Source organism: Rhodovulum sp. P5, assembly GCF_002079305.1.
Lineage (GTDB): Bacteria > Pseudomonadota > Alphaproteobacteria > Rhodobacterales > Rhodobacteraceae > Rhodovulum.
In genome coordinates, this window is sequence record NZ_CP015039.1 from 449,298 (window position 1) to 505,107 (window position 55,810).

Below are 55,810 nucleotides of genomic sequence, written 5' to 3' on the forward strand. Positions count from 1 at the left end.
AGATCCTCGATCGTCACCAGACCGTCGACACCGCCGTATTCGTCGATCACCAATGCCATGTGCATCCGCTGCGTCTGCATCTTCTGCAACAGCACGCCGATGGGCATCGAGGGCGGCACGAACAACAGCGGGCGGACCATCGCCTTCAGATCGAAGGTCGTGTCGTGTCCGTTGAAGCCGTGTCGCAGCGCGAAATCCTTGAGGTGAATCATGCCGACCGGCGTGTCCAGCGTTCCGTCGAACACGGGCAGACGCGTCAGCCCGGACTCCCGGAAGACGCGCACCAGATCGGCCATATCGATATCAAGGGGAACGGCCTCGATCTCGGCCTTGGGGACCGCGACATCCTCTACCCGCATCCGGCTGAGATTTCCGATGCCAAGTCCCGGCAATGCACGCGAATTTCCGTTCACCAAACCGCCTGCGTCGCGATCATCGGTAGAATCGGCCCCTGCAGGCATGATCGCCGCCGCAAGCCGGCCAAAGAGGCCCCTGCTTTCAAGCGATTCTTGTTCCAGCGCGCCCTGCGCGGCGCTAGACGATCCTTCGGTCTCGTCGCCCATCAATCCTTACCAAAATACGCGGGCTTGCTGCCCGATCTCAGCCATATGGGTCAGACACACCAAGTTTGGCAAGTATTTCGATCTCCAGCCCTTCCATCAGGGCGGCGTCTTTCGGCCGAATGTGGTCGTAACCCATCAAGTGCAGTAAGCCATGTACCACAAGATGGGTTACATGGTCATTAAACGATTTACCCTGTTCGCCAGCTTCCCTTTGACAGGTCTCGAAGGCGATGGCGATGTCACCCAGTTCGATCGCCAAATCATCAAAGTCAGGAACCGGGGGATGCGGCAGCGCGCCATCCTCCTCTGCCGCAAGATCGTCGGCGGGCCATGACAGCACATTGGTCGGCGCAGCCTTGCCACGGAAATCGGCGTTCAGCGCCGCGATCCGGTCGTCATCGCAGCCAAGAACGGCGACCTCGAACCCCGCGGGATCATGCCCCAGATGGGTGAGCGTTTTGTCGCATGCGGATTGCACCAGGCTTTCCAGGTCGGCCTGCGCCCAGCCAGGGGCCTCGATCACGGTTTCCACGCTCATTGCTTTTCAGATGTCCAAAGCCAAACAGAAATATGGAAGGTCTTCCCGGCATTAGCAGAATTGGGAGGCAATGACATTGGCGTTCGGGATCTGTGGACTGAACCCGGCCATGTCCACCCGCCGTGGCCGCACGATTCGTCCGATGCGCCACATGTTAACCAGTCGCCACAAGAAAACCTGAATCCTGTCAAGAATATGTTAACCTTAAACCGCGGCCGAGTCGTTGGACGATGGCCGCGCGTTCCCATTGTTGGGGCTGTAAGGGGGAATACCTATGAAGAAAATGCTGATTTCGGCGTCTGCGCTCGCGTTCTTCGGAACCGGAGCGATGGCCGCCCAACTGGATCTTACCGGATTCAGCGCCTACTGCGCGGGCAGTTGCAACTGGGTCATCGCCGGTGACGGGTTGAGCGTGACGCAGACGGTGAACGGTGCGCCGACGGCCTATGTGTCGGGCGACAGTTTCATCAACTCGTCTTTCGAAGGGTCGTTCCGAACCTCGAATGGCGATGACGACTTTATGGGCTTTGTGTTCGGGTTCGGTGCCGACGACTCGTCGCCGTTCTACCTTTTCGACTGGAAAGGGAACGACCAGAGCGGATCGGCGGACGGCTTCTACCTGTCGCGCGTCACCGGCGGTCTGAGTGCGATTCCGTTCGGAAATCACCATCTGGACGCGGCGGGATATGACGTCATCGCCACCGATGTCGATCCGTCGGGCGACACCAAGCGCTGGTACACGAACGACACCTACAACTTCAAGCTGACCTACCAGACCAACCGCATCCTGATCGAGGTTGCCGAGGAAGGTGATCCGCTGGCAACGATCTTCGATATCACGCCCGCCGACGTTGACGGTGTGACCGCGTTCGAGGAAGGCCGCTTCGGTTTCTACAACTTCAGCCAGCCCAACGTGACCTATATCGGATTCACAGAAGAGCAGGCTCCGCCCGATGTTCCGCTGCCGGCAACGCTGCCGCTGGTTCTTGCCGGGCTTGGCGCGATGGGTGTGATGGGCCGGCGCAAGCGCGCCTGACATCCGTCATGATCGACGTTATGGGCAGCCCTCGGGCTGCCCTTTTCAACTGGCGCTGTCGGCTGCGTCGTAGGCTTCGATGATCCGGGCAACAAGCGGGTGGCGCACGACGTCTTTCGACGTGAAGTAGTTGAAGGAAATCCCCTCGACATCGGACAAAAGCCGTTCGGCGTCGGCAAGACCGCTCGACACCCCGCGCGGCAGGTCGACCTGGCTGCGATCTCCCGTCACCACCATGCGCGATCCTTCGCCAAGGCGCGTCAGGAACATCTTCATCTGCATCGTGGTGGCGTTCTGCGCCTCGTCCAGAACGACGAAGGCATTGGCCAGCGTCCGTCCCCGCATGAAGGCCAGCGGCGCAATTTCGATCCGCTTCTCCTCGATCAGCTTGGTCACCTGCTTGCCGGGGAGGAAATCGTTCAGCGCGTCATAAAGCGGCTGCATGTAAGGATCGACCTTTTCCTTCATGTCGCCGGGCAGGAACCCGAGGCGTTCGCCCGCCTCGACCGCGGGACGCGACAGGATGATCCGGTCGACATGGCCGCCGATGAACATGTTCACCGCCACCGCCACGGCAAGATAGGTCTTGCCGGTGCCCGCCGGGCCGATCCCGAAGGCCAGTTCATTCTCGAAAAGCGAACGAACATAGAGTTTCTGCGCCTCGGTGCGCGGCTCGATCAGCTTCTTGCGCGTGTGGATTTCCACCCGTCCGCCCTGAAACATCTCAAGCTGGTCGCCGGGGTGGGAGCCCGTGCCATCGGCGGAATCACCCAGCCGGATCGCCCCGTCGACATCGCCTGCCTCCAGCCCCTTGCCCGACTCCAGCCGGGCGTAAAGCTGCTGCAGCACCATCGCGGCCTGACCACGCGGCCCGCCCTCCCCCACGATGGCAAGCTGGTTGCCGCGCCGCAGGATATGCACGCCAAGCTTGTGCTCGATCTGGGCAAGGTTACGGTCGAATTCGCCGCAAAGGTCGATGAGAAGGCGATTGTCGGGAAACTCCAGAAGCGTCTCGTGGACGTCTTCCGAATTCGGCGGGGGGGTCAGAGCGCTGATGCCCAAAAACGACTCCGTCAGTTAAAGCCCGTATAGATATGGTGCCAACCGATGGGCCGGCACGCAAGCGATAGGTGCGATGTTTCACGCAATTGATTCAAAATCGCCTAACGGGGCGCGCGAAAACGGCAGAAGTGCACCCCAACCCCCAGCAGAGGGCACAAATTTTCGCAGCAAACGACACCACGGTGGTTGGATGCTTAGCCCGTCTGGCAGGCGTTTGATACCCTGTCCCATGCCCTTACGGGCGAATGCGGCAGCAGATGCAGCGATGTATCAGGCCCTCGGCATCAGCAGTATCGATGCCAAAGTGCAGCGCCTAGCCAGGCTGATCTGTCGCAACGGCCAGTCGGCCGGCCAACGAATTCGGCGCCGCGGCGGTGATTTCGACCGGTGCGATCCGGCCCAGCCAGTCTTCGCCCGCCTCAACATGAACAGCCTGCAAATGGTCGGATTTGCCGACAAGCTGCCCCGGCAGGCGTCCGGCCTTTTCGAACAGAACGCCCACTTGGCGCCCGACCATCGCCTGTTGCGCGGCCTCCTGCTGGGCCTGCAAGAGGGCCTGAAGGCGGCTCAGGCGCTCCGCTCTGACCTCTTCGGGCACCTGATCGCGCTCGGCCGCCGGGGTGCCGGGCCGCGGCGAATACTTGAAGGAATAGCACTGGCCATAGCGAACCTCGCGCACCAGCGCCAGCGTGGCCTCGAAATCCGCGTCGGTCTCTCCGGGAAAGCCGACGATGAAATCGCCCGAGATCAGGATATCGGGCCGGGCGGCGCGGATGCGTTCGATCAGCCGAAGATAGTCGTCGGCGGTGTGCTGGCGGTTCATGGCCTTCAGGATTCGGTCCGATCCCGACTGCACCGGCAGATGCAGATAGGGCATCAGTTCCGGCACCTCGGCATGGGCGGCAATCAGATCGTCGGCCATGTCGTTGGGATGCGACGTGGTGTAGCGTATCCTCTCCAACCCGTCGATCTTCGCCAGGTCCCCGATCAGCCCCGCAAGGCTGACGGCGCCGCCATCGGGGCCCGCCCCGTGATAGGCATTCACATTCTGGCCCAGCAGGGTGATTTCCACCACGCCGCGGTCCACAAGCCCACGCGCCTCCTCCAGCACGCGCGCCACGGGGCGGCTGGCCTCTGCCCCGCGGGTGTAAGGGACGACGCAGAAGGCGCAGAACTTGTCGCAGCCTTCCTGCACGGTCAGGAACGCCGTCGGGCCGCGCTGTGCCTTTGGCCGCCCCCCCAACCGGTCGAACTTGTCCTCTTCGGGGAAATCGGTGTCGAGCGCCTTTTCCCCCGCCCGCGCCCGTGCCTCAAGCTCCGGCAGGCGATGATAGCTTTGCGGCCCGACCACCAGATCGACCAGAGGCTGCCGCGCGAGGATCTCGGCCCCTTCCGCCTGTGCAACGCAGCCCGCGACGCCAATCTTCAAATCGGGATTTGCCGCCTTGAACGGTTTCAGCCTGCCAAGTTCGGAATAGACCTTCTCCGCGGCCTTCTCCCGGATGTGGCAGGTGTTCAGCAGGATCAGGTCTGCGTCCTCAGGCGTGTCGGTCGCCACGTATCCCGCCGCGGTCAGCGCCTCTGCCATCCGCTCGCTGTCATAGACGTTCATCTGACAGCCATAGGTCTTGATGTGGAGTTTTCGGGACATGGTCATACCGGCACAGCGCTGAGGTGGATTGGCAGGTCACCTACAGCAAGCGACGGCATGTCGCAACGTGCGAGAGAACCGATCTTTCGGCGGCGGGCCGGCGCTGGGTCCCCGCCCGAAAAGCCGAAACGCGGACACCGCATATGCAGTACCCGCGTTCCTTGCATTCTTGTGCGTGGTCGTCTCAGGACGCCCGGCGAAGCCGGATCACCACGTCCACCTTCGAGATTTCGGCACCATCCGGCGGCGACGGCAGCTTGGTGATTTCAAGCTCACCCGAGGGCGCGTCGGACAGACGGTGTTCGTCTTCCCAGAAGAAGTGCGGGTGGTCGTCGACCCGGGTATCGAAATAGCTCTTCGTGCCGTCGACCATGACCTCTTGCATCAGGCCCGCCTGACAGAAGGCCCTCAGCGTGTTGTAAACCGTCGCAAGCGACACCTTCTCGCCAGTCGCACAGGATGCGGCGAACAGCGTTTCTGCCGTCACATGCCGGTTTTGGCCATCGCCGATCAGAAGCGCGGCGAGGCTGACCCGCTGGCGCGTGGGGCGCAGACCGGCTTTGGAAAGCCAATCGCTGCTGCGCTCGATCGCGTCAGGGTGGTCGGGATGGGGATTAAGCTGTATCATGCGGCCAATATGATGATTGCAACTCTGTAATTCAAATGATTTTGACTTGAAGCGGCGCTTTGGCGCGGCTGCGGCACGCTATTGCCACTCTCCGAAGCACGATGCTACAGGGGCGTAACCAACAACTCGAATGAACGAGGGGGCATTTCCCGCATGACCGGCTATCCGACGAGCTTCGACAAGGACGCACTGCTTCAATGTGCGCGGGGAGAGCTGTTCGGCCCCGGCAACGCGCAACTGCCCGAACCGCCGATGCTGATGATGGACCGAATCACGGAGATCAGCGGCGACGGCGGCGCACATGGCAAGGGCCATGTCGTTGCGGAATTCGACATCCACCCCGATCTCTGGTTCTTCCAGTGCCATTTTCCCGGCAACCCGATCATGCCGGGCTGCCTGGGGCTTGACGGTCTGTGGCAGTTGACCGGGTTTAACCTTGGCTGGCGCCGCTGGCCCGGCCGGGGCTATGCCCTTGGTGTGGGCGAAGTGAAGCTGACCGGCATGGTTCGGCCCGACCGCAAGCTCGTCACTTACTACGTCGATTTCACCAAGGCGATCCAGACCCGCAGGCTGACCATGGGTGTGGCCGATGGCCGGGTGGAGGCCGATGGCGAAACCATCTATCAAGTCAAGGACATGAAGGTCGCCCTGTCCGAAAGCTGACCTACCAGAAAAGGAGAGCGCCATGCGCCGCGTTGTCATCACGGGGATCGGCATCGTTTCGCCGATCGGCAACAACGCCGCCGAGGTCGAAGCGTCCTTGCGCGCCGGCCGTTCCGGCATCCGGTTCGAGGAAACCTATGCGGAAAACGGTTTCCGCAGCCAGGTCGCGGGGATCCCGCAGATCGATCTTGAGGCCTTGATCGACAAGCGCCAGTTGCGCTTCATGGGCCCGGGGGCCGCCTACAACTTCATATCGATGGAGCAGGCGATCGCCGACTCGGGGCTGGAGGCATCCGACGTCTCGAACGAGCGGACCGGGCTGATCATGGGCTCCGGCGGGCCGTCGACGTCGAACTTCTTCGTCGCCCACACTACCGTCAAGGAAAAGGGCAGCCCCAAACGCATGGGGCCGTTCATGGTGACGCGCTGCATGTCGTCGACCAACTCTGCCTGCCTTGCCACGCCGTTCCGGATCAAGGGTGTGAACTACTCCATCACCTCGGCCTGTTCGACCAGCGCCCATTGCATCGGCAACGGCACCGAACTGATCCAGATGGGCAAGCAGGACATCGTCTTCGCCGGCGGCGGGGAAGAGGTGGACTGGACGCTCTCTTGCCTGTTCGACGCGATGAATGCGATGTCGTCGAAATACAACGACACGCCCGAAACCGCCTCGCGCCCCTTCGACGCGACGCGTGACGGCTTTGTCATTGCCGGCGGCGGCGGGGTCGTGGTGCTGGAAGAACTGGAACACGCCAAGGCCCGCGGCGCCAAGATCTATGCCGAAGTGACCGGGTACGGCGCGACGTCCGACGGCCATGACATGGTCGCCCCGTCTGGCGAGGGCGGCGAGCGGTCGATGAAACTGGCGATCTCTACCCTGCCCGAGGGCCGCAAGGTCGACTACATCAACGCCCACGGCACTTCGACCGTCGCGGGCGACGCGGTCGAGGTGAAGGCGGTGCGCAATGTGTTTGGCGACGGGACGACCCCGCCGATTGCCTCCACCAAATCCCTGACCGGGCACTCCCTCGGCGCGACCGGTGTGCATGAGGCGATCTATTCGCTGATCATGTTGCAAAAGGGCTTCATCGCCGCCTCTGCCAATATCACCGAGTTCGACCCCGATATCCGCCCCGAGGAGATTCTGACCGAACTGCGCGAGGGTGTCGAACTCGACACCGTCCTGTCCAACAGTTTCGGGTTCGGCGGCACGAACGCCACCCTTGTCATGAGCAAGTATCACGGATGAGCGCCCATGCCTGAGTTGATGAAGGGAAAACGCGGCCTGATCATGGGCGTCGCCAATGATCGCTCCATTGCCTGGGGAATTGCCAAGGCAATGGCGGATGAGGGCGCGGATCTTGCGTTTTCCTATCAGGGCGAAAATTTCGGCAAGCGGGTCGCCCCCCTTGCCGAAAGCGTCGGTTCAAGCTTTCTGGTCGATGTCGACGTGACCGATGACACGTCGCTCGACCATGCCTTCGCCCGGTTGCAGGAGGAATGGGGCACGCTTGACTTCGTCGTGCATGCCATCGCGTTTTCCGACAAGAACGAACTGACCGGGCGTTTCATCAACACCACGCGCGACAACTTCAAGAACAGCCTCGCGATCTCCTGCTACTCGCTGATCGACATCGCGCGGCGGGCGCAGCCGCTGATGCCCGATGGTGGCACGCTCCTGACGCTGACCTACCAAGGCTCCAACCGGGTGACGCCCTTCTACAACGTGATGGGGGTAGCCAAGGCGGCGCTGGAATCGACGGTCCGTTACCTTGCCTCCGACCTTGGCCCGGAGGGTATTCGTGTGAACGCCATTTCCCCCGGTCCGATGAAAACGCTGGCCGGGGCCGCCATCGGCGGCGGTCGCAAGACCTTCCGCCACACGGAAATGAACGCCCCCTTGCGCCAGAACGCGACGCTGGAATGCATCGGTGGCACCGCGGTCTATCTGGCCTCCGACCACGGCGCCTGCACGACGGGAGAGATCATTACCGTCGACGGCGGCTATCACGTCCTTGGCATGCCCCGGTTCGAGAACATCTAGGCGGCACCCGGGCCGGCCATCCCATTTGGCGATGGCCGGAACTGTGGCTTTCCGTCCGCGGCAACACCGTCAGACAGGTTTGTGCATTGCGGCCCGAGCCGGGAACGCTCGCGCAAAATGAACGAACTTCCGCCTCCAACTCTCCTATTTCCGCCCGATTTTCATGGTTTCTTGACCTCTTAGAATTACTTGCGTTCGCAAGTCGTCCCCTTGGAGGTGATCATGAACCAAGCGCGAATGATCGAGCTGATCGACGTGGCCGTGGCCGGCCACATGGAGCGACACCTGCTCCTTCAAAAGGCCATCGAACGCGGTCGCCGGGGGCCAGAGCCCGAGAACGTCGCAGACCCGAAAATCTGCCGCTTGGGCAAATGGCTGTATGGGTCAGAGATTGACGAAGCGACCCGGCGGAGCGAGGCATTCACGGTTGTGAACCGCCTGCACAACAACTTTCACGACTGCGCCGGCCGGATCATGGACCTCGCCCGCGACTTCAAACCCGAACAAGCCACCGCCCTGCTGCACGGCGAATACAAGACGCATTCCGACAAACTGGTTCGTGCGCTCTTGCTGTGGAAACAGGAACTCCTGATGGCAGAACGCAAGAAGCGCGTGGCGTAATTGACCGACAGGCCAGTGTGATCTTCAAGGCGCTTTGAAATCTCGCCAACACAACATATGGTAGAAGCTAGAGGCACTCGCGCAGAATCACGGGGGCGAGACAATGGCGCATATCATTGTTGTCGGGAACGAAAAGGGCGGCGCGGGGAAATCCACCGTGTCGATGCATGTGGCAACCGCATTGGTTCGCCAGGGGCACAAGGTCGGGACAATGGATCTCGACCTTCGCCAGCGCAGTTTTGCCCGCTTTGTCGAGAATCGGCGCGCCTACATTGATCGAACAGGCGTCGACCTTCCGATCCCCGACTTCCTCGAATTGCCGCAGGTGTCAGAGGCAGACCTGAAACCGGGCGAGAACATCCACGACCAGCGCCTGTCCGTCGCCATAGCGGAACTCGAAAAGGACAAGGATTTCATCCTGATCGACTGTCCCGGTTCCCACACACGGCTCAGCCAGATTGCGCATACGCTGGCCGACACGCTGATCACGCCGCTCAATGACAGCTTCATCGACTTCGATCTGTTGGCACGGCACGACGGGGCAACGGGCAAGATCCTCGGCCCCTCGGTCTATTCGGAAATGGTCTGGCAGGCGCGCCAGATGCGCGCGCAGGCCGGGTTGAAACCGATCGACTGGGTGGTGCTCCGGAACCGTCTGGGTGCGCAACAGATGCACAACAAACGCAAGATGGGCGAGGCATTGCAGAACCTCTCCCGCCGCATCGGCTTTCGCGTCGCCCCCGGCTTTTCCGAACGGGTGATCTTTCGGGAGTTGTTCCCCAACGGCCTGACACTATTGGACCTGCGGGAAACCGGCGTGACCAGCCTGAACATCTCCAACGTCGCAGCTCGGCAGGAACTGCGCGATCTGATGACCGCGCTGCGCCTGCCGTCGACCGAAATGGCGGCCTGAACGGAGACGCGTCAGGGCACCACGCTGACCGGGCAGCGGTCGAACAACGCCTCGGTATCTTCGCGGGTGCAAAGCGCGGTCGCGTCGGTCATGACTGCCGCGCTGGCTGCAGCCGTGCCCCACTGCAAGGCACGTTCAAGCCCCTCGTCCCGCGCCAGCGCCAGGGTGAAGCCGCCCACGAAACTGTCCCCGGCCCCAACCTTGGAGCGGACCGGCACCTTCGCGGCCTCTGCATGCAGCCGCACCCCATCGGCCGCAAGGACGGATCCGTCTGCACCGCGGGCCACCACCACCACCTGCGCAACGCCGCGCGCCACCAGTTCCGCGGCGAAATCCACACTGTCACCCCGGCCGGGCAACTTGCGTCCCGATAGCGCCTCGGCCTCTTTCTGGTCCATCCGCAGGATGTAGGGCGGCGTTTCACAGCCGCCGGCGGCCACCCGGTCAAGCGCCGGGCCCGAGGTGTCGCAAACGATCCGCGCACCGCTGCGCCCGATCTTGGAACAGGCCAAGTCAAGAAAGTCGTCCGACAAACCCTTGGGAATACTTCCCGAAATCACGACATAGCCCTCTTCGGGCACGGCGGTGGTCACTGCGGCCAGAATCGCGCGGCTCCCCGCCTCGCTCCAGATCGGGCCGGGCAGGACGAACCGGAACTGTTCCCCGGTCGAACTGTCGGTCACCGCGATGCTCAGCCGCGTTTCGCCCGGCGCCACCAGCGGGATCAGGCGAATGCCCTCGGCCTCCAGCAGCGCGCGCAGCTTGTCGCCGTTATGGCCGCCCATCGCCACCAGTGCCCGGCTTTCCCCGCCAAGCAGACGGATCGCACGCGACACGTTCAGGCCCCGCCACCGGGATCGGTGACAGGCGGGGCGCAGCGCAGTTTTTCCTCGGGCATGACATGCGAGACCGAAGTCGAAAGATCGACGGTCGGGTTCAACGTCACGGTCAGAATATCGAGCATATGGGCAGTCGGTCCTTGGCAATCCGGGGGCGACAGTGCCATCCCGTCACGCCCACGCCAAGCCCATATGCGGGCCTGCGGCAGTCAAAGCCGCCGCACGCCCAAGCGTGAAGCATCAGCCAAGCATCATCTGGTAACTGGCAGGCACATAGCGATATCCGCTGCCCTGCGCCTCGACAAAGCCGAGGCCGGGGAACGGCATGTGGTAGCCGATGAACGGCACCTTGTCGGCGGCCATCATGCCCAGCATCCGCTTGCGCGTTTCCGCCGCCATCGCCTTGTCGCGGTCATAGCGGACCTCCCAGTCGGGATAGGCCAGCGACCAGACATAGTGATTGGCGAAATCGGCCCCCAGCACCAGTTGCTTGCCGTCGCTTTCCAGCATGTAGGCCATGTGCCCCGGGGTGTGACCAAAGGCCGACATCGCCGTCACGCCGGAGGCCACGCTGCCCCCGTCATCAAGGAACGTCATCTTCTCGGCCAGCGGGCGCACCTTGCCCTCGAAACCATCATTGCCCGACATGTCCCACGAGTCGAATTCCGTGGCCCCGGTCAGATAGACGGCGTTGGCGAAGGTCTCGCCCCCCTCGCTCCGCAGGCCCCCGATATGGTCGCCATGCATGTGGGTGATCACCACCTTGTCCACCTGATCGGGCGCATATCCGGCGGCGGCGAGCGCCGCGGTGATGCCCTCGGCGTTCAGGCCCGTGTCGAACAGGATCAGCTCTGTCCCGGTATTGACCACCGTCGGGGTAAAGAAGAACTGCGCCTTGTCCGCCGGAATCAGGTTCTCTTGCGAAACCGCGGCGAACCGGTCCGGGTCGACATTCAGACCAAAGATCGTCTGCGGATCGGGCACGGTGCGCGTGCCGGCCAGCAGCGTCGTCACCTCGAACGCGCCAAGCTTGAAACGATGATAGGGCGGCATGTCCGCACCCATCATAGGTGCGGCCGCCCGGGCCGGTTGCGCCGCCGCGGCAGCGAGGGGCAAGGCCGCCCCAGCCATCAGGGCCTGACGGCGGTTGAAGGTCGAAGTGGTCATCGGATCTCTCCCTGAGTTTCCCCGCGAAAGGGTAGCGGCCCATTGCGGGCCGTCCATTTCACGAAACGGAGAGGCGATCCGGCCGTCACTCCCACCACTGGTCAATGGCGGCGATATCGTCATCGGACCAACCGAAATGATGCGCGAATTCGTGGATCAGAACATTGGTCACCATCTCGGCAAGCGTGACCTCCCCCCGCTCCACCCATTCATCCAGGATCGGGCGGCGGAACAGCCAGATCGCGTCGGGCCGGTCGGGCTGGTCCATCACCGACCGCTCGGTCAGCGGGATCCCGTCATAAAGTCCGGTCAGTTCGAACGCGTTGTCGATCCCCATCTCGGTCAGCACATCCTCTGTCGCGAAATCCTCGACGTGGATCGCGACGGCACGGGCATGGGTCCGGAACGGTTCAGGCAAGGCCGCGCGCACCTGTTCGGCCAATGCGGCGATGTCGTCGATGCGGGGCGGAGTGGTATGGCGGGGTTCGTCAGTCACGCCCCTCATATGGACAAAAGCGCCGGTCTGTGGAAGAGCGTTCGCCGAATAGGAGACCCCCATGACCACCGTCACCCGCTTCGCCCCCTCGCCCACGGGCTATCTTCACGTCGGCAACCTGCGCACGGCGCTCTTCAACTTCCTGATCGCTCGCAAATCGGGCGGCACGTTCATCCTGCGGCTGGACGATACCGATCCGGAGCGGTCCAAGCAGGAATATGCCGACGCGATCAAGGAAGACCTCGAATGGCTGGGGCTGACATGGGACCGGGTGGAACGCCAGTCCGACCGGCTGGACCGCTACGCCGCCGCCGCCGATTCGCTGCGGGATGCGGGGCGGTTCTACGAATGCTTCGAGACCCCGACCGAGCTGGACCTGAAGCGCAAGAAACAACTGAACATGGGCAAGCCCCCGGTCTATGACCGCGCGGCGCTGAACCTGTCGGAGGCGGAGAAGGATACGCTCCGCTCTGAGCGATCCGGCCACTGGCGGTTCCTGCTGAACCAGGAGCGTATCGAGTGGACCGACGGCATTCTTGGCGATGTGTCCATCGACGCGGCCAGCGTGTCCGACCCGGTGCTGATCCGGGGCGACGGTCAGGTGCTGTACACGCTGGCCTCGGTCGTCGATGATACGGAAATGGGCGTGACCCATGTCGTGCGCGGCTCTGACCATGTCACCAACACCGCCACCCAGATCCAGATCATCCAGGCGCTGGGCGGCACTGTCCCGGCATTTGCCCATCACTCGCTGCTGACCGGCCCGCAGGGGGAGGCGCTCTCGAAACGCCTTGGCACGCTCAGCCTGCGCGACCTGCGCGCCCGCGGCGTCGAACCCCTGGCGCTGCTTTCCCTGATGGCCCGGCTGGGATCAAGCCAGCCGGTGGAATTGGCCGGCAGCATCGACGAACTGGCCGACGGCTTCGACATCGCCAATTTCGGCGCGGCACCCACGAAGTTCGACGAGAACGACCTGTTCCCGCTGACCGCCCGGCACCTGCATGGCCTGCCGCTTGCCGCCGTTCAGGACGAAATCGCCGCCCTTGGCGTGCCGGGCGACATCGCCGGGCCGTTCTGGGATGTGGTGCGCGAAAATATCGGCACGCGCGCGGATATCGCCGACTGGTGGACGCTTTGCCGTGACGGCGCGACCCCGGTGATCGAGGATGAGGACCGCGCCTTTATCGAAGAAGCGTTGGCCATGCTGCCCGACCCGCCCTACGGGCCGGACAGTTGGGGCACATGGACCGCCGCGGTAAAGGAAAAGACGGGGCGCAAGGGCAAGGCGCTGTTCATGCCCCTGCGCAAGGCGGTCACCGGTCGGGCGAAGGGGCCCGAGATGGGTGATTTGCTGCCGCTTCTGCAAAAGAAGCCGGGCTAGGGTTGGATCGGAGATCGCATCGCGAACGGGTGGCGCGATCTCTGGCACTCAGACGGCCGCAACCGCTTTCGCCAACATGTCCCGCACGGCGCCGGCGACCTGCTTCAGTTCTGCATTGTCGATGGCCGACATGGATGCCTCGGGGTCGACGGCGCTGACCTCCACCCCCTCATCGACCTGACGCAGGATCACGTTGCAGGGCAGCATCGTGCCGATCCGCGGCTCCAACCCGATGGCCTTGTGCGCCATCTGCGGATTGCAGGCCCCAAGGATGCGATAGGGCGCCATGTCGGCATCCAGTTTCTTCTTCATCGTGGCCTGAACGTCGATCTCGGTCAGGATGCCAAAGCCCTGTTCCGACAGGGCGGCGCGGGTTCTGCCGTCGACCGCTTCGAAATCGGCATTCTCGATGATGCGCGAAATTGTATAGCTCATACGCTCCTCCATGATGTGCATGTCGTATTCTGAAACATAGCGTCTGAAACCCGAAAGTGTTCCGGTGCGTGCCCTTGCACCTGGGATGTCTTTGGTCGAATACGGCCATCGCGGCGGGGGCCAAGGCTTTCGCGGCCTCCCCGATTGCCGCAACTCATCTGTGGCACGCCAAGTTTCCTGCATCGCCTCGATAGCATGGTTTGCGGCGGATCGCCCCCCCTTCCACCGCCAGCAAGGTCAGAGACCGACCTTGGCCTGAAGAAATTCCGCCCCACGCCTTGACCTTCCAGTTGCTGGAAGCCCCATTTTCCCCTTTGTTCGGTAAAAGGAGGTCGAGATGACGGAACACCGTCCGGTCACATTGTCGGTTGAGGGTATGTCCTGCGCGTCCTGCGTGGGCCGCGTCGATCGGGCGCTCAGCGAAATGGATGGCATCGGCGAGGTGTCGGTCAATCTCGCCTCCGAAACCGCCCGCTTTGCCATAGACGATCCCGCACGCATCCGGTCCGTGGCCGATACCTTGACCGAACTGGGATATCCGGCACGGGCAGACTCGGTCACGCTGAACGTGGCCTCGATGTCCTGCGCCTCCTGCGTCGGGCGGGTGGAGCGCATTTTGTCCGCGGTGCCCGGTGTGCTGCGCGTCACCGTGAACCTCGCCGCAGAAACCGCCACGGTCCACTATCTTGAAGGGGCGACGGACCCGGCCGCGCTTGCCCAAGCCGCGACCGATGCGGGCTACCCGGCCGAACCCGCCCAAACCACGACGGTGGATCGCAGCGAACGCAAGACCGAGGAAGCCCGCAATCTGGCCCGCCGCCTGGGGCTGGCCGCCACCCTTGCCCTGCCCGTCCTCATCCTTGCCATGGGCAGCCACGCGATCCCCCCCCTGCACGCGCTGATCGCCGACACCATCGGCATGCAGGCAAGCTGGATCATCCAGTTCGTGCTGACCACAGCGGTTCTGCTGGGGCCCGGACGGATGTTCTATGCCAAGGGGATACCGGCGCTTCTGAAGGGGGCACCGGACATGAACAGCCTTGTCGCGGTCGGTACAGGTGCTGCCTATCTCTATTCGGTGATTGCGACCTTCTTGCCGGGCCTGCTGCCCGAGGCTGTGCGCGCCGTCTATTTCGAGGCCGCGGCGATGATCGTCGTGCTGATCCTGACCGGCCGCTTTCTGGAAGCCCGCGCCAAGGGCCGCACGGGCGCCGCGATCCGCAAGCTGGTCGGCCTGCGGCCACGCACGGCACGCGTTCTGCGCGACGGCGATCCGGTCGAGGTGCCCATCGACCAGATCGTCCCGGGCGACATCCTTGTCGTCCGCCCGGGGGAGCGGATCGCGGTGGATGGCGAGGTCACCGGGGGCGGGTCGCGAGTGGACGAAAGCATGATCACCGGCGAACCCGTGCCCGTCGCCAAGCACATTGGAGACCCGGTCACAGGCGGCACGATGAATGGCACCGGCAGTTTCAGCTTCCGCGCGACGCGCGTGGGTGCCGACACCACGCTGGCGCAGATCATCCGGATGGTGGAAGAGGCACAAGGCGCGCGGCTGCCGATCCAGTCGCTGGTGGACCGGATCACGCTGTGGTTCGTGCCCGCGGTGATGGGCGCGGCAACACTGACGGTCCTGATCTGGCTGTTGGCGGGGCCGTCCCCGGCGCTGACCCTCGCCCTGGTCGCCGGGGTGTCGGTGCTGATCATCGCCTGTCCCTGTGCGATGGGACTTGCGACGCCCACCTCGATCGTGGTGGGAACCGGCCGCGCTGCCGAAATGGGCGTGCTGTTTCGAAAGGGCGATGCGTTGCAGGCGCTTGGGTCGGTCGATGTCGTGGCGCTCGACAAGACCGGCACGGTCACCGAGGGGCACCCGGAATTGACCGATCTGGTGGTGGCAGAAGGCTTTGACCGGGCCGAGGTTCTGGCCGTGGTGGCCGCGGTCGAAGAACATTCCGAACACCCGGTGGCCGCGGCGATCCTGCGCGCGGCCCAGGTCGAACGCGTGACCCGGCATGACGCGCGGGAGTTCGAGGCCATCGCCGGGTTCGGCGTCCGCGCCAGGGTGGCGGGGCGCGACGTGCTGGTGGGCGCGGATCGCCTGCTTGCCCGGCACGACATCGGCACGGCGGGTCTGGCACAAGCCGAGGCCGATATCGCCCGGCGCGGCCGAACGGCCCTTTACGCGGCCATCGACGGCCGTGTTGCGGCCGTCATCGGTGTGGCAGACCCGGTAAAAACCAGCAGCGCGGCGGCCATCGCCGCACTGCATGCCCAGGGGCTGAAGATCGCCCTGATCACCGGCGACCGGGCCGAGACCGCCGAGGCCATCGCGCGCGAGATCGGCATCGATCATGTCATCGCGGGCGTGCTGCCCGACGGAAAGGTCGCGGCGCTGGAGGCATTGCGGCAGACCGGCCAGCGGGTCGCATTCGTCGGTGACGGGATCAACGACGCCCCGGCACTTGCCCATGCGGATGTCGGCATCGCCATCGGCACGGGTACCGATATCGCCATCGATGCCGCCGATGTGGTGCTGATGTCGGGCGATCTGCGTGGGGTCGTGAATGCGTTCGAAATCTCCCGCCGCACGATGCGCAACATCCGCCAGAACCTGTTCTGGGCCTTCGGCTACAATACCGCGCTGATCCCTGTGGCTGCTGGCGTTCTCTATCCCGCCCTCGGCGTACTTCTTTCACCGGTGCTGGCCGCGGGCGCGATGGCGCTGTCCTCCGTCTTCGTGCTGAGCAATGCGCTACGCTTGCGCCAAGTCATGCCGGTGATGGACGAAGGGCCGGCGCGGCCGGTCGCCCAAGCATCCATCGCCCCCGCGGCCGCAGAGTGAGAAGGGAACGGTCATGAATATCGGCACAGTCGCCCGACGCTCCGGCCTGCCTGCAAAAACGATCCGGTACTATGAAGAGATCGGGCTGATCAAACCCGACCGCGGGACCAACGGCTATCGCAGCTTCAGCGACAGCGACCTGCACACCCTGTCCTTTCTCGGCCGTGCCCGCGCGCTTGGCTTTTCGATAGAAGACTGCCGGAGCCTTCTGGGCCTTTACAAAGACAAGCAGCGCGCCAGCGCCGACGTCAAACAGATCGCCAAGGCGCATCTCGCCGCCATCGAACAAAAGATCGCGGAACTGGAGGCGATGAAGCGCACCCTTGCCGCGCTGGTGGACAAATGCGCGGGCGACCACCGGCCCGATTGTCCAATCCTCGACAGCATCGGCGCGGGAAAGGTACGGATGGCCGAATAGACGCTACCGCCCGGCGGGCAAGAGCGCCACAACCAGCGCATCGGCCGTGGAGGGGTTCAGCGCCAGTGGCGTGTCATGCAGCATCGCCAGCCGTGTCAGCGCCTGAAGGTCCACATCCCCGCCATGGGCCAGGGTGGGGTCGGCGAAAAAGATCACCGCGTCCAGTTCCCCGGTTGCGATCAGCGCCCCAAGCTGCTGGTCGCCCCCGCGGGAGCCACGCTGCAAGCGCTGCACCGAAAACGCGGGCACGGTCGCCGACAACAGCGCCCCTGTCCCGCCGGTGCAGATCAGGCGTTGCCCGGTCAGCGCCCGCGCGTGCCGCAGCACCCAGGCCCGAAGCTGCGCCTTTCGATTGTCATGGGCGACCAGCGCCAGACGCCGGGGCGCCGTCGAATGCGCCCGCGCCCGGGCCGTGATGTCCAGAATACTGCGCACCTGCCCCGCAAAGCCCGCGCTTTCCGCCGGGAATACGCCATCCAGCGCCGCGGTGCCGACGGTAAAGCCCGCCGCCCCCGCGCCGGCCGCGGCCTCGATCCGGTCGGCCCGGTCGATGCTGCCCGCCATCACCACGGGCTTGTCCACGGCCGCACAGACCGCCGCCATCAACCCCGGCACGTCGCCCTCGAACCGGTAGGCCAGCAGATCCAGCCCGTGGACATGTTCCAGATCGGTCAACTGCCGGGCAGAGGCGACGATGTCGTCCACCGGCCCTTCCAGAACGCTGGGATGCCCGACGATCCGCCCCGGAAACGGGTAATAGCGCAGCGGATGATCGCGGGTAATCTCGGTCACCTCAGCCGCCCGCGTGCCGCCAAGCAGGCAATCGACATCCAGATCGATGGCCGCCCGGGCCGAGGCCAACTCGCTATCCGCATCGAGGCTGACAACCTCAAGATAGGACCGCGCGCCCGCCGCCCGGATCGCCTGCGCCACGGCTTTCAGGTCGTCGAACGGCAGGCCCACATCCTTGAACCCAATATGGCGCACGCCCCCTTCCAGCGCCTCGTCCAGCCGGGCGCGGGCGTCGGGAATGGTCCGGTCCTGCGATGTCAGCATCAGGATGAAGTCGAACGCCATGTCGTTATGCCTCCGTTCTGCTGGTAACGGGTTCGGCCGGGACCGGCGGCGCGGCGACCCATTGGTGCCGGGTTTCGACGATCCGCAGATGCGGCGCCCCCTGACTGTCACCGATAAGCCGATCCAGGTGGCCCAGCGCGGCGCCAACCTCAAGCCCCGCGGCGATCATCGCCGCAAACGCGTCGCCCACACCATGCGGCACGTCCTCGCGCAGGGGCGTGCAGAACTGCGTCCCCCCGTCAGCCGTGACGGCAATGATCCCGGTCCGTCCATCGCCCAACGGGGGCGAGGTCAGCAGAACCTTCCCCGCCTGCCCTGTGTCCAGCAGCGCATCGGCCGCCGCCTGCGCATCGGCCAGGTCGCGCACGTCGTGGCCCGACAGAAATCCAAGTTCGAACTGGTTCGGCGTCAGCACATCGGCAAGCGGCACAAGACGGTCGCGGATCGCCTCTGCCACCTCGCGAGGCACGTAAAGGCCCTTGGGCGCGTCGCCCAGAACCGGGTCGACCACCACCCGCGCATCGGGGCGGGCCTGCCGAAGCCGTTCGGCAAGGTCCGCGGCAAGCGCAACATGGCCGGCACTTGGCAGATAGCCGATCAGAAGGGCGAAATGCTCATGTAACCAACCGTTTGCGGCCAGCGCCTCAACCATTGCCTGCAATGTCTCCACCGGCACGGGCATACCCGAAACGTGCGGCCAGCCGGGATGATTGGACAGCACCACCGTGGGCAACCCGGTCACGGGCACACCCAGCGCCGTCAGCACCGGGCGCGCGGCGGACAGGCCCACATGCCCAAAGGCAACCTCGCTGGACAGGACCAGAACACGCTCCATCGACACCACCTGCTTTGCCGGACTTCGAGAATATGCAGAATTTCACTCGATTTTGGCGCGCATCACCACCTTCGACATCGCGCAATCGCGGTTTTCCCTGGATTTGCCCGGCCCCGCCCCTCCGCCTTGCCACAGCTTTGCCCACATTCCGTCGCGATCCGGCAAGCCGGCACCATGTTTTGGCCCGGTTTTGTGGCAAGACTGCGCCGGTCCGGGCCAGCCCGCGCCCCCAATCGACCCGAACCAAAGCGGGCCACGCCTCCGGACAGACCCGATCCGCGGTTGAGACGAAACCAGACCCACAGGCCGACGCACTCATATGGACGACGAAGACATGAAATTCCTCCGGCGGCGCCCCCCGGCCACCGCCGACAACGCGCCAACGTCAGGAAATGCGGAGAGCGACAACACCGGCGACGCGCCGCCCGCATCGCAGGAGCCGCCCTTCGAAGACGATCTGGCGCGGTTCAACCGGGTTCTGGGCGCTACCGCGGAGGAGGCGCTTTCCCCCGCCCTCCATCGGCCGATCTTTGCAGGCCTGCGAGCGCCGCGGCTGCCGGGCATCGGAGACGCGCCGCATCACGGCATGCCCCGCGGCAAACCGTGGATACGAAGCCCTCACGAGGACGAGCCAACCGCTGATGGCACCGCATCCCGCCCCTATGCGCCAGAGCGGCCACGCGAAGCGGAAGGGGGGCATCGCCGGCGTGCCTCGGACATGGCCGGGGACGGGCCCGACGTCACGACGACCGAGGAACTTGGCGCAGAGTTCACGGCTGACATCACCGACGACGAACTCCGGACGATTTCCGTTGCGCCACCATCACCGGGCCGGGAAACCACGCGCGACGGGTATGCCAGAACCCGCCTGCCAACGCTTGATGATCCCTTGGGTGCAGCCGCCGCCCCTCGCGACGGCTCTCCCACCCCGGTTGCCGCGGCCGAAAAGCTCTTTCCGGTCGGTTGGCTGGTGGTCGTTGCGGGACCCGGAACGGGCGCGCATTTCACGCTCTTCAACGGGATTTCGCGGATCGGACGAAGTGCGGGGCAAACCGTGCGCCTTGATTTCGGTGACGCTTCGATCCCGTATTCGACACAGGTCTTTCTGTTTTTCGATGCGGCACGATCGGCCTTCCTCCTCGACCCCGGCAACACGACCGCCGACATCCGCCTGAATGGCCAACCGCTCCGCGGAATCGAGCCGGTGGCGACCCACGACGAGATCGGGATCGGCGAAACCCGCCTGCGCCTTGTCGCCCTGTGCGGGCCTGACTTCGCATGGCCGCCGTCAGACGACGAGAGCCGCTGAAGACCGTCACGCCGCGGTCATAGGCAATAGCGACGGCTGGATTGTCGCCGACCTTGACCGCCCCCTTTCCGGCGACCATCAGACAGCAGACGCCGCAACGCTGGCTTCCCCAAGGGCCGAACCCGCCGCTGCATATCGTCCCCGCGCCGCCTCTCGACGTTCCGATTGCCCTGTGCCACCACTGCCCCCACCAAGAGGTGGAGCAATAGCTTGACACGCGCACTCATGATCCAGGGCACCGGGTCGAATGTCGGAAAATCGCTGCTGGTGGCGGGCCTGTGCCGGGCTGCGCGGGCGCGCGGGCTGACGGTGGCGCCGTTCAAGCCGCAGAACATGTCCAACAACGCCGCCGTCACCATCGACGGGGGAGAGATCGGGCGGGCACAGGCGCTTCAGGCCCGGGCCTGCGGACGCGATCCGGTCAACGACATGAACCCGGTTCTGCTGAAACCGGAAACGGACACTGGCGCGCAGGTCGTCGTTCAGGGCAAGGCCCGCGGCAATTGGCGGGCACGGGACTATATGGGTGAAAAGCCCAACCTGCTGGCCGCCGTTCTGGAAAGCTTCGCCCGGCTGTCACGGCAGGCCGATCTCGTACTGGTCGAGGGCGCCGGCAGCCCGGCCGAGATCAACCTGCGCAAGGGGGACATCGCCAATATGGGCTTTGCCCGGGCGGCCGATGTGCCCGTCATTCTGGTCGGCGATATCGACCGGGGGGGCGTGATCGCCCAGATCGTCGGCACCAAGGCGGTGCTCGACCCCGCCGATGCCGCGATGATCGCCGGGTTTGCGATCAACCGGTTCCGTGGCGACCCGCGCCTGTTCGACGATGGCTATGGGATGATTGCAGCGATGACGGGCTGGCGCGGCTTCGGTGTCGTCCCGTGGTTCGACGCAGCCGCCGCCCTGCCCGCCGAAGACGCCGTCGATGTTCGGCCCGCAACGGGCGGCGGCGGGTTCCATATCGTTTGCCCGATGCTGTCGCGGATCGCGAATTTCGACGATCTGGACCCGCTGAAGCTGGAACCGGGCGTGCGCCTGTCGATGATCCCGCCCGGCACGGCCCTGCCGGGCGATGCCGATCTGGTGATCCTGCCCGGCACGAAATCGACCCGCGGCGATCTGGCGTTCCTTCGGGCAAAGGGATGGGACGTGGACTTGGCGGGCCATGTGCGGCGCGGGGGCCATGTGCTGGGCCTGTGCGGCGGCTACCAGATGCTGGGCCGGCGCATCGTCGACGACGCGGGGCTGGAAGGCCCGCCCGGCACGACCGAGGGGCTGGGCCTTCTGGACGTCGAAACCGTCATGCAGCCCGACAAGACCCTGACCCGCATCCAGGCCACCCACGCCGCGACCGGCACGCCGTTTTCCGGCTATGAAATCCATATCGGTCGCACCGACGGCCCGGACCGCGCCCGCCCCTTTGCCCATGTCGCCGGCCGGCCCGAGGGTGCGGCATCGCCCTGCGGCCGGATCGCGGGCAGCTATCTGCACGGGCTTTTCTGCGAAGACGGCTTCCGGCGGGATTGGCTGGCCGGGCTTGGCGTGGCCTCCGGGCCCACCGGCTATGACGCGGCGATTGACCAGACGCTGGATGCGCTGGCCCGGCATCTGGAGCGTCACATGGACCTTGAGACGCTCTTTGCCACCGCCCGGCCGATCCCCGGCAACCTTGGCGGGTGACGCGGCTGCAAGGTACAAGTGCGACCCCCGCAATCCCTTCTTGCGGGCGGGCTGCGCCGCGGCATAGCATGCCTTTGACGTCTTCCGCGCGCCGGGCCATCCGTCGGGAAGACCACGACAGGGAGAGACTGGAATGAAGACGACAACTGCCCTTGTGGCCGCAGCCGCCCTTTCACTGGCCGGAGCCGCCGGGGCCGAGCCGGTGAAGGTCGGCATGATCACCACGCTGTCGGGCGGCGGCGCAAGCCTTGGCATCGACACGCGCGACGGATTCATGCTGGCCGTGAAACAAGCCGCGAACCCCGATCTGGAGGTCATCGTCGCCGACGATCAGCGCAAGCCCGACGTGGCCGTGCAACTGGCCGACAAGATGATCCAGTCCGACAAGGTCGACGTGCTGACCGGCATCGTCTGGTCGAACCTTGCCATGGCCGTGGTGCCGGCGGCGACCGCGCAGGGCAAGTTCTATCTCTCCACCAATGCAGCGCCCTCTGCCCTTGCTGGCAAGGGCTGCAACCCGAACTATTTCTCCGTCAGCTATCAGAACGACAACCTGCACGAGGCCGCGGGCGCCTATGCCGTCGCCGCAGGGATCACCAAGGCGTTCATCATGGCGCCGAACTACCCGGCCGGGCACGACTCCCTGAACGGGTTCAAGCGGTTCTATGAAGGCGACGTGGTGGGCGAGGTCTATACCAAGCTCGGCCAGACCGACTATGCGGGCGAGATCGCGCAAATCCGGGCCTCGGGCGCGGACGGCGTGTTTATCTTCCTTCCGGGTGGCATGGGCATTTCCTTCGTCAAGCAATACGCCGCCTCCGGCGTCGGCCTGCCCCTGATCGGCCCAGCCTTCAGCTTCGACCAGTCGATCCTGCAGGCAATGGGCGACGCCGCTATCGGCACGATGAACGGCGCCAACTGGTCGCCCGATCTGGACAACGCCGCGAACACGGCGTTCGTGGAGGCATTCAGCGCCGAATACGGCCGCCTGCCCTCGGTCTATGCCTCTTACGGCTATGACACGGCACACCTGCTGCTGTCTGCGATGGACAAGGCCAACGTCACCGATGCGGATGCCTTCCGCGCCGCACTGCATGATGCCGACTTCGACAGCGTCCGCGGCAAGTTCTCGTTCGGGCCGTCGAACCACCCGATCCAGGATCTTTACGTGCGCGAGGTGGTGAAGGACGGCGACGTCTACACCAACCGGATCGTCGGCACCGCGATGACCGACCGCGGCAACGCCTACGAGGACGAGTGCAAGATGTAAGCCCGCGGCACGGGCGCCGTCGTCCGTGCCGTTTCAGGAGACCCCCTTGTCCGCCATGCTGCTGATCGAGCAGGTCCTGAACGGCCTGCAATACGGCGTGATGCTGTTTCTGATGGCGGCGGGGCTGACGCTCGTCTTCGGGGTGATGGGGCTGATCAACCTCGCCCACGGCTCGCTTTACATGGTGGGGGCGTTCGCCTGCGCGGCCGTCGCCACCGCAACCGGCAATTTCTGGCTGGGGCTGGCCGCCAGCCTTGCCGCCGCCGCGGCCGCCGGGGCCATCGTGGAACTCGCTGTGATCCGGCGGCTTTACGACCGCGACCATCTGGATCAGGTGCTGGCGACCTTCGCGCTGATCCTCGTGTTCTCGGAAGGCACGCGGTGGCTGTTTGGGTCATTCCCGCTTTACCTCGACATCCCCGCTGCGCTGGCGGGCCCGGTTCACCTGCCCGGCGGCATCGACTATCCGTTCTATCGCCTGGTGCTGATCCAGTTGGGCCTGATCGTTGCCGCAGGGCTGTTCCTGCTGATCGGGCGCACACGGCTGGGGATCCGCATCCGCGCGGGTGAAGCGGATCGGGAGATGATCGCGGCCCTCGGCGTCGATATCTCGCGCCTCTACACCATCGTTTTCGCCCTTGGCGCGGCACTGGCCGGGCTGGCGGGCGCGCTGGTGGGCGCGCTGCAATCGGTACAGGTCGGCATGGGGGAACCGGTGCTCATCCTGGCCTTCGTGGTGATTGTCATCGGCGGCATCGGCTCGGTCAAGGGGGCGCTGATCGGATCGGTTCTGGTGGGGCTGACGGATACGCTCGGCCGGTTCCTGCTGCCCGTCGCCTTCGGCACGGTCCTGCCGCCGTCCGAGGCGACCTCGGTCGGTGCCGCGCTGGCCTCGATGCTGATCTACATCCTGATGGCGGGCATCCTGATCGTGCGCCCCGGCGGGCTTTGCGGGCGGGCATGATGCGGCGGGAAACCCTTCTGAACACCGCCCTCGCGCTGGCCCTCCTGGCGGTGCCGCTGGCCGCACAGGCGATGGGGGAACCCTTTGTCATCACGCTGGCCACCCGCGTCGCGATCCTTGCGCTGGCGGGCGTGGGGCTGAACATCGCGCTGGGGCTGGGAGGCATGGTATCCCTGGGCCATGCCGCGTTTTTCGGGATCGGCGGCTATGCGATGGGGATCCTTGCCAGCCCCGTGCAGAATTACGAACTGCTGATGGCATGGCCCGTCGAACTGGCGGGAACGAAGTCGATGCCGGTGATCTGGCTGACGGCGCTGGTATCAGGCGCGCTGGCGGCACTTGCCATCGGGGCACTGTCCCTGCGCACCTCGGGCGTCTATTTCATTATGATCACGCTGGCCTTCGGGCAGATGCTTTACTACTTCGCGATCTCCTGGCCCGCCTATGGGGGGGAGGACGGGCTGTCGATCTATGTCCGCAACGGCTTTCCGGGGCTCAACACGCTCGACCCGTTACAGTTCTTCATGATCTGCTATGCGGTTCTTGTCGGCGCACTTGTCTTTTCGGCAAGGCTGGCGGGGTCGCGGTTCGGGCTTGCGCTTCGGGCCGCGCGGCAGAACCCCGACCGGACCGCGGCGCTTGGCATCCGGCCCTATTCGGTGAAGCTGGCCGCTTTCGCGATCTCGGGCGCGGTGACGGCGCTCGCCGGGGCGCTGTTCGCCGACCTCAACCGCTTCGTCAGCCCGTCCATGCTCAGTTGGGAAACCTCGGGCGAGATCATGGTCTTCGTGATCCTGGGCGGCGTGGGGCGGCTGTTCGGGCCGGTGGCGGGGGCAGCGTTGTTCATCCTGCTGGAACACTGGCTGGGCGGGATCAGCGAATACTGGAAGCTGTTCCTGGGCCTGATCCTGCTGGGCATCGTTCTGTTCGCCCGTGGTGGCGTGATCGGCACGCTGGCCGGGCGCGAGGTCGCCCATGACTGACCCGGTGCTGGAGGTGCGCGGCCTGCATCGGTCCTTCGGCGCGTTGAAGGCGATGGATGGCGTGTCGCTTCAACTTCGCCCGCGTGAAATCCACGCGCTGATCGGGCCGAACGGGGCGGGAAAGTCGACCCTGATCGGGCTGATTGCCGGGACCGTGGCCCCCGACAGCGGACAGGTGATCCTGAACGGGCGCGATGTGACCGGCGCCGATGTTGCCGTCCGTGCCCGGGCCGGGCTGGCCCGCAGTTTTCAGGTGTCGTCGGTGGCCGCGGATCTGACCGTTCTGCAAAACGTGCTGCTGGCCATTCAGGGGGCAAGCGGCCGGACCTTCGGGGTCTTTCGTGCAGCACTTTCCGATACCTGGGCCTGCTCTGACGCCATGACCCACATCACCCGGGTCGGCCTGAGCGACCGGCGTGCCGTCCCCGCCGGCGATCTGGCCCATGGAGAGCGGCGCCGGCTGGAACTGGCGATGGCCCTGGCCCTGTCCCCGCGGGCATTCGTTCTTGACGAGCCGATGGCGGGGATGGGCCCCGATGGCGCGCGGGACATGACCGCGCTTCTGGACGATTTGCGGCACGAGGCGCCGATCCTTCTGGTCGAACATGACATGGACGCGGTCTTCCGCCTTGCCGACCGGGTCAGCGTTCTGGTCTCTGGCCGCATCATCGCGGAAGGCACCGTCGCCGCGATCCGCGCGAACCCGGAGGTCCAGCGCGCCTATCTGGGCGAGGAGCGACTGGAATGACCCTGGTCGAGATGCGCGATGTCACCGCCTTTTACGGCCCGTCGCAGGCGCTTTTCGGTGTGGATCTGGACATGGCCGAGGGCGAGGTCGTGGCCCTGATGGGCCGTAACGGGATGGGCAAGACCACCACGATCCGCGCGCTGACGCGCATGCTGCCCCACCGGGGGGGAACCATCCGCTTTGCAGGCTGTTCGCTTGCCGGTCTGCCATCCCATCGGGCCGCGCGGCTGGGCATCGGACTGGTGCCGGAGGGGCGGCGCGCCTTCCGGGGGCTCAGCGTGCAGGAAAACCTGCTGGCCGCCGCGCGCCGCGGGCCTTGGGATCTGTCGCGCGTCTATGACATGTTCCCGCGGCTAGGCGAACGGCGGACGCAGGACGCCGCCACGCTGTCGGGCGGCGAACAACAGATGCTGGTGATCGGGCGGGCGCTGACGACTAATCCGCGCCTCTTGATCCTTGATGAGGCGACGGAGGGTCTGGCACCGCTGGTCCGGCAAGAGATCTGGGCCGCCATCCGCAAGCTGAAACAGGAGACGGGCCTGTCGATCCTGATCGTGGACAAGTCGCTGAAGGAACTCTCCCATATCGCGGACCGGGCGGTGATCCTTGAAAAGGGGCGCACGGCTTGGGCAGGCCCGATGTCCGAAATGACCCAAGGTCTGGCGGACCGCTATCTGGGCGTGTGACGTCAGCTCTCGGCCGGGCGATAGTCGGCCGCGTCCGCCGCCACCGCCGACAGCATGTCCGACATCAGCGCCGGGTCGGCCGCGTGAACCCGGTTCCATGTCGGGATGAACGGGGTCGTCGACGGTTTGTCGAGGAATATCTGACCGGCCTCGATGATGTTGGAGGCGAAAAGCTCGATGATCCTTTCCTCGGCATGGCGATCAAGGTTCAACCCGTTCATGCGCGCGTCGTTGTAGTAGCTTTCAAGCAGATCCAGCGCCTCGCGATAATAGGTGGCCCTCAGCGACCGGAAGACCTCGTCCGAAAACACGGTGCCGTCCGCGGCCAGCTTGCGGAAGATCGACTTGCAGATGTCGATGGACATCCGCGACAGCCCCGTCCGCGCGTCTTCCTCGGACACTTCCTGATGCTTGTGATCGTAGGCATCCGAGATTTCGACCTGACAGACCGATTGCGGGGCAAGGTTGCGCCATGCTTCGGACAGAACGCCGATCTCCAGCCCCCAGTCGGACGGGATGCGCAGATCGGGCAAGGGCGCGGTGCGCATCGCGAATTCCCCCGACAGCGGGTAGCGGAAGGAGCGCAGGTAATCGAGGTAATCCCGGTCGCCGATCACTTTTTTCAGCGCAAGAAGGATCGGGCTGACCAACAGGCGACTGACCCGGCCGTTCAGCTTGCCCTCGCCAATCCGCGGGTAATACCCCTTGGCCAACTGATAGGGAAAGGCCGGGTTGGTGACCGGATAGACCAGACGGGCCAGCATCTCCCGGTCATAGGTCAGGATATCGCAATCATGAAGGGCCATGACGGCACTGTCCTTGCAGGCCATGATATAGCCCATGCAGAACCAGACATTGCGGCCCTTGCCGGGTTCGCCGGGGCTCAGCCCCAGTGCCTCCAGCCGGTCGTGGATCGACCGCATCCGCGGGCTGTCATTCCAGATCACGACATGGTTCTGCGGCAGGCGGTCGAAGAATTGCAGGGCGTGGGCATATTGATCCCCGTCCGCGCGGTCCAGCCCGATGACGATCCGGTGCAGATAGGGCACCTCGGCCAGTTCGTTCAGGATGGCGGGCAGCGCGTCGCCCTCAAGCTCGGAGAACAGCGAGGGCAGGATCAGGCTGATCTTGCGGCTTTGCGCAAAGGTCGTCAGTTCATGGGTCAGGCGGTCCGCCGAACTGGAGCGCAGATTGTGGAGCGTCGCCACATTCCCGTTCTGGTGAAAATCGGCCACGCGACGTCTCCTGCTATTTCGTCAAATTCCGAATTCAGTGATAACCTTTTCCATGGCCGCATTCCAACCCTTCGGCCCGGGTGCGTCGATACGGATGATGTGGCCTTTTTCCTCTCCGGCAAGTGGCGGCAGCGGGGCATGATTGGGGTTGGCGATGACAAAGCCCAGGTCGGATTGTTCCAGCATCTCGCGGTCATTCGGGGCATCGCCCAGCGCCACCACGAAGGGCGTGGAATAGCGCGCCGCGATATCGGCCATCCGTCCGGCCTTGGTCCCGCCGAAGGACAGGGTCAGGAACCGCCCGCCTTCGCGGGCGGTCACCCCCACAGCGCGCAGCGCCGTGATGAAGGCCTGCTTGCCCGCCTCGTCCCCAAACCAGCGGCCGGGTTCGGAATGCTGACGCTGGGCGGCGCGCTCGGCCTCCGCCTCGGGCAGGCCGCTCTGGCGCACGATCTCTGCCGTGTCCCAGTCGCCGAAGCCCTTGAACTGCGCCCTAAGATCGGAGGGAACCGTGTCCAGGGCGGCGCGCAATTCGTCATACCGGCCCGCGCTTTCGACGGTGTCGGCCCCGGGATCGAGGATCCCGGCGCCGTTCTCGACAATGGCGGGGTGGTCGGAAAAGCCGAGTTCGGCGCGCAGGGGTGCGATTTCGGCGGCGGTCTTTGACGAGGCGAGGATCACCGGAATACCGGCAGCACGCAAACGTTCCAACGCCGGTTTGGCCGCTTCGTAGGAATAGTCGTCGTGATCCAGAAGCGTGCCATCTAGATCGGAAAAGACAAGGAGGACGGGACGGGGCATTGCAGTTCGTACAGTAGTGGGTATCGGACGGAGAATATCCATGATGTAGGACGCAGTACCAGCCCTTCTTCCCCCTTGAAAGCTGACCTTTCGGGTGCCTTACTGTCGCGTGCAAGGGGGGCGTCATGGACCGTCCGATCTTTCGCACCGAGGCTGTGACCAAGGTCTACGATACCGGGGGCGCGAAAGTGCATGCGCTTTCCGGCGTCGATCTAGAGCTTTTTGCCGGAGAATTGGCGGTTCTGCTTGGCCCCTCGGGCAGCGGCAAGTCGACGCTTTTGAACATCCTTGGCGGGCTCGACCGGGTGTCATCGGGCAAGGTCTGGTTTCGCGATACCGACCTGACCGCGTTGGGCGATGCGGGGATGACGCGCTATCGCCGCGACCATGTCGGCTTCGTCTTCCAGTTCTACAACCTCGTGCCCTCGCTTACCGCGCGGGAGAATGTGCAACTGGTCACCGACGTTGCGGACCGCCCCATGCCGCCCGACGAGGCGCTGGCGCTGGTCGGGCTGTCGCACCGTCTGGATCATTTCCCGGCAGAGCTGTCGGGGGGCGAGCAGCAGCGGGTGGCCATCGCGCGGGCCATCGCCAAGCGGCCAGAGGTCTTGCTGTGCGACGAACCCACCGGCGCGCTCGATAGCAGGACCGGGGTGCAGGTGCTGGCCGCGCTGAATGAGATCAACGAACGCTTCGGCACCACGACCGTCGTGATCACCCACAATGCCGCCATCCGGAAGATGGCCCACCGCGTCGTGCGGTTTCAGGACGGCGGCATCACCGGGGTGGAGGTCAACGCCGAAAGGCTGGCGCCAGACGAGATCGCGTGGTGACGGCGATGCAGGCACTTGACCGAAAACTGTTGCGTGACTTCCGGCGCCTCTGGGCGCAGGCACTGGCGATCGCGCTGGTGCTGGGCTGCGGCGTGGCGGTCTTCCTGACCTCGTTCGGGATGTACCGCGCGCTGGAAGACACCCGCGACGCCTATTACGAACGCAACCGGTTCGCCGACGTCTTCGCAGAGGCCAAGCGCGTTCCCGACCCGGTGATCCGCGAAATCGCGATGATGCCCGGTGTGGTGAATGTCGAGACGCGCGTTGTCGGCTCCGTCATCCTCGACATTCCCGGACGGGTGGAAACCGCGGTGGGGCGGCTGATCTCTCTTCCGAACGGGGGTCTGCCGCAACTGAACCGGCCGATCCTGCGCAGCGGCCAGCTGCCCGACCCTGACGCGGCAGACGAGGTCGTCGTCAACGAACCCTTCGCCGAGGCGCACGGCTTCCAGCCCGGCGACCGGTTTTCGGCCAACCTGAACGGGCGCAAGCGGGAACTGATCATCACCGGCACGTTCCTGTCGCCGGAATTCATCTATACCATCGGCCCCGGCCAGTTGACGCCCGACAATGAAGGCTACGGCATTCTGTGGATGCCTGAAGCCGCCGTCGCCGCGGCCTTCGACATGACCGGGGCCTTCAACTCTGCCAGCCTGAAGCTGACACGCGGGACCAACCGGCAAGAGGTCATCGACAGGCTGGACACCCTGCTGGAACGCTATGGCGGGATCGGCGCGTATGGGCGCGACATCCAGCTTTCCAACAGCTTCATCGATTCCGAGATCCAGCAGCTTCGCAATCTCGCGATGATCCTGCCGCCGGTCTTCTTTGCCATCTCGGCCTTTCTGGTGAACATGGTGCTGGCGCGGATCATCGCGCTGGAACGCAGCGAGATCGGCCTTCTGAAGGCCATCGGCTATTCCAGTTTCGAGGTCTGCCTTCACTACCTGATGCTGGCCGGTCTGGTGGCCCTGTCAGGCATCGCCATAGGCTGGCTTGGGGGAAGCTGGCTTTCCTACGGCTTGGCAAGGCTTTACGCCGATTTCTTCGACTTCCCCTACCTGATCTACCGGGTGTCGTTTCAGTCCTACATGATTTCGGGCGGCATCGCATTCGGGGCGGCCGGGCTTGGGGCGATCCGGGCGGCCTTGGCGGCGGCGCGGTTGTCGCCCGCCGTCGCCATGGCCCCGCCGGCGCCGCCGCGCTACTCCCGCGGCGTGTTCAACCGCGTTCTTGTCGCCCTGCGCCTGTCGCAACCGGCGATGATGGTTTTACGCGCGATCCTGCGCTGGCCGCTTCGGTCCGGCTTGACGACCTTGGGGCTATCGCTCGCCGTCGCTGTCATGGTGGCTGCGACCTTCTTCGACGATTCCCTGGACAAGATCATCGACAGCGCCTTCTTTCAGTCGAACCGGCAGGACGTGATGCTGTTCTTCACCGACGACAAGCCCCTGTCGGTCGTGGAAGAGGTGCGCGACCTGCCCGGCGTTCTGGCGGTCGAGGGGCAGCTTTACCTTGCCGCGGAACTGCATCACGGGCACCTGACGAAAAAGGTCGCGGTCGAGGCGCGCCCGCCGGGCAGAGATCTGGCCCGCGCCCTGGATGCCGACGGCAATGTCGTCACCCCGCCGCCTGGGGGTATCGTTCTGGCCCGGCGCCTGGCGGTGCAACTGGACGCCCGCCCCGGCGACGTGATCGAGGTGGAGTTCCTCGGCACCAAGCGGGAAACCCACCGCCTGCCCGTGACCGGGCTGATCACCCAGTATTTCGGCCTTGGCGCCTATATCGATTTCGACACCGCGAACCGGCTGTTCCGACAGGCCCCCCAACTGACACTGGTCAACATCCAGTTGGACGAGGGGCAGGAAGCCGCGTTCCATGCCCGGCTGAAGGACATGCCGGGGCTGGCGGGTACGGTCATGATGACCGATACGCGCCTGTCGTTTCAGGACACGATCGCCGAAAGCGTCGTGATCATGACAACGGTCTATGCCACCATCGCGGTGATGATCACCATGGGCGTGGCCTATAACGGGGCGCGGGTACAATTGTCGGAACGCGCCCGTGAACTGGCCAGCCTGCGCATCCTCGGCTTCACCAAGGCAGAGGTTTCGGCCATCCTGATGGGGGAAACCATGGTTCTGGCGCTTGCGGCGCAACCCTTGGGATGGTGTCTTGGCTGGGTGATCGCATGGTCGATGACGGCGGGGTTTCAGTCGGACCTCTACGCAATCCCCCTGGTGCTGAAGCCTGCCACCTTCGCGCGGGCCAGCCTTGTGGTCCTGGGCGCCAGCCTCGTTGCGGTTTTGATAGTGCGGCGGCGGCTGGATGCGCTCGACCTTGTCGCCGTGATGAAAACGCGGGAGTGAAGCGATGAAGATCACGTCACGCAGTGTCATCCTGATCGGGCTTGTCACGCTGTTTGTCGGCGGGCTGCTGTACACGGCCTTCAAGACCGATCCTGTCCCGGTCGACCTGACCGACGCCACCCTCGGCCCGATGCAGGTGACCGTGAATGCCGACGGCAAGACCCGCATCCGCGATATCTACGAGGTCGCCGCACCATTGACCGGCACCGCGCGAAGGTCGCCGGTGGAGGTCGGCGACAGGGTTGTGGCCGGCCAAACCGTCGTCGCCGTCGTGGAACCCGCGGCCCCTACCCTGCTGGACAGCCGCGCGCGCATCCAGGCCGAGGCCGGCGTGCGCGAGGCGCAGGCCGCCCGGAATCAGGCCGCAAGCACGTTGCGCAAGGCAGAGGAAGACCTCGCCTATGCCCGCAGCCAGTATGACCGCGCCCGCGAACTGGTGGAACGCGGCGTGGCCTCCATCACCCGGCTTGAGGACACCACCCAGCAACTGGCCAGCGCAGAGGCGGCCCGCGATGCGGCGGCCTCGGGTCTCGACATGGCGCAAGGGGCGCTGCAACGTGCCCGCGCGGCGCTGATCGATCCCGAACTTGCGGAAGACCCGGACGGAAACGGCGACTGCTGCGTGCAGATCACCGCGCCCATCGATGGCGTCGTGCTGGAGGTCGACACGATTTCCGAACGCCCCGTGACCATCGGCACCCGGCTTTTGTCCATCGGGCGCCCGGACGATCTGGAAATCGTCGCGGACCTGTTGTCGGCCGATGCCGTGCGGCTACCACCCGGTGCGCGGGCCATGGTCGACCGCTGGGGCGGCGATCAGATTCTGGAGGCGCGCCTGCGCAAGGTCGAACCGGTGGCCAGCACCAAGGTCTCCGCACTGGGGATCGAGGAACAACGGGTCGATGCGCTATTCGACATCGTTTCCCCGGCCGAGGACCGGCGCGGTCTCGGCCAGGGGTTCTTCGTCTTCCTGCGCATTGTCGAGTGGGACGCCACCGAAACGCTTCAGGTGCCGCTGTCGGCCCTCTTCCGGCAAAACGGCGGCTGGGCGGTCTTCACGGTCTCGGACGGCATTGCGCGCCTGACCCCGGTCGAGATCGGGCGCCGCGGGGAAACCACCGCGCAGATCCTGTCGGGCCTTCAGGCGGGTGCGTCCGTCATCACCCATCCGTCCGACGAGGTCGCCGACGGCGTGGCCGTAGTCGAACGTGCGACGCTTCAGTAGCGCTGTTTCACATACAACTCGTCGGGCAGGACCTTGCGCTCGTAATCGGGATTGAACACCCGTTCCGGCAACTCCACCTTTTCCTGCGGGACCTCGTGATAGGGGATCCGGTCCAGCAGATCGGCGATACAGTTCAACCGCGCGCGCCGCTTGTCATTGCCCGGCACGATGTACCACGGCGCCTCGGGGATGTTGGTGCGGGCGAACATGTCTTCCTTGACCTTGGTGTACTTCTCCCACCGGATGCGGGACTGCAGGTCCATCGGGGACAGCTTCCACTGCTTCAGCGGGTCGTGGATGCGCATCTGGAACCGCATCTGCTGTTCCTCGTCGGTGATCGAGAACCAGTACTTGATCAGGATGATGCCGGAGCGCACCAGCATGCGTTCGAATTCGGGCACGTCGCGGAAGAACGCTTCGACCTGATCCTCGGTCGCGAAGCCCATCACGCGTTCGACGCCTGCGCGGTTGTACCACGACCGGTCGAACAGGACCATCTCGCCCCCGGCGGGCAGGTGTTCGACATAGCGCTGGAAATACCACTGTGACTTTTGCCGGTCAGACGGCGCAGGCAGGGCCACCACCCGGCAGACCCGCGGGTTCAGCCGCTGGGTGATGCGCTTGATCACGCCGCCCTTGCCGGCGGAGTCGCGCCCCTCGAACAGAACCACGACCTTGGCCTTGGTCGCCGCCACCCAGTCATGCAGCTTGATCAGTTCGGCCTGCAGCTTCAGCAGTTCGAGCATGTAGACCTTGCTTGGCAGCGTATCGGGGTGACGCATCTTGTAGAGCTTCTTCAGCTCCAGCGTCGGCAACGCGTCTTCCAGATCGATCTCAAGCTCCTCAAGGAGGGTTTCCTCCATCTCGGAGCCCATCCATTCCTCGAACAGTTCGGTCAGCTCGGTCTTCTCTGTCATGGCACCCTCTGCATCGCTACCCGCACAGACGCATGGGAATGTGACAAACTCTTGACACTTCACCCAAATCCCGCGCCGCGATGTCGCGCAGCACGCATTTTTCGGCCCGGATCGTTTTCCCGACTATTCCACTATGTTACCCGCGCATCCAATCGCCTGAAGATGACTAAAAGGAGTCTTACCATGTCCGATTGGCCGCCCGGCGGGTCCGATGCCCTGCTTGATGCCCTTCAGGCAGATCACCTGCCGGACCGAACCCATGTGGACATGGCGGGCCTTCTGGCCGACCGCAGACTTGGGCGGGTGGCGCTGGTGTCGTCCTTCGGCGCGGAAAGCGCGGTGCTGCTGCACCATGTGACACGGGATTTTCCCGATATGCCGGTCCTATTCATCGACACCGGCCGGCATTTCCCCGAAACGCTGTCCTATCGGGACGAGCTTTGCGAACGCCTTGGGCTCAACCTCATCAACGTCGTGCCGGATACGGCCCTGATCGAAACCGAGGACCCGGACCGCACCTTGCATGCCCGCGATCCGAACATGTGCTGCATGCTGCGCAAGACCTTTCCGCTGGCCGACGCGCTGGCGGCATTCGATACGTGGATTTCGGGGCGCAAACGCTATCAGGCCAGCACCCGTGCGGCCCTGCCCGCGATCGAGCGCGACGGCGACCATATAAAGGTGAACCCGCTTGTGTTCTGGACGCAGGACCAGATCGCCGCCTATTTCCAGGCTTATGACCTGCCGCCCCATCCCCTGACGGCGCGGGGCTATGCCTCTATCGGCTGTGCGCCCTGCACCCGCCCCGTTCGGGATGGCGAAGACCCGCGGGCCGGGCGCTGGGCGGACACGCCCGACAAGACCGAATGCGGTATCCATCTGGGGCCGGACGGGCGGTTCACACGGTCGCGGCCGCATTGACGAAGATGAGTGCAGGGGCGTGTCCGGGCTTGCCATGACAGCAACGGTATCGAAGGCTTGCGCGACTCCGAGCGGAGAGCAACCATGAACGTTTCTGATGCGCTGCACGCGTTGTCGGCCCATGCCGTCCCCGGAAAGGCGGCCGACATGGCCGCCTATCACAAGGTGTCGCGGGTCTATCTGGGCGTGGCCAACCCCGATATCGACACGCTTGCGCGGGACTGGCGCCAAAGCCTGACGCTGGAGGATCGGCTGCAACTGGCCGCCGACCTGTGGGAGACCGACATTCACGAGGCGCGCATCTGCGCCGCCAAACTGCTGACGCAGGCGCGCATCCGGCCAACGGACGAAGGGGCATGGCACCTTGTCCAAAGCTGGGTGCCGCAATTCGACGCCTGGGCCGTGGCCGATCATGCCAGTATCGCCGGGCAGAAGCGGCTGGTCGCAGACCCGGCCCGGATCGACACGGTCGAGGGCTGGACGGGATCGGATCATATGTGGTCCCGCCGCGCGGCGCTGGTGATGACCCTGCCCTGGGCAAAGATGCCCCACCCCAAGCCCACCGATCTGAAAATCCGTGAGCGGGTTCTGGGCTGGGCCGCCGGCTATGTCTCTGACCCCGACTGGTTCATCCAGAAGGCCGTGGCGTGGTGGCTGCGCGAGATGTCGAAACGCGATCCCGACCGGGTGCGGGCGTTTCTGGTGGCGCATGGCACCCAGATGAAACCCTTCGCCCGGAAGGAGGCCGCGCGGGTGATGGGTGCCCCGCCAGCACACCCGGATTGACGCGCCCTACCCTTGGCCGCGCAACTCCCGCCGCATGATCTTGCCCGTGGCGGTCATTGGCAGGCTGTCGGCGCGGACGACGCGGCGGGGCGCGACATGGGGGCTGACATGGTCGCGCACGCGCTGGATCAGCGCCGCCTCCAGCCCCTCCCACGCCGCCCCGTCGCGCAGGACGACATGGGCGACGACGATCTCGGTCCGCTCCGGGTCGGGCTCTCCCACTGCCGCGGCCATTACGACGTCGGGGTGACCGGTCAGGCAGTTCTCGATCTCCGTCGGGCCGATCCGGTAACCGGACGAGGTGATCACGTCATCGTCGCGCGAGACATAGGTGAAATGGCCCTGCCCGTCGCACATGCCCAGATCGCCGGTGCGCATCCAATCGCCGGTGAACTTGGCCTCGGTCTTCTCTCGCAAGCCCCAATAGCCAAGGAACATCGAGGCCGCGCCCTTGCGCACCGCGATCTCCCCCAACTCCCCGGGCGGAAGCGGCGTTCCGTCCGCGTCGATGACCGCGACGTCGAACCCCGGTGTCGCGCGCCCCATCGCGCCGGGCGGGGCGTCCATCAATTCCGGTACGCAGGTGATGACGAGGTTGCATTCGGTCTGGCCGTAGAATTCGCAGATCTCCAGCCCCAGCGCCTGCCGCCCCCAATTTAGCAGATCGGCACCCAGGCTTTCGCCCCCGGAACCGACCGAGCGCAACGAAACGCCCGCGGGCACCGGCACCTGCCGCATCAGTTTCAGCGCTGTCGGCGGCAGGAACAGGTTGCGCACCTTCAGGCGGTCGATCAGGGCCCACGCCTCGGCCACGTCGAACTTGCGCATCCGGCAGGCCACCAGCGGCACGCCGTAGTAGAGACACGGCATCGCCATATCCATCAATCCGCCGATCCACGCCCAGTCGGCCGGGGTCCAGCCGCAATCGCCCGGTTGCGGAAAGCCGCGGTGGTGCAACTCGATCGACGGCAGATGCCCGATCAGAAACCGGTGGGCGTGCAGCGCGCCCTTGGGCGGGCCTGTGGTGCCCGAGGTATAGATCAGAACCGCCGGGTCCTTGGCCAGCGTGTCCCGGGGCGCGCGCAGCGGGTCGGCTGCCGCGATCTCGGCCCAGAGGTCGCGGGCCTTGCCACCGTTCACCGACAGAACCTCGGTCAGGTCGGGCAGCCGGTCGCGCAGGCCGGCGAGCTTTTCGGCCCCGTCCGCATCGGTCACGACCAGCCGCGCACCGCTGTCGGCCAACCGATATTCCAACGCATCCGGCCCGAAGAGCGTGAATAGCGGCAGGACCACGGCGCCAAGCTTGTAGGCCGCGAAATGGGCGATCAGGACGGCGGGCGCCTGCGGCAACAGTACTGCGACCCTGTCGCCTGCGCCGACGCCAAGCCCGGCAAGGACCGTGGCAAGGCGATCCGACGCATCCTTCAATGCGCCATAGGTCCACGCCCGGTCCCCGTCCGAGGCATCGATGACCGCCACCCGACCCGGCTCTGCCCCGGCCCAGTCATCGCAACAGGCCTGTGCGATGTTGAAGCGTTCTGGCACGGCCCAGCGGAAGCGGCCCCGCATCGCGTCCCAACTGTCCTGCACGGGCAAAAGCCTGCGATCGTCCATCACACCCTCCCTCATCTCCTCCGCCAGACAGTTGGGCAAGCGGGCGGGACAGGTGTCAAGACGCACCGGCATTAACGAAGCGGGTTGCGAGAAATCGACGCGGCGCCTACCTTTCCCGGCATGACTGAAGCAACGCCCCTGATCGACCCGTTCAAACGCGCCGTCACCTATCTGCGCGTGTCGGTCACCGATCGCTGCGATTTCCGCTGTGTCTATTGCATGGCCGAGAACATGACCTTCCTGCCCAAGCGGGAACTGCTGACGCTGGAGGAACTGGACCGGGTCTGTTCGTCTTTCATCCGGCTGGGCGTGCGCAAGCTGCGCATCACCGGCGGAGAGCCCCTGGTGCGGCGGGACATCATGACTTTCTTCAACGCCATGGGGCGGCATCTTGAAACCGGCGCTCTCGACGAACTGACGGTCACCTCCAACGGGTCGCAACTGGAGAAATTCGCAGGCGATCTCTACGCGGCGGGGGTCCGGCGGGTGAATATCAGCCTCGATACGCTGGATGCGGAAAAGTTCGCCCGCGTCACGCGCTGGGGCCGGCTGGACCAGGTGATGCGCGGGATCGATGCGGCGCAGGCCGCAGGCCTGCGGGTCAAGATCAATACCGTCGCGCTGAAAGGCTTCAACGAACCCGAACTGTTCGACCTCGTCGACTGGTGCCGGGCGCGCGACATGGACCTGACCTTTATCGAGGTCATGCCGATGGGCGACCTGGGCAACGAGAACCGGCTGGACCAATACTGGTCACTGACCGATGTCCGCACCCGGCTGGCCGACCGCTTCACGCTGCTGGACCTGACCGAGAGGAGCGGCGGCCCGGCCCGCTATGTCCGGCTGGAGGAGACGGGGCAGAAGATTGGCTTCATCACGCCGATGTCCCACAATTTCTGCGAAAGCTGCAACCGCGTGCGCCTGACCTGCACCGGAGAGCTTTTCATGTGCCTCGGGCAGGAAGACCGCGCCGATCTGCGGGCCCCGCTGCGCGCCCATCCCGGCGATGACGCCCCGCTGGAAGCCGCGATCCGCGCCGCCATCGCCGGCAAGCCCAAAGGCCACGATTTCGACTATTCCCGCCAGCGCGCCGACGGGCAGATGACCCGCCATATGAGCCATACGGGCGGCTAGCAACCGGCGGCCAATGGCATCTGGACGCCTTGGCTGCGCAGGTCTAGGGTTCGCGCGAAATACAGAAGGGGTGAGCAATGGCCACCGGCACCAATATCCGCACCTTTTACAAAGGCACATGGCACCGCAGCGACATCGCCGTGATGAACGCAGCCGACCACGGCAGCTGGCTGGGCACGACCGTCTTCGACGGCGCCCGCTATTTCGAGGGGATCGCCCCCGACCTGATGGCCCATTGCGAACGCGTCAATGCCTCGGCCGAGGCGCTGATGATCACACCCACCATGGGCGCCGAGGAGATGTGCGAGGTTATCTGGGAGGGGTTGAAGACCTATCCCGACGATGCCGCAGTCTATATCCGGCCGATGTACTGGGCGCTGGAGGGCGATTTCCTTGGGATCGTTCCCAAGCCCGGCGCCACCGGGTTCGCCATTTGCCTGGAAGAGATCCCGATGGCCGCCCCGGGCAGCGCGACGACACTGACAACAACCCGGTTCCGCCGTCCGACGCTCGATTGCGCGGTGGTCAATGCCAAGGCAGGCTGCCTTTACCCCAACAACGCGCGCATGCTGGCCGAGGCGCGCGCCAAGGGCTTCGGCAACGCGCTTGTCGGCGACGTGATGGGCAATGTGGCCGAGACCGCGACGGCCAATGTCTTCATGGTCAAGGATGGCGAGGTTTTGACCCCCATCGCCAACGGCACCTTCCTTGCGGGCATCACCCGCGCACGGCACATGTCCAACCTCACGGCCGAGGGCATCACGGTGACCGAGAAGATCCTGACCTTCGACGACTTCCGCGATGCCGACGAGGTTTTCCTGTCGGGCAACATGATGAAGGTCACGCCGGTCAAGGCGTTCGACGACGTGCAGTACCAGCCGGGACCGGTCACGCAAAAGGTGCGTGAACTCTACTGGGACTGGGCCCATTCGGACGGCAAGGGCATCTGACAAAGGTCGGTCCGCGACGCAACCATCGCACATGCCCTGCGCGTAGCAGTTGCAAGCGCGCGGCGCGTCGGTCATGCTTTGGAGCAATTTCTCAGGGAGGGCGCCATGCGCAAGTTCCTTGTCGTTCTGGACGACAGCCGTGAATGCCTGAACGCCATGCGGTTCGCGGCGATGCGGGCCAACAAGACCAAGGGCGGCGTACAAATCCTGTCCGTCATTCCGCCGGAGGAATTCAACCACTGGATCGGCGTGGGTGATCTGATGCGCGAAGAGGCCCGCGAACGGATCGAAGCGCATTTCGAGGTATTCGCCAAATGGATGCGCGACCGGCAGGGGATCGACCCCGAACTGGTCATCCGTGAAGGCGAACCGGCAACCGAGATCGTGCAACAGGTCCGCGACGACCCCGATATCGGTGTGCTGGTGCTGGGCGCGGGCACCGACAAGAAGGGCCCCGGGCCGCTGGTGACGCAACTGACCAAGACCTCGGGCACCCTGCCCGTGCCGATGACGATCGTGCCCGGCGGGCTGTCCAAGGAAGGGCTGGAAGCCGTCTGCTAGAGCGCCGGACGCGCCCCGAAGGTTGACAACGGGGTCGGCGACGCGCATATCCGACCGGAAAGCTAGGGAATTGCTGCATGTTTATCCAGACCGAGTCCACCCCGAACCCGGCAACGTTGAAATTCCTGCCCGGCCAGGCCGTGATGGATGCCGGCACCGCGGACTTCCCCTCGGCAGAGACCGCCGGGAAATCACCCTTGGCGACACGCATCTTTGCGGTGGACGGTGTGCGCGCCGTCTTTTTCGGCACCGACTTCGTGACCGTGACCAAGGCCGAAGACTCGGAATGGGATCACATCAAGCCCGCGATCCTCGGCGCGATCATGGAGCACTACCAGTCGGGCCAGCCGACCGTGACCGGTGCGGAGGAAGACGCAGGCCATGCCGATCATGACGGCCCCGATGCAGAGATCGTGAACCAGATCAAGCAGTTGCTGGATACGCGCGTGCGGCCGGCCGTGGCACAGGACGGCGGCGACATCACGTTCCACGGGTTTGACCGCGGAATCGTCTATCTGCACATGCAGGGTGCCTGCGCCGGTTGCCCGTCCTCGACCCTGACGCTGAAAATGGGGATCGAAAACCTGTTGCGCCACTACATCCCGGAAGTGACCGAGGTGCGCCCGGTCGCCGACTGACGCGATGGACGACGAGAAACCGGTTCTGGCCTTTGACACATCGGCCGCGCATTGCGCGGCCGCTTTGCTGCGCGACGGCAAGATCATCGCAGCAGCACATGTCGAAATGGGCCGCGGACAGGCAGAGCATCTTCTTCCCATGCTGGAAGACATCCTTGCCGAAAACAGCCTGCGTTGGGCCGATATCGGCCGGATCGGGGTCGGCATCGGGCCGGGCAATTTCACGGGTATCCGGATCTCTGTTGCCGCGGCACGGGGCCTGTCGCTGGGCCTGGCCGTGCCGGCCATCGGCGTTTCCGGGCTCGAGGTGCTGGCGGAGGGCGAACCCGGCACTGTTCTGGCTGCCCTTCCCGCGCCGCGCAACGCGGTTTATCTTCAGCTTCTGACCGATGGGAAGCCCCTTGGCGCGCCGAGGCTGGCCACGCCCGATGCCCCGCCCGAGGACCTTTTGCTGCCGACAGACACGCGCATTGTCGGCGAAGCCGCCGACCGCTTGGGCGCAAGGCTGGGCCGGCCGTTCGAGACCCGGCCGTTGACCGACATCGCACCGCGGATCGCCCGTCTGGCCGCGGCACGCGTCTCAACCAACATGCCCCGCCCGGCGCCGCTTTACGTGCGCCCCGCCGATGCGGCCCCACCGGCCGATCCACCGCCGGTCATCCTGCCATGACGCCCGAGGCGCTGGCCGTCCTGCACTCCTTGTGTTTCACCTATCCCCGCCCCTGGACAGCGGCAGAATTCACCGCCGTTCTGGAAAGCCCCGGCGTGTTCCTGTGCGAAAGCGATGCGGGAGTCGCCCTCGGCCGCGCGCTCGCCGGTGAGGCCGAACTGTTGACGCTGGCGGTGCACCCCACGCAGCGCCGCGCGGGATGCGGCCGGGCCCTGCTGGCGCAATTCGAGGCCGAGGCGCGCATGCGGGAGGCAGAAGACGCCTTTCTTGAGGTCGCCGAGGACAACCGGCCGGCCCGGGCGCTCTATACCGGCGCAGGCTATCGCGATGCCGGCCGCCGGCCCCGCTACTATGCCAAACGTGAAGGCACCCGTGTCGACGCGCTGATCCTCAGAAAGCAGCTTGCGCCCTGAGACCGGACCACGGCGAGAAATCGGTTGACGCATTCCCGGCGCTGCGGCCTAACTTGTGATCAAACAACAGCCTTTCGACGCTCTGCGGGGCCTGCATCCCGGCGCAGCCAGAAAGACATCGGGGAGATATTCCATGACAGCCTTCCGCAAAATCCTGGGCGCGACCGCCGCGCTGGCCCTGTTGACCGGCACCGCACTGGCCGACCCGGCGATGGTGTTCGATCTGGGCGGCAAGTTCGACAAGTCGTTCAACGAGGCCGCCCATAACGGCGCCCAGAAGTGGAAGGCAGAGACGGGCGGAAACTATCGCGAGATCGAATTGCAGTCGGAGGCCCAGCGCGAACAGGCGCTACGCCGCTTTGCCGAGGCCGGGCTGAACCCGATCGTGATGGCCGGCTTTGCCTTTGCAAGCGTGCTGGAAGAGGTCGCCGCCGACTATCCCGACACCAAGTTCCAGATCATCGACATGGTGGTGGATGCGCCCAATGTGCGCTCCATCGTCTTCTCGGAACATGAGGGCAGCTATCTGGTCGGCATGATGGCGGCGATGGCCTCGGAAACCGGTGCGGTGGGCTTCGTGGGTGGCATGGACATTCCGCTGATCCGGAAATTCGCCTGCGGCTATGTTCAGGGCGTCAAGGCGGTAAGCCCCGACGCGAAGGTCATCCAGAACATGACCGGCACCACGCCTGCCGCCTGGGCCGACCCGGTGAAGGGCAGCGAACTGGCGCAGGCCCAGATCGGTCAAGGCGCGGATGTGATCTATGCCGCGGCGGGGTCCACGGGGCTGGGCGTTCTGCAAACGGTGGCCGATCAGGGCATCCTTGGAATCGGCGTGGACAGCAACCAGAACTACCTGCATCCGGGGCATATGCTGACCTCGATGATCAAGCGGGTCGACGTGGCGGTCTATGACGCGTTCATGGCCGGGCCTGACCTTGAGACCGGTATCAATTTGCTGGGCCTGACCTTGAGACCGGTATCAATTTGCTGGGGCTGGCCGAAAATGGCGTGGGCTATGCCGTGGACGAGTATAATCAGGACCTCGTCACCGAGGAGATGATCGCCGCCGTCGAAGACGCCAAGGCAAAGATCATCTCGGGTGAGTTGCAGGTGCATGACTACATGTCGGACAATTCCTGCCCGGTGAAGTAAGTCCGTGGTCGCGGCCACGACAGAGGGGCGGCAAGCCGTCGCCCCGGCCATCGAATTGCGCGGGATATCCAAGGCCTTCGGGCCGGTTCAGGCGAACCGGGATATCTCGCTCAAGGTCATGCCCGGCACCATCCACGGGATCATCGGCGAAAATGGCGCGGGCAAGTCGACGCTGATGTCGATCCTCTATGGCTTTTACAAGGCCGATGCGGGAGAGATCCGGATCGGCGGCAAGCCGACCACCATCCAGGACAGCCATGATGCGATCGCCGCGGGCATCGGCATGGTGTTTCAGCATTTCAAGCTGGTGGAGAATTTCACGGTGCTGGAGAACGTGATCCTCGGCGCGGAGGAAGGGCGGCTGCTGAAACCCTCGATCAGCAAGGCGCTGAAGACGCTGAAGACGCTGGCCGAGGATTACGAGTTGAACGTGAACCCCGATGCCAGGATCGAGGATCTGGGCGTCGGCATGCAGCAGCGGGTGGAAATCCTGAAGGCGCTGTATCGGCAGGCGGATATCCTGATCCTCGACGAACCGACGGGGGTGCTGACGCCGGCGGAGGCCGATCACCTGTTCCGGATTCTCGACAACCTCAAGGCCGAGGGCAAGACGATCATCCTGATCACCCACAAGCTGCGTGAAATCATGGTGGCGACCGACACCGTCAGCGTGATGCGCCGGGGAGAGATGACGGCGACGGTCAAGACGGCGGACACCAGCCCAGAGCAACTGGCAGAGCTGATGGTCGGGCGCAAGGTGCTGCTGCGGGTGGACAAGGCCCCGCCAAACCGGGGCGCACCGTGCTGGAGGTCGAGAACCTGAGCGTTTTCGACGCCGACGGGGTCAAGCGGCTGAAAGACGTCTCCTTTTCCGTGCGGGCGGGAGAGATCCTGGGTATCGCAGGCGTGGCGGGCAACGGGCAGTCGCAGCTTTTGCAGGTGCTGGGCGGCATGATGCCCGCGTCCGGCACGGTTCGTGTGAACGGGCAACCCATCGACGTTAGCGGCAAGCATGCCGACGGACAGTTTTGCCGGGAGCGCGGAATCGCCCATGTGCCCGAGGATCGCCAGCGGGAGGGGCTGATCATGCCGTTCCACGCGTGGGAAGATGCGGTCTTCGGCTATCACAACGACCCGGCCTATCAGAAGAACGCAGCCCTGATGGACAATACGGCGATCCGCACGGACTGCGCGCAGAAGATGGCGCGTTTCGACGTGCGCCCCCCGAACCCCGAGCTTGCAGCGCGGCAGTTTTCCGGCGGGAACCAGCAGAAACTGGTACTGGCACGAGAGATCGAGCGGAACCCCGCGCTGCTGCTGGTGGGGCAGCCGACCCGCGGCGTGGACATTGGCGCGATCGAGTTCATCCACCAGCGCATCGTGGAACTGCGCGATGCGGGATCGGCGATCCTTCTGGTCAGCGTGGAACTGGACGAGATCCTGTCGCTGTCGGACCGCATCGCGGTGATGTTCGACGGTCGGATCATGGGGGAACGCGCCCCGGACCAGACCGACGAGAAAGAGCTTGGTCTGTTGATGGCCGGCATGACGACGGAGGCCGCCTGACGTGAACGGACTGCCGAAATGGGCGGATGTCATCCTGATACCGCTGATCAGTCTGGTCATCGCCTTCCTGTTGTCTGCGTTGGTCATCGTCGCCATCGGCGAAGACCCCGTCGCCGCCGTCAAACTGATGGTCACCGGGGCGCTGGGGTCGACCTATGCGTGGGGCTACACGCTCTACTACGCCACGAATTTCATCTTCACCGGGCTGGCGGTCGCCGTCGCCTTTCACGCACGGCTCTTCAATATCGGGGGCGAGGGCAGGCGACGCTGGGCGGGCTTGGGGTGGCGCTTGTCTGCCTTGCGCTGCCATGGCCGCATTGGTCGCTGGCGCTGCCGGTGGCGATCCTTGGCGGGGCGCTCTTTGGCGCGCTTTGGGCGGCGATCCCGGCCTGGCTGCAGGCCACGCGCGGCAGCCATATCGTGATCACCACGATCATGTTCAACTTCATCGGCGCGGCCGTGCTGAACTATCTGCTGGTCAACGTGATGCGGCCGCCGGCCTCGATGGACCCGGCGACGGCCAAGTTTCCAGACGGCACGCATCTGCCAACGCTGCATGACATTCTGGGCGCCTTCGGCATCCCCTTTTCCAAAGCGGCGCCCGCCAATATCAGCTTTGTTGTTGCTCTGGCCGCCTGCGTTCTGGTCTGGCTGCTGATCTGGCGCACGCGGCTCGGCTATGAAATCCGGGCGCTGGGGCATTCCGAACCGGCGGCCGTCTATGCCGGCATTCGCCCGGTGCGGATCGTGATGCTGGCAATGCTGGTTTCCGGGGCGCTGGCCGGCTGCATGGCGATCAACAACGTGATGGGAGAGGCGGAACGGCTGGTCCTGAACGCAGTCGAAGGCGCAGGCTTCATCGGGATCGCGGTGGCGCTGATGGGGCGCAATCACCCCTTCGGCGTGCTGCTGGCGGCCCTGCTGTTCGGTTTTCTCTACCAGGGGGGCGCTGAACTGGCGCTTTGGACGACCATCCCGCGCGAGTTGATCGTGGTGATCCAGGCGCTGGTGATCCTGTTCACCGGGGCGCTGGACAACATGGTGCGGATGCCCTTGGAGCGGTTGTTCGCCGGGCGTCGGAAAGGACGGGCATGATGGATTTCGCAACGGTCCTTCAGGTGCTCGACTCCACGGTGCGGCTGTCGACGCCGCTTCTTCTGGCCTGCCTTGCGGGCCTCTTTTCGGAGCGTTCGGGCATTTTCGACATCGGGCTGGAGGGGAAGATGCTGTTCGCGGCCTTCTTCTCGGCGGCGACGGCGGCGGTGACGGGGTCGGTCTGGCTGGGGCTGCTGGCGGGCATCCTGTCATCGATGCTGCTGGCGGGCATCCACGGTCTTGCCTCGATCACCTTTCGCGGGAACCAGCTGATTTCAGGGGTCGCGATCAACTTTCTTGCGGCAGGTCTGACCGTTGTCATTGCGCAGGACTGGTTTCAGCAGGGCGGGCGCACGCCGTCGCTTCTGGGCGGCGCACGGTTCGAGGCGATCACCCTGCCCTTCGCCGAACAACTGCAAACCGTGCCGGTCTTCGGGCCGATCTATCACGACCTGATCTCGGGTCACACGATCCTTGTCTACCTCGCCTTCGCGATGGTGCCGCTGACATGGTGGGTGCTGTTCCGGACGCGGTTCGGCCTGCGCCTGCGCGCGGTGGGCGAAAACCCCGCCGCGGTCGATACCGCGGGCATTTCGGTCATCGGCACACGCTATGCCGCGGTGGCCATCTGCGGGGTGCTGTGCGGGATTGCCGGGGCCTATCTTGCGACGGCCCTGCAAGCGGGCTTCAGCAAGGACATGACGGCCGGACGCGGTTACATCGCCCTTGCGGCCCTGATCTTCGCCAAGTGGCGGCCGTGGTACGCGCTGATGTCGACGCTTCTGTTCGGCTTCCTTCAGGCGATCGCGCTGCGCTATCAGAATATCGATCTGGGCGGCGTCACGGTCCCCGTGCAAGTGATGGATGCGCTGCCCTATATCCTGACGGTGGTCATTCTTGCCGGTTTCGTGGGCCGCGCGGTGCCCCCGCGCGCGGGGGGAGAACCCTATGTGAAAGAAAGCTAGGCTTGCCTAAGCAGGCTTAGCGGATCTAGCAGGACCACATGGAGATCTATCTTCCCATCGCCGACGTTGCCGTGAACGCCTTTACCCTGTTGGGGATTGGCGGGCTGGTGGGTGTCTTGTCCGGCATGTTCGGCGTCGGTGGCGGCTTCCTGATCACGCCAATGCTGTTCTTCATCGGCATTCCGCCGGCCGTGGCGGTGGCGACCTCCGCCAACCAGATCGTCGCCTCGTCCTTTTCAGGCGTCCTTGCGCATTTCCGGCGCAGAACCGTCGATCTGAAGATGGGCACCGTGTTGCTGCTGGGTGGTCTTGTCGGCGTCGCGGTGGGCGTGGTGATCTTCAACCAGCTTCGCCAGTTGGGACAGGTCGATCTGTTCGTGAAGCTCTGTTACGTCCTGTTCCTCGGCGTGATCGGCACGATGATGTTCGTCGAAAGCCTGCAGGCCATCCGCCGTACCCGCAGCGGCCGCACGGCGCCGAAACGGCGGCACCGCAAATGGGTCAGCGTTCTGCCGTTCAAGACGAAGTTCCGCGTGTCGGGCCTCTATATCTCGGCGGTGCCGCCGCTGCTTGTGGGCGCGGCCGTCGGTATGCTGTCGGCCATCATGGGCGTGGGCGGCGGCTTCATCATGGTGCCGGCGATGATCTACCTGCTGGGCATGCCGACCAAGGTCGTCGTGGGCACGTCGCTGTTCCAGATCATCTTCGTCACCGCCTTCACCACCTTGCTGCATGCCACAACGAACTACACGGTCGACATGGGGCTTGCCCTGCTGCTGCTCGTCGGCGGCGTGATCGGGGCACAGTTCGGCACCCGGATCGGTCTGAAGATGAAGGCAGAGCAGTTGCGAGTCCTTCTGGCAGCGCTCGTGATGGCCGTTTGTGGCAAGCTCGCGCTGGACCTGCTTTTGAAACCGTCAGAGCTTTACACACTGACATCCGAACCCGGCGTGCAGCTTCTGAGCCATGATAGCCGTGCAATTCCGCCACGCGCCCAAGGAAACGATATGTGAGCCCGAGCGAGGCTTGCCAGACGGCAAAGGAACGCTTTAGAGATTCACATATGCAAATTTATCTACCCATCGCCGAAGTGTCCGTGAACGCCTTCCTCCTTCTGGGGCTCGGCGGGATGGTGGGTGTGCTTTCGGGCATGTTCGGCGTGGGTGGCGGGTTTCTGATGACCCCCCTGCTCTTCTTCATCGGCATTCCGCCCGCGGTGGCCGTCGCGACCGAGGCGAATCAGATCGTGGCGTCCTCCTTCTCCGGCGTTCTGGCGCATCTGAGGCGCAAGACGGTAGATCTGAAGATGGGAACGGTCTTGCTGGTCGGCGGCCTTTTCGGTGCCGCACTCGGCGTACTGATCTTCAATCAGCTTCGACAGATGGGCCAGGTCGATCTGTTGGTGAAGCTGTGTTACGTGCTGTTCCTCGGCATCATCGGTTCCTTGATGTTCGTCGAAAGCCTGAACGCAATCCGGCAAACGCGCAAAGGCAAGAGCGCCCCGAAACGGCGGCAGCGGACATGGATCAGCGCCCTTCCGTTCAAGATGAAGTTCCGGACATCGGGGCTTTATATCTCGGCCATTCCGCCGCTTCTGGTCGGCGCCGCCGTCGGTATTCTGGCCGCGATCATGGGGGTCGGCGGCGGCTTCATCATGGTTCCGGCCATGATCTATCTCCTTGGAATGCCGACAAAGGTGGTCGTGGGAACGTCCTTGTTCCAGATCATCTTCGTGACCGGTTTCACCACGTTGCTACATGCCACGACGAACTTTACTGTCGACATGGGGCTGGCGGTTCTGCTGCTGATCGGCGGGGTGGTCGGTGCGCAGATCGGCACCCGGATCGGCGCCAAGATGAAGGCTGAACAATTGCGAATTCTGCTGGCCGTTCTGGTTCTGGTCGTTTGTGCCAAGCTGGCGTTCGATCTCCTCCTCGAACCGTCGGAGCTTTACTCGCTGAGCACGCGGAAGGGGGGCCACTGATGCTTTGGCGCGTCGTTCTTCTGTGTCTTCTCTGCGCAGGCGCGGTGCGGGCAGAGACGGTCGTCGCCGGGCTCAGCCAGACCAGCGTGTCCATCACCACCGATTTCGCAGGATCCGAAATCCTGATCTTCGGCGCGGTCAAGCGCGAGGCCCCGTTGCCCGAAGACGGGCAGCTTGACGTGGTCATCACGGTGGCCGGGCCCGCAATGCCGGTGACCGTCCGGCAAAAGGATCGCCGGCTCGGGATCTGGATCAACACCGATTCGGTGCACATCGATGCCGCGCCCAGTTTCTATGCCGTGTCCTCGACCCGGCCGCTGGACGACATCATGTCCGACACCGAGGACCTGCGACATAAGGTATCCATCCCTCGGGCGATACGTGCCGTCGGCGCGACCGAAGAAGCCCCCCATGCCGAGAGTTTCGTGGAAGCCCTAATCCGCATTCGCACCGCGAAAGGCCTGTACCAGATGCTGCCCGGTGCTGTCAGCCTCGACGAACAGACGTTGTTCCGCACCTCAATCGCACTGCCGGCGAACCTGACCGAGGGCGACTATACCACGCGGATCTACCTGGTGCGTAACGGCGAGGTCATCGACGCCTATGAGACGACGCTGGCCGTGCAGAAGGTCGGGCTTGAACGCTGGACCTACACCTTGGCGCATCAACGGCCGCTGATCTATGGGCTGTTGTCGCTGACGATTGCGATCTTTGCCGGCTGGGGTGCGTCGGCGGTATTCCGTTTGATCAAGAACTGACGCCGGTCAGGCGCCGGGGTCTTCGGACGTCAGGGTCAGGGGCGCAACCGGAACCAGCAGATCGTCCGTGGACAGCGGCGTTGTCGGCTTGGCCAGCCTGTAGCGCGTAACCCAGATCAGGCGATGCTCCGCCCTTGTGATCGCCACATAGGCAAGCCGTTTCCAAAGGGGCTGCCCGGCCTCCGTCCGCCCCATCCGGGCCGCAGCGTAAAGATCGGGGGCAAAGACCTGCACGGCCTCCCACTGGCTGCCCTGCGCCTTGTGAATGGTCACCGCCGCCCCATGCAGGAAAGCGGCCCCCATCGTGGCGGCATAGGGGATGAAGGGTTCTTCCTCCTCCGGCAACTCGATCTTCACGATGGAGGCCGCCGAAAGCTCCGGTTCCGGGGCACCGATCACGTGCAGGCGGGAAAAGCCCGGCCTGCGCCCCGGCCCCTTGTAGATCACCTGCGCGCCCTTGATCAGCCCGCGGGCCTCCAGATCGAGGCGTTTGTTGCGATGCTTCAGCGGCAGTTCGATTCCGTCACAGATCAGCGGTTCACCGGGCAGCAAGGCATCTTCCGGGGCACCATGCACGCGGCGAAAGGCGTGGATCAGCCGGATGCGCGTTGCATTGCGCCAGACCAGCACCGGGGAGCGCGCCATCAAATCCGAATCGACGCGCGGAGACACCACGACGCGGCCGTCCCGGGCGGCGATCCGCTCCACCATCTCCTCGAAGTCCTCGAAGCTCAGGTCCGACTCCCCCAGCGCATGGGCCAGATCGAGAATCGGGTTGTCGTCGGCCTGCCGGTGCACACGGCGCAGCGTGATATTGCGACCCTCCGGCAGCGTGTCGAACACCATCTGGCCGGACTGGTTGACCGGCGCAAGCTGGGCCGGATCACCGAAGAGGACAAGGGTCGGGAAAAGCTCCTTGAGGTCTTCGAATTGCCGGTCGTCCAGCATCGACGCCTCATCGACAAACCCGATATCCAATGGGTCTTCGCGGCGCTTCCAGCCCTTGATGAAATCGCTGCCCTTCAGACCAGCCGCGGCAAGCGCACCGGGAACGGAACTGTGCGTCCGATAAAACGCCAGGGCCCGGTCAAGCGCGGCATCGGTCAGGCCCTCGATCTCGGGCCGGTCGCCCTCTCCCGTCAGCCAGGCAGCGATCTTTTCGTATTCCGGGTCGTAGACGGGGGTATAGATGATCCTGTGGATCGTGGTGGCCGGTACCCCCCTTTGGCGCAGGACCGAGGCCGCCTTGTTGGTCGGGGCCAGCACGGCCAGCGTGCGGCGGTCCTTGCGGCGCCGGCCCTCGTATTCGCCCGAGATGGTCTGAACGCCCGACTCGGCAAGTGCCGTGACAAGCCCGGCCAGCAGCATCGTCTTGCCCGATCCCGCCTTGCCGGTCACCGCCAGAAGCCCCCCCTGCCCGTCGGCCCGCGGCGTCAGCCGCGCGTTGTCCAGATCGACGCCCACACCGCGCAGCAGATCGGCCACACGGTCATGAGCTTCGGCCTGGTCTTCGGAAAGGGTCAGGGCGGGCACGCGCATGGGGCGGAGCCTACAGGCCCCATCCCTTGCGCGCCAGCGGGATCAGGCCACCTCGGGCAGGCGCTTCAAAGACGGTGTGAACCCGAACGAGTCATTGAACCAGGCCGTCGAGGTTTCGCGCGTGATCCCCAGCCGTTTCAAGGTCTTGGGGATGAAGGTCTCGTTCATCTCCCACAGACCGACGCCGATCCACTGCTTGCCTTCGCCACCCGCGCCGATGACCTCCGGCGCCATGTCGAGCATCCGGTAGATGCGCACCATGCGGTTGTCGAACACACCGACGAAATGCTCGACGGCAAAATTGACCATCAGTTCGGCCCCGCCCAGCACCAGCGCAGCGGTCACTTCGCGACCCGCATCGGGCGCCAGGCAGAAGCGGGTGCATTCCCAGATCAGCGGGCTTTCGATGCGAACGCCGTCGGTGAGGTGCAGGAAATGCTCGTTAACCATGGTGCGGCCGGTGGTCGGCAGGAACCGCATCGAACCGCCATGGGTGCCGTCGGGACGTTCCCAGATCACGTAAAGCGGGTTCAGATCGTCGTACTGATCGTGCTCCTCGCCGTTTTCATCCACGTTCACGTCCCAGCCCAGACGCTCCTTGAACTGGATCGCACGGTCGCGGAACATCGTGTCGCGCAGAAGCGGGAACTTGTGCAGGTCGGCGCCATAGATGTAGCGAAGCATGTCGGAAGGCCCTTTTACCAGTCGGTGATGGGGAAAACCTACCGAACGCACGGTTTCGAACCGGCAAAGCGACCGCGCGCCACCGTCAGGGGAATATCAACGAATTCCAATCGTTGCCGGGCGGTTAATGCCTAGACAGCGATCAGGCCGGAACTCAGCGCACGGGCCACAGCATGGGTTGTGTTGAGTGCCCCAAGCTTGTGGCGCGCGGCCTCGATATAGACGCGCAGGGTATGTTCCGAGATCGAAAGCTCTTGCGCCGCCTGGGCCCGGCTCATCCCCTGTGCCAGCAACGTCATCGCGCTGACCTCTCTCGGGGACAGGGCCGTCGTGGGGGCCGGGGTGTCGCCCTGTTCGAACTCCAGTGCCTTTCTGTTGAAGTCATGCGCGATCAGGATCAGGTCGCGCATGTTGGCTTTCACGAAGGTTTCCCATTCTTCGTCACTGCAACTGTCACTGACCGTGAAGACCGCAAACTGGGCCGACGGGCCATGCACCGGAATCGAGTACCCTTGGTTTCCGACCCCGTGGGCGATGGCATCCGTCAGGAAATCACGCGCCGCCTTGCTGGACCAGTCGAGTTGCTTCCAGTTCACAGGGTGGAAGCGATGCAGGCAGCCTGACACGACCGGGTCGACCCGCACATAGCCGCGTTCGAGATACCGGTCGACCCATTCGGTGCTGTAGGTTCCCGCGCCGTACTGGTCGCCGACGCTGCTGACCCAGTGATACACCACATGGAGCACGCCATAGTAATCGCGCAACTCTTCGGTCGCCCGATAGAGATGTTCAAGCGTCGTTGCCCGCTGCAGCCGGTCCAGAAACGAGTCTAAGTCGCCGTCCATTACCCGTATTTGCATTGTCTGCAACCGCTTTCAATGGCGCGCCAACAGCGAGTCTTGTCTGCAACGAATGTGCTTCGATCGAGGAGATCTCCACAGCGGCCAAGGCCTGACATGTCGACAACTCCTCTGCCAGGGCGCCCATGCCATTCTTGCGCGCGTAGTTCTTGAGATCTCCAAGAATGTCGATGAGCCATTCGTGCTTCATGACCTATCCTTCCCGTTGGTTAACGAAGGGTTAAGATAAGTCTATCACAGCGCGACTTCGCAAAATATTCGCCGATTTGGGGTCCCCTAAAATGGTGAGGGGATGACATTCTATCGGCTTGAAAATGCGCAATCGCGATGGTTTGCCTTGGACTTACGCGTCCAAACATAGGCAAACAAACGAAACAGCATGGCCGAATCGATGATTCGGACCATACTGCCGTTACCGGAAGATTACCAGACCTCAGTTGGACGGGCTAGCTTCCAGAATATCTTCGAAGGTGCGCAGCCCCGTACGCGGCGCCTGAACCAGAACCGCCATGTTGCCCGGCTTGTGCTCGTTGCGCAGCATCTTCAGATGCGCCTGCGGAATCTCTGCCCACGGGAAGACCTCGGACATGCACGGGTCAAGCCGACGCTGGCACATCAGCCGGTTGGCGGCCGCGGCCTGTTTCAGATGCGCAAAGTGGCTGCCCTGGATGCGCTTCTGGTGCATCCAGACATAGCGCGCGTCCATCGTCAGGTTGAACCCGGACGTCCCCGCGCAGATCACTACCATGCCGCCGCGTTTCACGACGAAGGTCGACACCGGGAAGGTCGCCTCGCCCGGATGCTCGAACACCATGTCGACATTGTTGCCCTTGCCGGTGATGTCCCAGATGGCCTTGCCGAACTTGCGGGCCTCTCCGAACCATTCCTTGTATTCAGGCGTGTTGACCTTGGGCAGTTGCCCCCAGCATTTGAAGTCTTTCCGGTTGATGACGCCCTTGGCGCCCAGATCCATGACGAAGTCGCGTTTGGATTCGTCCGAGATCACGCCGATGGCATTGGCCCCTGCGGTGTTGATCAACTGGATCGCGAAGGAGCCGAGGCCGCCGGAGGCGCCCCAGACCAGAACGTTCTGGCCCGGCTTCAACTCATGCGGATGGTGGCCGAAGAGCATCCGATAGGCGGTGGCCAGCGTCAGCGTATAGCAGGCCGATTCCTCCCACGTCAGATGCTTGGGCCGCGGCAAAAGCTGCTGTGCCTGCACCCGGGTGAACTGCGCGAACGACCCATCCGGCGTTTCATATCCCCAGATCCGCTGACTGGGCGAGAACATCGGGTCGCCGCCATTGCATTCCTCGTCGTCGCCATCGTCCTGGTTACAGTGGATGACGACCTCGTCGCCCACCTTCCAGTTCTTCACCGCCGAGCCGACCGCCCAGATGATCCCGGACGCATCCGAGCCGGCGATGTGATAGGGCGCCCCGTGGCCGTCGAAGGGCGACACCGGAATCCCGAGCCCGGCCCAGATGCCGTTATAGTTCACGCCCGCGGCCATCACGAGAACCAGAACCTCGTGACTGTCGATAGCCGGCGTCTCGACGACCTCGACCTGGAACGACTTGTCCGGCTCGCCGTGACGCTCTCGCCGGATCGCCCACGCATACATCTTGGGCGGAACAAAGCCGAGCGGCGGCATCTCGCCGACTTCGTAGAGCTCCTTCTCCGGTGCTTCGTAGGGCGCGATCGACGGGTTGGTGTCGAGTGCCATCAGGGCCTCCATCCTCGGTCATGACATTTGCCGCAACGCAGAATCGCACGGCATTTCCCGGTGAAATAGAAGCCAACGCGCAACTTTGCAATGCCGAACGGGGGTTGGTGGGTAATTTTATGTCCCAGAACCCGCCGTCCGCGCCGCACCGCAGCGTCAGAACCTGCTGCCCGGCTGCAACTTCTCGACCTGTCCGTTCGACGCGCCTGGGATCAAGGCAGCACCGCAATGCCCCCCCGGAGTGTCCAGCGCAGCGGCCGTGCGGGCATTACGGTGCACGCGCATGCGGCCTTCTGTGGTCAATCATAGAGAGGCTATGAGGCCTTGAGGCGAACACGGGTCACCGCTCTGACCGCCGGTATTGTGCTTGACCGGAACAAGCTCACTAAGCTTTAAATTGAATTACTAGAGCTACAAACATCTGCATTTGATGGGGAGGTAGAATGAAACTTGCAGCTCTCGCAGTCGCGACCAGCATCGGTCTGGGTACCGCAGCCAGTGCAGCGCTGGTGACCATCGATTTCAACGGGTTCACGCCGGGAACGGAAATAACAGGGGTCGATCTGGGTGGTGTTTCGATCACGCAGAACGGGTCCTCCGTCTTCGCGTGGCAGGATGCGAACGTGTCGGCCGATACGATCATTCTTGGCAACACCAGCACGTCGGATGGCTATCGTGCCGACTTCGCAAACGTGGTTTCAAGCGTTTCCGTCGACGTGGGCGACAACAATGCCGACGCGGACGACCTGTATCTTGAGGCCTACGATTCGCTGGACAACCTGATCGCGTCCGATACGGCCTTCATCGACTCCGCGTTTGTCGGATTTGAAACGCTGTCGGTCGCCGGGACGGACATCGCCTATGTGATCTTCGGCGGCTACGGTGTCGGTGGCCTTATGAACGTCTACGCCGACAACCTGATCTTTGAGACCGTCGCCGCCGACGTGCCGCTGCCGGCCGGTGGTGCCCTGTTGTTTGGGGCCTTGGGCGCCTTCGGGCTGGCCCGTCGCAAGCGCACAATCTGACACCGTTTGAAACAGACCGCAAAGCGGCCGCCCCTTCGGCGGCCGCTTTCGCCATTGCCGCGCCGCAGCGAATTGACATTGGCAGATTCTTTCCCTTATCTGCACCGAAGCGAAATATTCTTGCCACACCAAGTCCGAGGCGCGCCATGACCGAGACCAAGAAAGACCGACCCTGGCTGTTCCGCACCTATGCGGGCCATTCCACCGCCAAGGCGTCGAACGCGCTTTATCGCGGCAACCTTGCCAAGGGGCAGACGGGGCTTTCCGTGGCGTTCGACCTGCCCACCCAAACGGGCTATGACAGCGACCATGAACTCGCCCGCGGCGAAGTCGGCAAGGTCGGCGTGCCGGTGGACCACCTGGGCGACATGCGGCTTCTGTTCGACCATATCCCGCTGGAACAGATGAACACCTCGATGACGATCAACGCGCCGGCACCGTGGCTTCTGTCGCTCTATATCGCGGTGGCCGAGGAACAGGGCGCGGACATCTCGAAACTTCAGGGCACCGTTCAGAACGACCTGATCA

54 protein-coding genes and 3 pseudogenes (2 of these 57 only partly in view) are annotated in these 55,810 nt (G+C 64.4%); 36 read left to right on the forward strand and 21 right to left on the reverse strand.

The window, feature by feature from the left end:
• Positions 1-563, reverse strand: the 5' portion of a protein-coding gene (locus RGUI_RS02175; protein WP_081531551.1) for a hemolysin family protein. Its footprint begins 328 nt before the window's first position; 563 of the gene's 891 nt are visible here — the first part of the coding sequence; its start codon is at positions 561-563; the stop codon falls past the left edge of the window.
• A 37-nt stretch (positions 564-600) separates the two neighbouring features.
• Positions 601-1,101, reverse strand: a complete 501-nt coding sequence (ybeY, locus tag RGUI_RS02180; protein ID WP_081531552.1) for an rRNA maturation RNase YbeY — start codon at positions 1,099-1,101, stop codon at positions 601-603.
• A 274-nt stretch (positions 1,102-1,375) separates the two neighbouring features.
• Here ybeY and RGUI_RS02185 point away from each other — a divergent pair, with 274 nt between their 5' ends.
• Positions 1,376-2,137, forward strand: coding sequence for a VPLPA-CTERM sorting domain-containing protein (locus RGUI_RS02185; protein WP_081531553.1), 762 nt, complete (start codon positions 1,376-1,378; stop codon positions 2,135-2,137).
• Positions 2,138-2,182: 45 nt separating this feature from the next.
• On the opposite strand, the gene RGUI_RS02190 is transcribed toward RGUI_RS02185, so the two are convergent.
• The 3 genes from RGUI_RS02190 to irrA all read right to left on the reverse strand — a co-directional run bounded on the left by RGUI_RS02190 (position 2,183) and on the right by irrA (position 5,478).
• Positions 2,183-3,199 (reverse strand): PhoH family protein, encoded by a 1,017-nt coding sequence (locus RGUI_RS02190; protein WP_081531554.1) that lies wholly within the window; start codon positions 3,197-3,199, stop codon positions 2,183-2,185.
• Between the two features lie 313 nt (positions 3,200-3,512).
• Positions 3,513-4,856, reverse strand: coding sequence for a tRNA (N6-isopentenyl adenosine(37)-C2)-methylthiotransferase MiaB (gene miaB / locus RGUI_RS02195; RefSeq protein ID WP_081531555.1), 1,344 nt, complete (start codon positions 4,854-4,856; stop codon positions 3,513-3,515).
• Positions 4,857-5,034: 178 nt separating this feature from the next.
• Positions 5,035-5,478, reverse strand: a complete 444-nt coding sequence (gene irrA / locus RGUI_RS02200; RefSeq protein ID WP_081531556.1) for an iron response transcriptional regulator IrrA — start codon at positions 5,476-5,478, stop codon at positions 5,035-5,037.
• A 153-nt stretch (positions 5,479-5,631) separates the two neighbouring features.
• Between irrA and fabA the strand changes: the two genes are divergently transcribed.
• From fabA to RGUI_RS02225, 5 genes are all read left to right on the forward strand, one after another.
• Entirely contained in the window at positions 5,632-6,141 is a 510-nt protein-coding gene (gene fabA, locus RGUI_RS02205) for a bifunctional 3-hydroxydecanoyl-ACP dehydratase/trans-2-decenoyl-ACP isomerase (RefSeq protein WP_081531557.1), read from the forward strand.
• Between the two features lie 22 nt (positions 6,142-6,163).
• Positions 6,164-7,393, forward strand: a complete 1,230-nt coding sequence (gene fabB / locus RGUI_RS02210) for a beta-ketoacyl-ACP synthase I (protein WP_081531558.1) — start codon at positions 6,164-6,166, stop codon at positions 7,391-7,393.
• Between the two features lie 6 nt (positions 7,394-7,399).
• Entirely contained in the window at positions 7,400-8,188 is a 789-nt protein-coding gene (locus RGUI_RS02215; protein ID WP_081531559.1) for an enoyl-ACP reductase, read from the forward strand.
• Positions 8,189-8,410: 222 nt separating this feature from the next.
• Positions 8,411-8,809, forward strand: a complete 399-nt coding sequence (locus tag RGUI_RS02220; protein WP_156882843.1) for a CZB domain-containing protein — start codon at positions 8,411-8,413, stop codon at positions 8,807-8,809.
• Positions 8,810-8,912: 103 nt separating this feature from the next.
• Positions 8,913-9,722 carry a division plane positioning ATPase MipZ gene (locus tag RGUI_RS02225; RefSeq protein WP_081531561.1) on the forward strand — a complete coding sequence of 270 codons (810 nt, stop codon included), beginning with the start codon at positions 8,913-8,915 and terminating at the stop codon, positions 9,720-9,722.
• Positions 9,723-9,733: 11 nt separating this feature from the next.
• On the opposite strand, the gene RGUI_RS02230 is transcribed toward RGUI_RS02225, so the two are convergent.
• The 4 genes from RGUI_RS02230 to RGUI_RS02240 all read right to left on the reverse strand — a co-directional run bounded on the left by RGUI_RS02230 (position 9,734) and on the right by RGUI_RS02240 (position 12,233).
• On the reverse strand, positions 9,734-10,558 hold the full coding sequence (locus RGUI_RS02230; RefSeq protein ID WP_371587124.1) for a 1-phosphofructokinase family hexose kinase: 825 nt from the start codon (positions 10,556-10,558) through the stop codon (positions 9,734-9,736).
• A 2-nt stretch (positions 10,559-10,560) separates the two neighbouring features.
• Complete coding sequence (locus RGUI_RS22460) at positions 10,561-10,686, reverse strand: hypothetical protein (protein ID WP_371587125.1); 126 nt, start codon at positions 10,684-10,686, stop codon at positions 10,561-10,563.
• 115 nt (positions 10,687-10,801) lie between these two features.
• On the reverse strand, positions 10,802-11,728 hold the full coding sequence (locus tag RGUI_RS02235; RefSeq protein WP_081531562.1) for an MBL fold metallo-hydrolase: 927 nt from the start codon (positions 11,726-11,728) through the stop codon (positions 10,802-10,804).
• 85 nt (positions 11,729-11,813) lie between these two features.
• Positions 11,814-12,233 carry a metallopeptidase family protein gene (locus RGUI_RS02240; RefSeq protein WP_081535930.1) on the reverse strand — a complete coding sequence of 140 codons (420 nt, stop codon included), beginning with the start codon at positions 12,231-12,233 and terminating at the stop codon, positions 11,814-11,816.
• A 52-nt stretch (positions 12,234-12,285) separates the two neighbouring features.
• Here RGUI_RS02240 and gltX point away from each other — a divergent pair, with 52 nt between their 5' ends.
• Positions 12,286-13,605: a glutamate--tRNA ligase gene (gene gltX / locus RGUI_RS02245; RefSeq protein ID WP_081531563.1), complete on the forward strand. Its 1,320-nt coding sequence runs from the start codon at positions 12,286-12,288 to the stop codon at positions 13,603-13,605.
• A gap of 48 nt (positions 13,606-13,653) precedes the next feature.
• Here gltX and RGUI_RS02250 read toward each other — a convergent pair whose 3' ends face one another.
• Entirely contained in the window at positions 13,654-14,040 is a 387-nt protein-coding gene (locus RGUI_RS02250) for a DUF302 domain-containing protein (RefSeq protein ID WP_081531564.1), read from the reverse strand.
• A gap of 337 nt (positions 14,041-14,377) precedes the next feature.
• On the opposite strand from RGUI_RS02250, the gene RGUI_RS02255 reads away from it, so the two are divergent.
• A complete protein-coding gene (locus RGUI_RS02255) occupies positions 14,378-16,885 on the forward strand; it encodes a heavy metal translocating P-type ATPase (RefSeq protein ID WP_081531565.1) in 2,508 nt (835 codons plus the stop codon).
• Between the two features lie 13 nt (positions 16,886-16,898).
• Positions 16,899-17,303 (forward strand): Cu(I)-responsive transcriptional regulator, encoded by a 405-nt coding sequence (gene cueR / locus RGUI_RS02260; RefSeq protein WP_081531566.1) that lies wholly within the window; start codon positions 16,899-16,901, stop codon positions 17,301-17,303.
• A gap of 3 nt (positions 17,304-17,306) precedes the next feature.
• Here the strand turns inward: cueR and RGUI_RS02265 are convergent, their stop codons facing one another.
• Together RGUI_RS02265 and pdxY are read right to left on the reverse strand one after the other, a co-directional pair.
• Entirely contained in the window at positions 17,307-18,380 is a 1,074-nt protein-coding gene (locus RGUI_RS02265; protein ID WP_081531567.1) for a methylglyoxal synthase, read from the reverse strand.
• A gap of 4 nt (positions 18,381-18,384) precedes the next feature.
• Positions 18,385-19,215 (reverse strand): pyridoxal kinase, encoded by an 831-nt coding sequence (pdxY, locus tag RGUI_RS02270; protein ID WP_081531568.1) that lies wholly within the window; start codon positions 19,213-19,215, stop codon positions 18,385-18,387.
• Positions 19,216-19,534: 319 nt separating this feature from the next.
• Here pdxY and RGUI_RS02275 point away from each other — a divergent pair, with 319 nt between their 5' ends.
• The 7 genes from RGUI_RS02275 (at position 19,535) to RGUI_RS02305 (ending at position 26,858) form a co-directional block, all read left to right on the forward strand.
• Positions 19,535-20,524: an FHA domain-containing protein gene (locus RGUI_RS02275; RefSeq protein ID WP_081531569.1), complete on the forward strand. Its 990-nt coding sequence runs from the start codon at positions 19,535-19,537 to the stop codon at positions 20,522-20,524.
• Between the two features lie 225 nt (positions 20,525-20,749).
• Positions 20,750-22,207 (forward strand): cobyric acid synthase, encoded by a 1,458-nt coding sequence (locus tag RGUI_RS02280; protein ID WP_081531570.1) that lies wholly within the window; start codon positions 20,750-20,752, stop codon positions 22,205-22,207.
• Positions 22,208-22,340: 133 nt separating this feature from the next.
• Positions 22,341-23,477, forward strand: coding sequence for an ABC transporter substrate-binding protein (locus RGUI_RS02285; protein WP_081531571.1), 1,137 nt, complete (start codon positions 22,341-22,343; stop codon positions 23,475-23,477).
• A gap of 55 nt (positions 23,478-23,532) precedes the next feature.
• The gene (locus tag RGUI_RS02290) at positions 23,533-24,441 is read left to right on the forward strand and encodes a branched-chain amino acid ABC transporter permease (RefSeq protein WP_371587445.1); all 909 of its coding nucleotides are present in this window, start codon (positions 23,533-23,535) and stop codon (positions 24,439-24,441) included.
• Positions 24,441-25,424 carry a branched-chain amino acid ABC transporter permease gene (locus RGUI_RS02295; protein ID WP_081535932.1) on the forward strand — a complete coding sequence of 328 codons (984 nt, stop codon included), beginning with the start codon at positions 24,441-24,443 and terminating at the stop codon, positions 25,422-25,424. Before RGUI_RS02290 ends, RGUI_RS02295 begins: the two co-directional genes overlap by 1 nt.
• Complete coding sequence (locus tag RGUI_RS02300) at positions 25,417-26,172, forward strand: ABC transporter ATP-binding protein (protein WP_081531572.1); 756 nt, start codon at positions 25,417-25,419, stop codon at positions 26,170-26,172. The genes RGUI_RS02295 and RGUI_RS02300 overlap by 8 nt, the downstream gene beginning before the upstream one ends.
• Positions 26,169-26,858, forward strand: a complete 690-nt coding sequence (locus RGUI_RS02305; RefSeq protein WP_081531573.1) for an ABC transporter ATP-binding protein — start codon at positions 26,169-26,171, stop codon at positions 26,856-26,858. Before RGUI_RS02300 ends, RGUI_RS02305 begins: the two co-directional genes overlap by 4 nt.
• 2 nt (positions 26,859-26,860) lie before the next feature.
• On the opposite strand, the gene RGUI_RS02310 is transcribed toward RGUI_RS02305, so the two are convergent.
• Together RGUI_RS02310 and RGUI_RS02315 are read right to left on the reverse strand one after the other, a co-directional pair.
• The gene (locus RGUI_RS02310) at positions 26,861-28,093 is read right to left on the reverse strand and encodes a glycosyl transferase (RefSeq protein WP_081531574.1); all 1,233 of its coding nucleotides are present in this window, start codon (positions 28,091-28,093) and stop codon (positions 26,861-26,863) included.
• 21 nt (positions 28,094-28,114) lie between these two features.
• On the reverse strand, positions 28,115-28,894 hold the full coding sequence (locus RGUI_RS02315; protein ID WP_081531575.1) for a mannosyl-3-phosphoglycerate phosphatase: 780 nt from the start codon (positions 28,892-28,894) through the stop codon (positions 28,115-28,117).
• A gap of 125 nt (positions 28,895-29,019) precedes the next feature.
• On the opposite strand from RGUI_RS02315, the gene RGUI_RS02320 reads away from it, so the two are divergent.
• The 3 genes from RGUI_RS02320 to RGUI_RS02330 are packed head-to-tail and all read left to right on the forward strand — an operon-like array spanning position 29,020 to position 33,321.
• A complete protein-coding gene (locus RGUI_RS02320; RefSeq protein WP_081531576.1) occupies positions 29,020-29,727 on the forward strand; it encodes an ABC transporter ATP-binding protein in 708 nt (235 codons plus the stop codon).
• A gap of 5 nt (positions 29,728-29,732) precedes the next feature.
• Entirely contained in the window at positions 29,733-32,096 is a 2,364-nt protein-coding gene (locus tag RGUI_RS02325) for an ABC transporter permease (protein WP_081535933.1), read from the forward strand.
• A 4-nt stretch (positions 32,097-32,100) separates the two neighbouring features.
• Positions 32,101-33,321, forward strand: a complete 1,221-nt coding sequence (locus RGUI_RS02330; RefSeq protein ID WP_081531577.1) for an efflux RND transporter periplasmic adaptor subunit — start codon at positions 32,101-32,103, stop codon at positions 33,319-33,321.
• On the opposite strand, the gene ppk2 is transcribed toward RGUI_RS02330, so the two are convergent.
• Entirely contained in the window at positions 33,315-34,238 is a 924-nt protein-coding gene (gene ppk2 / locus RGUI_RS02335; protein ID WP_081531578.1) for a polyphosphate kinase 2, read from the reverse strand. The two genes, RGUI_RS02330 and ppk2, sit on opposite strands and share 7 nt — an antisense overlap.
• A 183-nt stretch (positions 34,239-34,421) precedes the next feature.
• Between ppk2 and RGUI_RS02340 the strand changes: the two genes are divergently transcribed.
• Together RGUI_RS02340 and RGUI_RS02345 are read left to right on the forward strand one after the other, a co-directional pair.
• Entirely contained in the window at positions 34,422-35,159 is a 738-nt protein-coding gene (locus RGUI_RS02340) for a phosphoadenylyl-sulfate reductase (RefSeq protein WP_216640092.1), read from the forward strand.
• 84 nt (positions 35,160-35,243) lie between these two features.
• Complete coding sequence (locus tag RGUI_RS02345; protein WP_081531580.1) at positions 35,244-35,945, forward strand: DNA alkylation repair protein; 702 nt, start codon at positions 35,244-35,246, stop codon at positions 35,943-35,945.
• A gap of 6 nt (positions 35,946-35,951) precedes the next feature.
• Here RGUI_RS02345 and RGUI_RS02350 read toward each other — a convergent pair whose 3' ends face one another.
• A complete protein-coding gene (locus RGUI_RS02350) occupies positions 35,952-37,559 on the reverse strand; it encodes an AMP-binding protein (protein WP_253798772.1) in 1,608 nt (535 codons plus the stop codon).
• A 120-nt stretch (positions 37,560-37,679) separates the two neighbouring features.
• On the opposite strand from RGUI_RS02350, the gene moaA reads away from it, so the two are divergent.
• The 13 genes and pseudogenes from moaA (at position 37,680) to RGUI_RS02415 (ending at position 49,448) form a co-directional block, all read left to right on the forward strand.
• Positions 37,680-38,693, forward strand: coding sequence for a GTP 3',8-cyclase MoaA (moaA, locus tag RGUI_RS02355; RefSeq protein ID WP_081531581.1), 1,014 nt, complete (start codon positions 37,680-37,682; stop codon positions 38,691-38,693).
• Positions 38,694-38,770: 77 nt separating this feature from the next.
• Positions 38,771-39,643, forward strand: a complete 873-nt coding sequence (locus RGUI_RS02360) for a branched-chain amino acid aminotransferase (RefSeq protein WP_081531582.1) — start codon at positions 38,771-38,773, stop codon at positions 39,641-39,643.
• A 105-nt stretch (positions 39,644-39,748) separates the two neighbouring features.
• Entirely contained in the window at positions 39,749-40,204 is a 456-nt protein-coding gene (locus tag RGUI_RS02365; protein WP_081531583.1) for a universal stress protein, read from the forward strand.
• A 77-nt stretch (positions 40,205-40,281) separates the two neighbouring features.
• Positions 40,282-40,842 carry a NifU family protein gene (locus RGUI_RS02370; protein WP_081531584.1) on the forward strand — a complete coding sequence of 187 codons (561 nt, stop codon included), beginning with the start codon at positions 40,282-40,284 and terminating at the stop codon, positions 40,840-40,842.
• A gap of 4 nt (positions 40,843-40,846) precedes the next feature.
• A complete protein-coding gene (gene tsaB / locus RGUI_RS02375; RefSeq protein WP_081531585.1) occupies positions 40,847-41,512 on the forward strand; it encodes a tRNA (adenosine(37)-N6)-threonylcarbamoyltransferase complex dimerization subunit type 1 TsaB in 666 nt (221 codons plus the stop codon).
• Complete coding sequence (locus RGUI_RS02380) at positions 41,509-41,925, forward strand: GNAT family N-acetyltransferase (protein ID WP_081531586.1); 417 nt, start codon at positions 41,509-41,511, stop codon at positions 41,923-41,925. The genes tsaB and RGUI_RS02380 overlap by 4 nt, the downstream gene beginning before the upstream one ends.
• A gap of 133 nt (positions 41,926-42,058) precedes the next feature.
• Positions 42,059-43,080, forward strand: a pseudogene (locus RGUI_RS02385) (BMP family protein).
• 4 nt (positions 43,081-43,084) lie between these two features.
• Positions 43,085-44,646, forward strand: a pseudogene (locus RGUI_RS02390) (ABC transporter ATP-binding protein).
• Between the two features lies 1 nt (position 44,647).
• Positions 44,648-45,741 (forward strand): annotated as a pseudogene (locus RGUI_RS02395) (ABC transporter permease).
• Positions 45,741-46,706 (forward strand): ABC transporter permease, encoded by a 966-nt coding sequence (locus RGUI_RS02400; RefSeq protein WP_081531587.1) that lies wholly within the window; start codon positions 45,741-45,743, stop codon positions 46,704-46,706. The pseudogene RGUI_RS02395 and the gene RGUI_RS02400 overlap by 1 nt, the downstream one beginning before the upstream one ends.
• Positions 46,707-46,744: 38 nt before the next feature.
• Positions 46,745-47,719, forward strand: coding sequence for a sulfite exporter TauE/SafE family protein (locus tag RGUI_RS02405; RefSeq protein WP_081531588.1), 975 nt, complete (start codon positions 46,745-46,747; stop codon positions 47,717-47,719).
• Between the two features lie 50 nt (positions 47,720-47,769).
• A complete protein-coding gene (locus RGUI_RS02410) occupies positions 47,770-48,690 on the forward strand; it encodes a sulfite exporter TauE/SafE family protein (protein WP_081531589.1) in 921 nt (306 codons plus the stop codon).
• A complete protein-coding gene (locus RGUI_RS02415) occupies positions 48,690-49,448 on the forward strand; it encodes a TIGR02186 family protein (RefSeq protein WP_081531590.1) in 759 nt (252 codons plus the stop codon). Before RGUI_RS02410 ends, RGUI_RS02415 begins: the two co-directional genes overlap by 1 nt.
• 6 nt (positions 49,449-49,454) lie before the next feature.
• Here RGUI_RS02415 and RGUI_RS02420 read toward each other — a convergent pair whose 3' ends face one another.
• The 5 genes from RGUI_RS02420 to ccrA all read right to left on the reverse strand — a co-directional run bounded on the left by RGUI_RS02420 (position 49,455) and on the right by ccrA (position 54,257).
• Positions 49,455-50,987: an ATP-dependent RecD-like DNA helicase gene (locus RGUI_RS02420; RefSeq protein ID WP_081531591.1), complete on the reverse strand. Its 1,533-nt coding sequence runs from the start codon at positions 50,985-50,987 to the stop codon at positions 49,455-49,457.
• A 42-nt stretch (positions 50,988-51,029) separates the two neighbouring features.
• Positions 51,030-51,671: an acyl-homoserine-lactone synthase gene (locus RGUI_RS02425; protein ID WP_081531592.1), complete on the reverse strand. Its 642-nt coding sequence runs from the start codon at positions 51,669-51,671 to the stop codon at positions 51,030-51,032.
• 131 nt (positions 51,672-51,802) lie between these two features.
• Entirely contained in the window at positions 51,803-52,516 is a 714-nt protein-coding gene (locus tag RGUI_RS02430) for a LuxR family transcriptional regulator (RefSeq protein ID WP_081531593.1), read from the reverse strand.
• Positions 52,461-52,721 (reverse strand): hypothetical protein, encoded by a 261-nt coding sequence (locus RGUI_RS21655; protein WP_172841063.1) that lies wholly within the window; start codon positions 52,719-52,721, stop codon positions 52,461-52,463. Before RGUI_RS21655 ends, RGUI_RS02430 begins: the two co-directional genes overlap by 56 nt.
• Positions 52,722-52,964: 243 nt before the next feature.
• Entirely contained in the window at positions 52,965-54,257 is a 1,293-nt protein-coding gene (gene ccrA, locus RGUI_RS02435; protein ID WP_081535935.1) for a crotonyl-CoA carboxylase/reductase, read from the reverse strand.
• Between the two features lie 443 nt (positions 54,258-54,700).
• Here ccrA and RGUI_RS02440 point away from each other — a divergent pair, with 443 nt between their 5' ends.
• Positions 54,701-55,282, forward strand: a complete 582-nt coding sequence (locus RGUI_RS02440) for a VPLPA-CTERM sorting domain-containing protein (RefSeq protein WP_081531594.1) — start codon at positions 54,701-54,703, stop codon at positions 55,280-55,282.
• Positions 55,283-55,428: 146 nt separating this feature from the next.
• Positions 55,429-55,810: the 5' end (the start) of a methylmalonyl-CoA mutase family protein gene (locus tag RGUI_RS02445; RefSeq protein ID WP_081531595.1), read on the forward strand. It continues 1,586 nt past the right edge of the window; only the first 382 of its 1,968 coding nucleotides appear in the window; the start codon lies at positions 55,429-55,431; its stop codon lies beyond the right edge, outside the window.

What these genes read in the sequence shown, in the direction of transcription:
- RGUI_RS02215 (WP_081531559.1), top strand. Translation starts at nt 7,400, where the DNA reads ATGCCTGAGTTGATGAAGGGAAAACGCGGCCTGATCATGGGCGTCGCC.
- RGUI_RS22460 (WP_371587125.1), bottom strand. Translation starts at nt 10,686, where the DNA reads ATGCTCGATATTCTGACCGTGACGTTGAACCCGACCGTCGATCTTTCG.
- tsaB (WP_081531585.1), top strand. Translation starts at nt 40,847, where the DNA reads ATGGACGACGAGAAACCGGTTCTGGCCTTTGACACATCGGCCGCGCAT.
- RGUI_RS02220 (WP_156882843.1), top strand. Translation starts at nt 8,411, where the DNA reads ATGAACCAAGCGCGAATGATCGAGCTGATCGACGTGGCCGTGGCCGGC.
- RGUI_RS02425 (WP_081531592.1), bottom strand. Translation starts at nt 51,671, where the DNA reads ATGCTTCGCTACATCTATGGCGCCGACCTGCACAAGTTCCCGCTTCTG.
- RGUI_RS02320 (WP_081531576.1), top strand. Translation starts at nt 29,020, where the DNA reads ATGGACCGTCCGATCTTTCGCACCGAGGCTGTGACCAAGGTCTACGAT.
- RGUI_RS02330 (WP_081531577.1), top strand. Translation starts at nt 32,101, where the DNA reads ATGAAGATCACGTCACGCAGTGTCATCCTGATCGGGCTTGTCACGCTG.
- gltX (WP_081531563.1), top strand. Translation starts at nt 12,286, where the DNA reads ATGACCACCGTCACCCGCTTCGCCCCCTCGCCCACGGGCTATCTTCAC.
- fabB (WP_081531558.1), top strand. Translation starts at nt 6,164, where the DNA reads ATGCGCCGCGTTGTCATCACGGGGATCGGCATCGTTTCGCCGATCGGC.
- RGUI_RS02235 (WP_081531562.1), bottom strand. Translation starts at nt 11,728, where the DNA reads ATGACCACTTCGACCTTCAACCGCCGTCAGGCCCTGATGGCTGGGGCG.
- RGUI_RS02440 (WP_081531594.1), top strand. Translation starts at nt 54,701, where the DNA reads ATGAAACTTGCAGCTCTCGCAGTCGCGACCAGCATCGGTCTGGGTACC.
- ybeY (WP_081531552.1), bottom strand. Translation starts at nt 1,101, where the DNA reads ATGAGCGTGGAAACCGTGATCGAGGCCCCTGGCTGGGCGCAGGCCGAC.
- RGUI_RS02325 (WP_081535933.1), top strand. Translation starts at nt 29,733, where the DNA reads ATGCAGGCACTTGACCGAAAACTGTTGCGTGACTTCCGGCGCCTCTGG.
- RGUI_RS02225 (WP_081531561.1), top strand. Translation starts at nt 8,913, where the DNA reads ATGGCGCATATCATTGTTGTCGGGAACGAAAAGGGCGGCGCGGGGAAA.
- RGUI_RS02420 (WP_081531591.1), bottom strand. Translation starts at nt 50,987, where the DNA reads ATGCGCGTGCCCGCCCTGACCCTTTCCGAAGACCAGGCCGAAGCTCAT.
- ccrA (WP_081535935.1), bottom strand. Translation starts at nt 54,257, where the DNA reads ATGGCACTCGACACCAACCCGTCGATCGCGCCCTACGAAGCACCGGAG.
- RGUI_RS02285 (WP_081531571.1), top strand. Translation starts at nt 22,341, where the DNA reads ATGAAGACGACAACTGCCCTTGTGGCCGCAGCCGCCCTTTCACTGGCC.
- RGUI_RS02275 (WP_081531569.1), top strand. Translation starts at nt 19,535, where the DNA reads ATGGACGACGAAGACATGAAATTCCTCCGGCGGCGCCCCCCGGCCACC.
- RGUI_RS02305 (WP_081531573.1), top strand. Translation starts at nt 26,169, where the DNA reads ATGACCCTGGTCGAGATGCGCGATGTCACCGCCTTTTACGGCCCGTCG.
- RGUI_RS02300 (WP_081531572.1), top strand. Translation starts at nt 25,417, where the DNA reads ATGACTGACCCGGTGCTGGAGGTGCGCGGCCTGCATCGGTCCTTCGGC.
- RGUI_RS02380 (WP_081531586.1), top strand. Translation starts at nt 41,509, where the DNA reads ATGACGCCCGAGGCGCTGGCCGTCCTGCACTCCTTGTGTTTCACCTAT.
- RGUI_RS02265 (WP_081531567.1), bottom strand. Translation starts at nt 18,380, where the DNA reads ATGGCGTTCGACTTCATCCTGATGCTGACATCGCAGGACCGGACCATT.
- RGUI_RS02240 (WP_081535930.1), bottom strand. Translation starts at nt 12,233, where the DNA reads ATGAGGGGCGTGACTGACGAACCCCGCCATACCACTCCGCCCCGCATC.
- RGUI_RS02290 (WP_371587445.1), top strand. Translation starts at nt 23,533, where the DNA reads ATGCTGCTGATCGAGCAGGTCCTGAACGGCCTGCAATACGGCGTGATG.
- RGUI_RS02340 (WP_216640092.1), top strand. Translation starts at nt 34,422, where the DNA reads ATGTCCGATTGGCCGCCCGGCGGGTCCGATGCCCTGCTTGATGCCCTT.
- RGUI_RS02295 (WP_081535932.1), top strand. Translation starts at nt 24,441, where the DNA reads ATGCGGCGGGAAACCCTTCTGAACACCGCCCTCGCGCTGGCCCTCCTG.
- RGUI_RS02350 (WP_253798772.1), bottom strand. Translation starts at nt 37,559, where the DNA reads ATGGACGATCGCAGGCTTTTGCCCGTGCAGGACAGTTGGGACGCGATG.
- RGUI_RS02185 (WP_081531553.1), top strand. Translation starts at nt 1,376, where the DNA reads ATGAAGAAAATGCTGATTTCGGCGTCTGCGCTCGCGTTCTTCGGAACC.
- miaB (WP_081531555.1), bottom strand. Translation starts at nt 4,856, where the DNA reads ATGACCATGTCCCGAAAACTCCACATCAAGACCTATGGCTGTCAGATG.
- fabA (WP_081531557.1), top strand. Translation starts at nt 5,632, where the DNA reads ATGACCGGCTATCCGACGAGCTTCGACAAGGACGCACTGCTTCAATGT.
- pdxY (WP_081531568.1), bottom strand. Translation starts at nt 19,215, where the DNA reads ATGGAGCGTGTTCTGGTCCTGTCCAGCGAGGTTGCCTTTGGGCATGTG.
- RGUI_RS02415 (WP_081531590.1), top strand. Translation starts at nt 48,690, where the DNA reads ATGCTTTGGCGCGTCGTTCTTCTGTGTCTTCTCTGCGCAGGCGCGGTG.
- RGUI_RS02405 (WP_081531588.1), top strand. Translation starts at nt 46,745, where the DNA reads ATGGAGATCTATCTTCCCATCGCCGACGTTGCCGTGAACGCCTTTACC.
- RGUI_RS02360 (WP_081531582.1), top strand. Translation starts at nt 38,771, where the DNA reads ATGGCCACCGGCACCAATATCCGCACCTTTTACAAAGGCACATGGCAC.
- irrA (WP_081531556.1), bottom strand. Translation starts at nt 5,478, where the DNA reads ATGATACAGCTTAATCCCCATCCCGACCACCCTGACGCGATCGAGCGC.
- RGUI_RS02370 (WP_081531584.1), top strand. Translation starts at nt 40,282, where the DNA reads ATGTTTATCCAGACCGAGTCCACCCCGAACCCGGCAACGTTGAAATTC.
- RGUI_RS02365 (WP_081531583.1), top strand. Translation starts at nt 39,749, where the DNA reads ATGCGCAAGTTCCTTGTCGTTCTGGACGACAGCCGTGAATGCCTGAAC.
- RGUI_RS02410 (WP_081531589.1), top strand. Translation starts at nt 47,770, where the DNA reads ATGCAAATTTATCTACCCATCGCCGAAGTGTCCGTGAACGCCTTCCTC.
- moaA (WP_081531581.1), top strand. Translation starts at nt 37,680, where the DNA reads ATGACTGAAGCAACGCCCCTGATCGACCCGTTCAAACGCGCCGTCACC.
- RGUI_RS02400 (WP_081531587.1), top strand. Translation starts at nt 45,741, where the DNA reads ATGGATTTCGCAACGGTCCTTCAGGTGCTCGACTCCACGGTGCGGCTG.
- cueR (WP_081531566.1), top strand. Translation starts at nt 16,899, where the DNA reads ATGAATATCGGCACAGTCGCCCGACGCTCCGGCCTGCCTGCAAAAACG.
- RGUI_RS02345 (WP_081531580.1), top strand. Translation starts at nt 35,244, where the DNA reads ATGAACGTTTCTGATGCGCTGCACGCGTTGTCGGCCCATGCCGTCCCC.
- RGUI_RS21655 (WP_172841063.1), bottom strand. Translation starts at nt 52,721, where the DNA reads ATGAAGCACGAATGGCTCATCGACATTCTTGGAGATCTCAAGAACTAC.
- RGUI_RS02250 (WP_081531564.1), bottom strand. Translation starts at nt 14,040, where the DNA reads ATGAGCTATACAATTTCGCGCATCATCGAGAATGCCGATTTCGAAGCG.
- RGUI_RS02315 (WP_081531575.1), bottom strand. Translation starts at nt 28,894, where the DNA reads ATGCCCCGTCCCGTCCTCCTTGTCTTTTCCGATCTAGATGGCACGCTT.
- RGUI_RS02280 (WP_081531570.1), top strand. Translation starts at nt 20,750, where the DNA reads ATGATCCAGGGCACCGGGTCGAATGTCGGAAAATCGCTGCTGGTGGCG.
- RGUI_RS02430 (WP_081531593.1), bottom strand. Translation starts at nt 52,516, where the DNA reads ATGGACGGCGACTTAGACTCGTTTCTGGACCGGCTGCAGCGGGCAACG.
- ppk2 (WP_081531578.1), bottom strand. Translation starts at nt 34,238, where the DNA reads ATGACAGAGAAGACCGAGCTGACCGAACTGTTCGAGGAATGGATGGGC.
- RGUI_RS02255 (WP_081531565.1), top strand. Translation starts at nt 14,378, where the DNA reads ATGACGGAACACCGTCCGGTCACATTGTCGGTTGAGGGTATGTCCTGC.